Origin of the sequence: Methylobacterium sp. Leaf91 (assembly GCF_001422815.1) — a bacterium.
In the GTDB taxonomy this organism is placed as follows: domain Bacteria; phylum Pseudomonadota; class Alphaproteobacteria; order Rhizobiales; family Beijerinckiaceae; genus Methylobacterium.
This window is the reverse complement of the sequence record NZ_LMMP01000008.1, coordinates 1-55738: the sequence shown is the minus strand read 5'-3', so window position 1 is coordinate 55738 and position 55738 is coordinate 1. Positions and strand designations below refer to the sequence as shown.

At 66.1% G+C, this 55738-nt stretch carries 56 protein-coding genes and 3 pseudogenes (1 of these 59 cut by a window edge); 35 read left to right on the top strand and 24 right to left on the bottom strand.

Annotated elements, in window-relative coordinates:
• The 4 genes from ASF32_RS08570 to ASF32_RS08555 form a co-directional block, all read left to right on the top strand.
• Nucleotides 1-619 carry the 3' portion of a hypothetical protein gene (locus ASF32_RS08570; protein WP_200919074.1) on the top strand. Its footprint begins 116 nt before the window's first position, so the window shows 619 of its 735 coding nt (coding positions 117-735); the start codon falls outside the window, past its left edge; it ends in the stop codon at nt 617-619.
• Between the two features lie 85 nt (nt 620-704).
• Entirely contained in the window at nt 705-902 is a 198-nt protein-coding gene (locus tag ASF32_RS08565; protein ID WP_056426402.1) for a hypothetical protein, read from the top strand.
• Between the two features lie 143 nt (nt 903-1045).
• Nucleotides 1046-1465, top strand: a complete 420-nt coding sequence (locus ASF32_RS08560; protein ID WP_056426401.1) for a lysozyme inhibitor LprI family protein — start codon at nt 1046-1048, stop codon at nt 1463-1465.
• A 124-nt stretch (nt 1466-1589) separates the two neighbouring features.
• A complete protein-coding gene (locus ASF32_RS08555) occupies nt 1590-2426 on the top strand; it encodes an alpha/beta hydrolase (RefSeq protein ID WP_056426397.1) in 837 nt (278 codons plus the stop codon).
• Nucleotides 2427-2447: 21 nt separating this feature from the next.
• On the opposite strand, the gene ASF32_RS08550 is transcribed toward ASF32_RS08555, so the two are convergent.
• From ASF32_RS08550 to ASF32_RS08535, 4 genes are all read right to left on the bottom strand, one after another.
• Nucleotides 2448-2840, bottom strand: a complete 393-nt coding sequence (locus tag ASF32_RS08550; RefSeq protein ID WP_056426393.1) for a response regulator — start codon at nt 2838-2840, stop codon at nt 2448-2450.
• A gap of 141 nt (nt 2841-2981) precedes the next feature.
• A complete protein-coding gene (locus ASF32_RS08545) occupies nt 2982-3653 on the bottom strand; it encodes a response regulator transcription factor (protein WP_056426391.1) in 672 nt (223 codons plus the stop codon).
• Nucleotides 3650-5605, bottom strand: a complete 1956-nt coding sequence (locus ASF32_RS08540; RefSeq protein ID WP_056426388.1) for an ATP-binding protein — start codon at nt 5603-5605, stop codon at nt 3650-3652. The genes ASF32_RS08545 and ASF32_RS08540 overlap by 4 nt, the downstream gene beginning before the upstream one ends.
• The gene (locus ASF32_RS08535) at nt 5587-6387 is read right to left on the bottom strand and encodes a HAMP domain-containing sensor histidine kinase (RefSeq protein ID WP_082470221.1); all 801 of its coding nucleotides are present in this window, start codon (nt 6385-6387) and stop codon (nt 5587-5589) included. Before ASF32_RS08535 ends, ASF32_RS08540 begins: the two co-directional genes overlap by 19 nt.
• Nucleotides 6388-6938: 551 nt before the next feature.
• On the opposite strand from ASF32_RS08535, the gene ASF32_RS08530 reads away from it, so the two are divergent.
• The gene (locus tag ASF32_RS08530; RefSeq protein WP_056426385.1) at nt 6939-8597 is read left to right on the top strand and encodes an FAD-dependent oxidoreductase; all 1659 of its coding nucleotides are present in this window, start codon (nt 6939-6941) and stop codon (nt 8595-8597) included.
• A gap of 253 nt (nt 8598-8850) precedes the next feature.
• Here the strand turns inward: ASF32_RS08530 and ASF32_RS08525 are convergent, their stop codons facing one another.
• From ASF32_RS08525 to ASF32_RS08510, 4 genes are all read right to left on the bottom strand, one after another.
• Nucleotides 8851-9057, bottom strand: a complete 207-nt coding sequence (locus ASF32_RS08525; protein ID WP_056426382.1) for a hypothetical protein — start codon at nt 9055-9057, stop codon at nt 8851-8853.
• A 47-nt stretch (nt 9058-9104) separates the two neighbouring features.
• Nucleotides 9105-9356, bottom strand: a complete 252-nt coding sequence (locus tag ASF32_RS08520; RefSeq protein ID WP_056426378.1) for a hypothetical protein — start codon at nt 9354-9356, stop codon at nt 9105-9107.
• 229 nt (nt 9357-9585) lie between these two features.
• Nucleotides 9586-10209 (bottom strand): response regulator, encoded by a 624-nt coding sequence (locus ASF32_RS08515; protein ID WP_056426375.1) that lies wholly within the window; start codon nt 10207-10209, stop codon nt 9586-9588.
• A gap of 135 nt (nt 10210-10344) precedes the next feature.
• Nucleotides 10345-11742 (bottom strand): ATP-binding protein, encoded by a 1398-nt coding sequence (locus ASF32_RS08510; protein ID WP_056426371.1) that lies wholly within the window; start codon nt 11740-11742, stop codon nt 10345-10347.
• A gap of 190 nt (nt 11743-11932) precedes the next feature.
• Here ASF32_RS08510 and ASF32_RS25725 point away from each other — a divergent pair, with 190 nt between their 5' ends.
• Both ASF32_RS25725 and ASF32_RS08500 read left to right on the top strand, forming a co-directional pair.
• Complete coding sequence (locus ASF32_RS25725; protein WP_056426368.1) at nt 11933-12829, top strand: AraC family transcriptional regulator; 897 nt, start codon at nt 11933-11935, stop codon at nt 12827-12829.
• 279 nt (nt 12830-13108) lie between these two features.
• Nucleotides 13109-13942 carry a helix-turn-helix domain-containing protein gene (locus tag ASF32_RS08500; protein ID WP_056453239.1) on the top strand — a complete coding sequence of 278 codons (834 nt, stop codon included), beginning with the start codon at nt 13109-13111 and terminating at the stop codon, nt 13940-13942.
• A gap of 49 nt (nt 13943-13991) precedes the next feature.
• On the opposite strand, the gene ASF32_RS08495 is transcribed toward ASF32_RS08500, so the two are convergent.
• Nucleotides 13992-14252, bottom strand: coding sequence for a hypothetical protein (locus ASF32_RS08495; RefSeq protein ID WP_056426362.1), 261 nt, complete (start codon nt 14250-14252; stop codon nt 13992-13994).
• A 1-nt stretch (nt 14253) separates the two neighbouring features.
• The gene (locus ASF32_RS08490; RefSeq protein WP_056426359.1) at nt 14254-14967 is read right to left on the bottom strand and encodes a Crp/Fnr family transcriptional regulator; all 714 of its coding nucleotides are present in this window, start codon (nt 14965-14967) and stop codon (nt 14254-14256) included.
• A gap of 283 nt (nt 14968-15250) precedes the next feature.
• Between ASF32_RS08490 and ASF32_RS08485 the strand changes: the two genes are divergently transcribed.
• From ASF32_RS08485 to ASF32_RS25215, 3 genes are all read left to right on the top strand, one after another.
• On the top strand, nt 15251-16399 hold the full coding sequence (locus ASF32_RS08485) for a helix-turn-helix domain-containing protein (protein WP_056426356.1): 1149 nt from the start codon (nt 15251-15253) through the stop codon (nt 16397-16399).
• Nucleotides 16400-16872: 473 nt separating this feature from the next.
• Nucleotides 16873-20775, top strand: coding sequence for a chemotaxis protein CheB (locus ASF32_RS08480; protein ID WP_056426353.1), 3903 nt, complete (start codon nt 16873-16875; stop codon nt 20773-20775).
• A 2-nt stretch (nt 20776-20777) separates the two neighbouring features.
• Nucleotides 20778-20954, top strand: a complete 177-nt coding sequence (locus tag ASF32_RS25215; protein WP_156467732.1) for a hypothetical protein — start codon at nt 20778-20780, stop codon at nt 20952-20954.
• Nucleotides 20955-21019: 65 nt separating this feature from the next.
• Here the strand turns inward: ASF32_RS25215 and ASF32_RS08475 are convergent, their stop codons facing one another.
• Nucleotides 21020-21913: a LysR family transcriptional regulator gene (locus ASF32_RS08475; RefSeq protein WP_056426351.1), complete on the bottom strand. Its 894-nt coding sequence runs from the start codon at nt 21911-21913 to the stop codon at nt 21020-21022.
• Between the two features lie 104 nt (nt 21914-22017).
• Between ASF32_RS08475 and ASF32_RS08470 the strand changes: the two genes are divergently transcribed.
• From ASF32_RS08470 to ASF32_RS08445, 6 genes are all read left to right on the top strand, one after another.
• Entirely contained in the window at nt 22018-22890 is an 873-nt protein-coding gene (locus tag ASF32_RS08470; RefSeq protein WP_056426348.1) for an NmrA/HSCARG family protein, read from the top strand.
• Nucleotides 22891-23389: 499 nt separating this feature from the next.
• On the top strand, nt 23390-24181 hold the full coding sequence (locus tag ASF32_RS08465) for an ABC transporter ATP-binding protein (RefSeq protein WP_056453293.1): 792 nt from the start codon (nt 23390-23392) through the stop codon (nt 24179-24181).
• Nucleotides 24178-25071: a branched-chain amino acid ABC transporter permease gene (locus tag ASF32_RS08460; RefSeq protein ID WP_056426341.1), complete on the top strand. Its 894-nt coding sequence runs from the start codon at nt 24178-24180 to the stop codon at nt 25069-25071. The genes ASF32_RS08465 and ASF32_RS08460 overlap by 4 nt, the downstream gene beginning before the upstream one ends.
• Nucleotides 25072-25076: 5 nt before the next feature.
• The gene (locus ASF32_RS08455) at nt 25077-26114 is read left to right on the top strand and encodes a branched-chain amino acid ABC transporter permease (RefSeq protein WP_082490390.1); all 1038 of its coding nucleotides are present in this window, start codon (nt 25077-25079) and stop codon (nt 26112-26114) included.
• Between the two features lie 40 nt (nt 26115-26154).
• Nucleotides 26155-27507 (top strand): ABC transporter substrate-binding protein, encoded by a 1353-nt coding sequence (locus ASF32_RS08450; RefSeq protein ID WP_056426335.1) that lies wholly within the window; start codon nt 26155-26157, stop codon nt 27505-27507.
• The gene (locus tag ASF32_RS08445; RefSeq protein ID WP_056426332.1) at nt 27504-28274 is read left to right on the top strand and encodes an ABC transporter ATP-binding protein; all 771 of its coding nucleotides are present in this window, start codon (nt 27504-27506) and stop codon (nt 28272-28274) included. The genes ASF32_RS08450 and ASF32_RS08445 overlap by 4 nt, the downstream gene beginning before the upstream one ends.
• A 47-nt stretch (nt 28275-28321) precedes the next feature.
• Here ASF32_RS08445 and ASF32_RS08440 read toward each other — a convergent pair whose 3' ends face one another.
• The gene (locus ASF32_RS08440; RefSeq protein ID WP_056426329.1) at nt 28322-29365 is read right to left on the bottom strand and encodes an LLM class flavin-dependent oxidoreductase; all 1044 of its coding nucleotides are present in this window, start codon (nt 29363-29365) and stop codon (nt 28322-28324) included.
• A 136-nt stretch (nt 29366-29501) separates the two neighbouring features.
• On the bottom strand, nt 29502-29903 hold the full coding sequence (locus ASF32_RS08435) for a DoxX family protein (protein ID WP_056426681.1): 402 nt from the start codon (nt 29901-29903) through the stop codon (nt 29502-29504).
• 124 nt (nt 29904-30027) lie between these two features.
• Here ASF32_RS08435 and ASF32_RS08430 point away from each other — a divergent pair, with 124 nt between their 5' ends.
• The 7 genes from ASF32_RS08430 (at nt 30028) to ASF32_RS08400 (ending at nt 36764) form a co-directional block, all read left to right on the top strand.
• On the top strand, nt 30028-30927 hold the full coding sequence (locus ASF32_RS08430; RefSeq protein WP_056426326.1) for a LysR family transcriptional regulator: 900 nt from the start codon (nt 30028-30030) through the stop codon (nt 30925-30927).
• A 282-nt stretch (nt 30928-31209) separates the two neighbouring features.
• Nucleotides 31210-32847 (top strand): inorganic phosphate transporter, encoded by a 1638-nt coding sequence (locus tag ASF32_RS08425; RefSeq protein ID WP_056426323.1) that lies wholly within the window; start codon nt 31210-31212, stop codon nt 32845-32847.
• A gap of 108 nt (nt 32848-32955) precedes the next feature.
• Nucleotides 32956-33516 (top strand): HAD domain-containing protein, encoded by a 561-nt coding sequence (locus ASF32_RS08420; RefSeq protein ID WP_056426320.1) that lies wholly within the window; start codon nt 32956-32958, stop codon nt 33514-33516.
• 187 nt (nt 33517-33703) lie between these two features.
• On the top strand, nt 33704-34450 hold the full coding sequence (locus ASF32_RS08415; protein ID WP_056426317.1) for a hypothetical protein: 747 nt from the start codon (nt 33704-33706) through the stop codon (nt 34448-34450).
• Nucleotides 34451-34771: 321 nt separating this feature from the next.
• Nucleotides 34772-35422 carry a L,D-transpeptidase gene (locus ASF32_RS08410; RefSeq protein WP_244483615.1) on the top strand — a complete coding sequence of 217 codons (651 nt, stop codon included), beginning with the start codon at nt 34772-34774 and terminating at the stop codon, nt 35420-35422.
• A 79-nt stretch (nt 35423-35501) separates the two neighbouring features.
• On the top strand, nt 35502-36380 hold the full coding sequence (locus ASF32_RS08405; RefSeq protein ID WP_056426677.1) for a LysR substrate-binding domain-containing protein: 879 nt from the start codon (nt 35502-35504) through the stop codon (nt 36378-36380).
• Nucleotides 36381-36467: 87 nt separating this feature from the next.
• Nucleotides 36468-36764 carry a putative quinol monooxygenase gene (locus ASF32_RS08400; RefSeq protein ID WP_056426310.1) on the top strand — a complete coding sequence of 99 codons (297 nt, stop codon included), beginning with the start codon at nt 36468-36470 and terminating at the stop codon, nt 36762-36764.
• Between the two features lie 75 nt (nt 36765-36839).
• On the opposite strand, the pseudogene ASF32_RS08395 reads toward ASF32_RS08400, so the two are convergent.
• The 3 genes and pseudogenes from ASF32_RS08395 to ASF32_RS26405 all read right to left on the bottom strand — a co-directional run.
• Nucleotides 36840-37022, bottom strand: a pseudogene (locus ASF32_RS08395) (cupin domain-containing protein); the annotation flags it as partial.
• Between the two features lie 82 nt (nt 37023-37104).
• Complete coding sequence (locus ASF32_RS08390) at nt 37105-38121, bottom strand: zinc-binding alcohol dehydrogenase family protein (protein ID WP_056426308.1); 1017 nt, start codon at nt 38119-38121, stop codon at nt 37105-37107.
• Between the two features lie 27 nt (nt 38122-38148).
• Nucleotides 38149-38458: pseudogene (locus ASF32_RS26405) on the bottom strand (EamA family transporter); the annotation flags it as partial.
• 485 nt (nt 38459-38943) lie between these two features.
• Between ASF32_RS26405 and ASF32_RS26830 the strand changes: the two are divergent.
• The 4 genes and pseudogenes from ASF32_RS26830 to ASF32_RS08375 all read left to right on the top strand — a co-directional run.
• Nucleotides 38944-39069, top strand: a complete 126-nt coding sequence (locus tag ASF32_RS26830; RefSeq protein ID WP_280136549.1) for a hypothetical protein — start codon at nt 38944-38946, stop codon at nt 39067-39069.
• Nucleotides 39070-39297, top strand: coding sequence for a hypothetical protein (locus tag ASF32_RS26400; RefSeq protein ID WP_244478015.1), 228 nt, complete (start codon nt 39070-39072; stop codon nt 39295-39297). It abuts the gene before it with no gap.
• The gene (locus ASF32_RS08380) at nt 39294-39626 is read left to right on the top strand and encodes an IS3 family transposase (RefSeq protein ID WP_056426305.1); all 333 of its coding nucleotides are present in this window, start codon (nt 39294-39296) and stop codon (nt 39624-39626) included. The genes ASF32_RS26400 and ASF32_RS08380 overlap by 4 nt, the downstream gene beginning before the upstream one ends.
• 42 nt (nt 39627-39668) lie before the next feature.
• Nucleotides 39669-39983, top strand: a pseudogene (locus ASF32_RS08375) (transposase); the annotation flags it as partial.
• A gap of 433 nt (nt 39984-40416) precedes the next feature.
• Here ASF32_RS08375 and ASF32_RS25210 read toward each other — a convergent pair.
• The 8 genes from ASF32_RS25210 to ASF32_RS08340 form a co-directional block, all read right to left on the bottom strand.
• On the bottom strand, nt 40417-40908 hold the full coding sequence (locus tag ASF32_RS25210; RefSeq protein WP_156467731.1) for a DUF5681 domain-containing protein: 492 nt from the start codon (nt 40906-40908) through the stop codon (nt 40417-40419).
• A gap of 214 nt (nt 40909-41122) precedes the next feature.
• A partial coding sequence (locus ASF32_RS26395; RefSeq protein ID WP_244483614.1) for a site-specific DNA-methyltransferase occupies nt 41123-41560 on the bottom strand: 438 nt, incomplete at its 3' end.
• Between the two features lie 44 nt (nt 41561-41604).
• On the bottom strand, nt 41605-42530 hold a 926-nt coding region (locus tag ASF32_RS26390; RefSeq protein WP_244483609.1), incomplete at its 3' end, for a ParB N-terminal domain-containing protein.
• Between the two features lie 667 nt (nt 42531-43197).
• Nucleotides 43198-44397, bottom strand: a complete 1200-nt coding sequence (locus tag ASF32_RS08360) for a Zn-dependent hydrolase (RefSeq protein WP_056426296.1) — start codon at nt 44395-44397, stop codon at nt 43198-43200.
• Between the two features lie 49 nt (nt 44398-44446).
• The gene (locus tag ASF32_RS08355) at nt 44447-45241 is read right to left on the bottom strand and encodes a PDR/VanB family oxidoreductase (RefSeq protein WP_348271421.1); all 795 of its coding nucleotides are present in this window, start codon (nt 45239-45241) and stop codon (nt 44447-44449) included.
• A gap of 156 nt (nt 45242-45397) precedes the next feature.
• Nucleotides 45398-45967 carry an MOSC domain-containing protein gene (locus ASF32_RS08350; RefSeq protein WP_082490389.1) on the bottom strand — a complete coding sequence of 190 codons (570 nt, stop codon included), beginning with the start codon at nt 45965-45967 and terminating at the stop codon, nt 45398-45400.
• Complete coding sequence (locus tag ASF32_RS08345; protein ID WP_056426290.1) at nt 45964-46362, bottom strand: Rid family detoxifying hydrolase; 399 nt, start codon at nt 46360-46362, stop codon at nt 45964-45966. The genes ASF32_RS08350 and ASF32_RS08345 overlap by 4 nt, the downstream gene beginning before the upstream one ends.
• 123 nt (nt 46363-46485) lie before the next feature.
• Complete coding sequence (locus ASF32_RS08340) at nt 46486-47793, bottom strand: MFS transporter (RefSeq protein ID WP_200919076.1); 1308 nt, start codon at nt 47791-47793, stop codon at nt 46486-46488.
• A gap of 266 nt (nt 47794-48059) precedes the next feature.
• Between ASF32_RS08340 and ASF32_RS08335 the strand changes: the two genes are divergently transcribed.
• The 8 genes from ASF32_RS08335 to ASF32_RS08300 all read left to right on the top strand — a co-directional run bounded on the left by ASF32_RS08335 (nt 48060) and on the right by ASF32_RS08300 (nt 55670).
• Entirely contained in the window at nt 48060-48668 is a 609-nt protein-coding gene (locus ASF32_RS08335; protein WP_056426285.1) for an XRE family transcriptional regulator, read from the top strand.
• Between the two features lie 78 nt (nt 48669-48746).
• A complete protein-coding gene (solA, locus tag ASF32_RS08330) occupies nt 48747-49916 on the top strand; it encodes an N-methyl-L-tryptophan oxidase (RefSeq protein ID WP_056426282.1) in 1170 nt (389 codons plus the stop codon).
• A gap of 131 nt (nt 49917-50047) precedes the next feature.
• Nucleotides 50048-50878: a transporter substrate-binding domain-containing protein gene (locus tag ASF32_RS08325; RefSeq protein ID WP_056426279.1), complete on the top strand. Its 831-nt coding sequence runs from the start codon at nt 50048-50050 to the stop codon at nt 50876-50878.
• A 40-nt stretch (nt 50879-50918) separates the two neighbouring features.
• Nucleotides 50919-51665, top strand: a complete 747-nt coding sequence (locus ASF32_RS08320) for an amino acid ABC transporter permease (protein ID WP_056426276.1) — start codon at nt 50919-50921, stop codon at nt 51663-51665.
• Entirely contained in the window at nt 51662-52513 is an 852-nt protein-coding gene (locus ASF32_RS08315; protein ID WP_056426274.1) for an amino acid ABC transporter permease, read from the top strand. The genes ASF32_RS08320 and ASF32_RS08315 overlap by 4 nt, the downstream gene beginning before the upstream one ends.
• Nucleotides 52514-52555: 42 nt before the next feature.
• Complete coding sequence (locus tag ASF32_RS08310; RefSeq protein ID WP_056426272.1) at nt 52556-53308, top strand: amino acid ABC transporter ATP-binding protein; 753 nt, start codon at nt 52556-52558, stop codon at nt 53306-53308.
• A gap of 216 nt (nt 53309-53524) precedes the next feature.
• Nucleotides 53525-54655, top strand: coding sequence for a M20 family metallopeptidase (locus ASF32_RS08305; protein ID WP_056426270.1), 1131 nt, complete (start codon nt 53525-53527; stop codon nt 54653-54655).
• Nucleotides 54656-54900: 245 nt separating this feature from the next.
• Nucleotides 54901-55670, top strand: a protein-coding gene (locus ASF32_RS08300) for an IS5 family transposase (protein WP_156467730.1) whose coding sequence is annotated in 2 segments (ribosomal slippage) — nt 54901-55216 and nt 55216-55670 — 771 coding nt in all. Because the reading frame shifts where the segments join, the coding sequence is not laid out codon by codon here.
• Nucleotides 55671-55738: the final 68 nt, after the last annotated feature.

The following is a 55738-nucleotide window of genomic DNA, read 5'->3' as shown; positions in this document are numbered from 1 at the left end:
CTTCACCCATTATTTTCCCCAGCAAGGGTGCCGTTCCAAGGCGGCCTTGATCAGCCTCGTCTCACCGCCGCGCGGCGGGCGCGTCGAAACCCGGCGGGAGCTGAGAGTACTCGGCAGCAAGATCGACGAGCGAGGCGCCACAATTCCGCAGGTGGATGGCTGCGAGGACGTGAAGAAGGATTCGATGTCGATCTTCTACACCGCACGGCCCGATTTTTCCGGTCTCGATACCCTGTCCGTCGCCGTGACCTTCGGCGACGGGACGACGGTGCCCTACACCTTCCGGATCAGGGTGCCGGAGGGCGAACGCCGCCAGGCTCCCGCCGTCTCGCAGGCGCCGGCCCCGCGCGGCAACGGCGCGGGCCAGGCCGCCGGAACCACCGCGACGGCACCGGCGGCGCGGGCCGCCAGCACCGGCGACTTCCTGCGCGACACGGTCCGAGAGGCGACGCCCGCTACCCGGCAGGCCCCGGAATCTCCCCCTGCGAAGGCGGCCAATGCACCGGGCGCTACCGCCTCCGCGCCTCCCGCCCGCGTCGAAGCCCCGGCGTCTCCGCCCGCCCCGCGGGAAATGGCGCCCGCGCCCCGGCCCCGTCCGGCTCCCATGCCTCAGCTGTGAGGTGTCCCGTCTCGGAATCCGGTGGTCCGCGCGAGCGCTGCCGCAGCACCGCCGCCGATGACCTGCCGAGCGGTGCAGTGAGGCGATGACGCAGCTTCTCATCGGGGCGATCGTCGCCCTCGGCGCGATCCTCTATGTCGCACGCGTGCGGCAGATGCTGAATGCCGCCACGCGCGCGCATTTTCCGCGACGAATCCTGCTGGTCTACATCCTCGTCCAGACACTGATCTTCGGGGCCGTCCTTGCAGGCGGCATCTGGCTGGTGTCGTGGCTGATGCGCTGACGGGGGGATGACCGGCAGCGCCTTGCGGAGCGGGATGATTGCTTAGAACCGGGCACCATGCCGTCCGGCTCCCACGGCCCCTCAGAGCCGGCTTCACACCGGTCAAATCATGGCTGTTCTTGTCTGGAGAACTGAAGGTCCCGATGAATCGCACATTCGCCTTTCCCGTCGCCGTGATGGTCAGCCTGCTCGGCAGCATCGTCGTCGAGCCGTCCTACGCCGCCGGCATGAATACGCAGAAATATTCCCCGGACTACGATAAATGCATGGACAAATCCGGTGGCGTCACAGCCGAGATGCTGGATTGTGCGTCCGCTGAACTGTCGCTGCAGGACAAGAAGCTGAACGCCGCCTACCAGACGCTCATGCGCAAATCGACGGACGAGGAGAAGACCGCGCTCCGCGATTCTCAGCGGGGTTGGCTGGCCTACAGGACCGCCTCCTGCAAGCTGACGATGATCTTCGGAGGAGGTGGAACCATGGACCTGATCGCCGCCTCGAGCTGCAATCTCGATGAGACGGCGCGGCGGGTGTTCTTCCTGGAAAGCCTGCTCGCCGAGTAGGGCCGTCCGACCGAAGGCATCGGCAATGGCGCATTCGTCCAAGCGGTGACGCGAATCGTCAATCCGACTCGGCGCCTTGCTTCCATAGCTCGGACCATCTCCCTCCCGAACAGGATAGCCTTCCATGCCCTTCGTCACGACCAAGGACGGCGTCGAGATCTTCTACAAGGATTGGGGTTCCAAGAGCGCCCAGCCGATTATGTTTCACCATGGCTGGCCGCTCTCCTCGGACGATTGGGACGCGCAGATCCTGTTCTTCCTGCAGCACGGCTACCGGGTCGTGGCGCATGACCGACGCGGTCATGGCCGCTCGGCCCAGGTCGATAGCGGCCATGACATGGATCACTACGCCGCCGACGCCTTCGCGGTGACGGAAGCGCTGGACCTGCGGAACGCCGTGCATATCGGTCATTCCACCGGCGGCGGCGAGGTCGCCCGCTATGTAGCGAGGCACGGAGAGCCGGCCGGACGCGTGGCCAAGGCCGTGCTGGTCTCCGCGGTGCCGCCGCTGATGGTCAAGACGGAAGCCAATCCCGAAGGCCTGCCGATCGAGGTGTTCGACGGGTTCCGCGCGGCCACCGCCGCGAACCGCGCGCAGTTCTTCCTCGATGTGGCGAGCGGGCCCTTCTACGGGTTCAACCGCGACGGCGCGACGGTGCAACAGGGCGTGATCCAGAATTGGTGGCGCCAGGGCATGATGGGCAGCACGAAGGCCCATTACGACGGCATCGCGGCGTTCTCAGAGACCGACCAGACGGACGATCTGAAAGCCATCACCGTGCCGACGCTGGTCCTGCATGGGGACGACGACCAGATCGTTCCCATCGCCGATTCTGCGCTGAAATCGGTCGAACTCCTGACCAATGGCACGCTCAAGACCTATCCCGGCTTTCCGCACGGGATGCTCACCACCCACCACGACGTCATCAACCCCGACCTCCTCGCCTTCGTAAAAGGCTGATCCGGGTTTTCGCGACGGCGGTCACGCCGTCGCGTCCCTCGTCGACCGCCCCGTCAGCGCCTGCTCCAGCGAGCGGATGATCGTGGCGCCGTCGCAGGGCTTGCCCAGGAAGTCACTGGCGCCCGCCGCCAGAAGGGTTTCGCGCAGGGCCTCGGTCGGGAACGCCGTCACGAAGATCACCGGCACCCGCGATCCCAGGGCGCGCAGACCCTTCTGCATCTCAACGCCGGTCATGCCGGGCATCTGCACGTCAGTAATGACACAGTCGGGCGCGTCCGAGGAACAGGTAGCCAGGAAGTCGCGGGCCGAGGCATAGATGCGGGCGGTGTAGCCGAGGGAGCGGACGAGGCTTCCGGTCGCCACGCGCACGTCCTCGTCGTCGTCGACGATCGCGATCACAGGCGGAGCTGGCATTCCACTGACCTAAGGGTTCACCGCCCGGTCCCCGTGATCGGGGAGGGTTGGCCCAGGCCGAGATATGGCCCCTCGCGCCGTGGGTTGGAATCATACGGAGGTTTGCCGGGCCCCACCTTTCGGCAAAGGCCGGCAGATCGGTCACCGCGTCGGCGCACCGCCGGCATGGGAGATCCCGAGGGACTCGGCACTCCGAACCAGATCGGCCAGGGAGCGCGCCTTCATCTTGCGCATGACGTGGCGCCGGTGGATCTTCACCGTGATCTCGCTGAGGCCGAGATTGCCAGCGACCTGCTTGTTCATCAGGCCGGCGGTGACCTGCGCCATCACCTCCCGCTCCCGCGCAGTGAGGGTCTCGTAATCGGCCCTGAGATCGTCGAGGGCCGCATGCGCGCTGCGCTGGACCGCGTCGCGCGCCAACGCCGTGCCGATCGCGTCGAGAAGATCCTGTTCTCGGAACGGCTTGGCGAGGAAATCGACCGCTCCGGCCTTCATGGCTTTCACCGTCATCGGAATATCGCCGTGCCCGGTCATCAGGATCATAGGCAGATCGATCCCCAGGGCGCCGAGCTGAGTCTGGAACTCGAGGCCGCTCACGCCCGGCAGGCGGACATCGACCACGAGGCATCCGGCGCCCAGGGGACGCGGCGCGGCGAGGAACTCCGCCACCGACGCGAAGGCAGCGCAGGTAAGATCGATGGAGCGGAGAAGACCCGATAGGGCATCCCGGATATCCGGGTCGTCATCGACGACGAACACGGTCTGCCTCGCAATCGATGCGCGTGCCGGCCCTGCCGCATTACCTCGGATCATGATCCCCTCTCGGCCGTCATCGGTATGGTGAAGTGGAAGGCGGCGCCCGGACCATCGTCGCGATCGTGATGGCCACCGATCCAGAGGCGACCGCCATGCGCTTCGACGATCGAGCGGCAGATCGCCAGTCCCATGCCCATCCCGTCCGCCTTGGTGGTGAAGAACGGCTGGAAGATCCGTTCGACGGCCTCCGCCGCGATTCCCCGCCCGCTATCGGCGACAGTGACGCGGACATGCTCGGTCCCGTCCGGGGCGACGCGGATGATCAGGAGACGGGGCCGCCCGATGACCGTCGCCATGGCCTGGATGGCATTCACCATCAGGTTGATGAGCACCTGCTGCAGCTGAACCCGGTCGCCATGGACCGGCGTCACGTCGGCCGCCACGTCACGCACCAATCGCACGTCATGGCGTACCATCTCGCGTTCGACGAGAAGTACGGCTTCCCCGATCATCTCGCGCAGATCGAGCCAGTCGCGCGGGGGCGGCGCCTTGGCGAGGAAAGTGCGGATCCGCGAGACGATCTCGCCGGCGCGGGTGCCGCTCGCCACGACCCGCGTCACCGCGGCCGAGACTTCGCCGAGATCCGGCGGGCTCCGCTTCAGCCAGCGCAACGCCGCCTCGCCATTGGTCACGATGGCCGCGAGGGGCTGATTGACCTCATGGGCGATGGAGGCGGTGAGTTCGCCCAGCGTCGTCACGCGCGCCGTATGGGCGAGCTCGGACTGAAGCGCCAACAGCGCTTCCTGCGCCTGCTTACGCTCGGTGATGTCGAGGGCGAAGACCAGCACGCACTCGAACCCATCCGCATGGGACGGAAAGGTGATGCCGAAGAGGATCGGCACCCGCTCCCCCGAAAGCGAGCGGATCACGGTCTCCCCCTCGAAGAAGGTCTCGCCCCGCGCCAGCGCCAGCAACGACTCGACGAAGGTCGGCTCGTCTTCGAACAGGAAGGCGTCGAGGGATTGCGGCGCTGCGGCGCCCGTATCGGCTCCGATCAAGCGCCGCAATTCGGCATTGGCATCCACGATGGTGACGCTGCGGCGCAGGTCGCGGACGACCTCCGGATGATCGTCGAGATAGGTGCCGAGGGACATCCCCGAATCGCGCGGGACCGCGTCGATGACCGCCTTCACCTGGCGCCAATCCTGCTGCAGGATCGCCACGCGGGCCGTGTCGAAGATGGTACGGTAGCGCCGCTCGCTTTCCGCCAGGGCGGCGTGGGCGCGCTTGCGCTCCGTGATGTCGGTATTGGTCTCCAGGACAGCGAGCGGCTGACCATCCGCATTGCGCTGGAGCGACCAGCGGCTCTCGACGACGACCCTGGCGCCCGACCGCACCGTCTGGACGAGTTCACCCTCCCACCGCCCGTTCCGCATCAGCGCGTCCCGGATAGCCGCCTCCCCATCCGGAAAGGCCGTACGCAAGAGGACGTGCACGTTGCGCCCCCGAACCTCGTCCCGGCGCCAGCCATAGAGGTCTTCCGCGGCGCGATTCCAGAACGTCACCGTGTCGGTGGGCGTACGCACGAAGATCGGATCGTGGGTGAGTTCGAGCAGTTCGGCCTGCTCCGCGAGGATGCGGGCTGCGGATTGATTGCGAAGCACCAGGAGCGCGCTGATCGCGATGGCCGCGAGGCTGACCAGGGCGCGCAGCAGCGCCGAGTCACTGTCGAACAGGCGATGCGACAGGAAATAGGCGACGGCCGTTAGGATGAGACACCCGGACGCCGTCAGGATCACCCCGTTCCGCTGGAATGCTCGCGCGGCGATGAGCACGACGACCACGTAAAGCACGGCCACCGCGCCTTCGAGCGGCGTGAACGCGTCGACGAGGAAGATGACCAGGGCGAGGCCGAGGGCGACGATGCCCAGGATTCCGCCCGGTCGCCGGCCCTCCGGCGGGGCGGCGGGGCGGAAAGGCGAGGGGGCCGCTACGACAGGCGCGTCCATCGCCCCTCCGCGGCATCGACGGCGCCCCGACGCACCCTGTCGTCCGGTCGCCCGGCTAACGGCACCGTCACGGAGAATAGCGATCCCGTACCCTCCACGGACCGAACCGTGATCCTGTGATCCAAGGCCAGTGCCGTCTGGCGCACGATCGCCAGGCCGAGGCCGAGACCCGGCTGGGTATGCTCGCGCCCGCCACGGTCGAAGGCGTCGAAGATCGTTCCGCACCGGGACGACGGAATCCCCTCGCCCTGGTCGTACACCGCGATCGCCAGATGCTGCCCACGCCTGCGGCATCCGATCAGAACGGTCCCGTCGCAGCGGGAATATTTGATCGCATTGCCGATGAGGTTGCGCAGGATCGCCATGAGCATCGTCGGATCGGTGTCGACCATCCTCGCCGATGGCCGGAAGCGAAGCGTGATCCCGCAGGCACGAGCATGACCGCCCCACTCCGCCTGCAGTTCCTCGAACATGTGGCGCAGGCATACGGCTTCGCGTCGGATCACCGGCCCGTTGCGGAGTTGCGATGAGCGCGCGAGGTCGTCGAGCTCGTGTCCCAGCCGGTGAAGCGCGCCCGTTGCTATGCCGAGGCGAGCGGCGACCTCCGGGTCGGAGCTGCGCTGCAGCGCGCGCTCAATGGCCATGACGGCGACCTGGAGCGGCTGCTTCAGGTCGTGCCCAGCCACGGCAAGGAGACGGGACATGGCGGCACAGGCCGTCTCGGCGCTCATACCGGCCTCCACCCGTCCCGCCGGGCTCTGCGCATGAACGGCCTGAAGCATCGTCATCTCCCCATTCCCGGTGGCCTGGACGGCGGATGAAGCCTCGGCCGTTCGAGCGAACCATGAAGCGTGACCGGATGCCTGTGAACTATACTGTCGTTTACTACAGGGGTCACCGCGCGGCGCTCATACGGGCCATGATGGAGCGTGGCCCGGCGCATGCCCGTCCCTGATGCCGCGCGCCGCCGGACGGCTGCGCATCCGTCCGGCATCCAAGTCGCCATAAGTCGCCCCGCTCGTCTTGCACGTATGGTCCGTGTTTTGAACGATCCGCGTTCACCTCGAGAACACCTCTCCAACCGCGCGCACCATGGATCGCCGGACGCGAATCAATGAGACCTCCTGCTGATTCCGGTCGTTCGGTCAGACACCATTCCCGATCGTCGGCGAGTGGGTGGTCGCCGGGAATTGGCACCGGCCCATCCAAAACATCGCGCGATCGGACAAGCCAAGTGGCATGCCGTCCTGCAGCTACGGCAGTGACGACGGGACGAGACACTATCCGGGGCAGGAATGGCCCCTCCGGATTCGACGGCACGGAGTGATCCGAGATGACCGACACCAACCTCGCGGCGGGCACCGACGGCGACGAGCGCACGGCGCAGACCTTTCCCCGCCTCAGCGATGAAATGGAGCGCCGGGTGGCCGGCTACGGCACAGAGGAGATCCTGCCGGAGGGTAGCCTCATCTTCACCAGAGGGCAGCGGCGGGTGGATTTCTTCCTCGTCCTCGCCGGCCGGATCGAGATGTTCGAGACCGACCATGACGGGGTCGACCGGGTCTTCGTGGTGCACACCGAGGGGCAGTTCACGGGCGAACTCGACCTGTTCAACGACCGGGAGATCCTGGTCTCGGGGCGCACCGTGGTGGAGACGCGTGTGGTGCGGATCGATCGCGCCGCCTTTCGCCGCTTGGTCACCGCCGAGCCGGATATCGGCGAGATCATCATGCGGGCCTTCATCCTGCGCCGGGTCGGCCTGATCCGCCATGGGCGGGGAGGCGTCGTGCTGATCGGTCCCGGTCACCAGCGTGAGACCCTTCGCCTGGAGCGCTTCCTCGTCCGGAACGCCTACCCGCACCGCATCCTCGACACAGCGGGCGACCCGGCCTCCCGCCACGCCCTGGACGGATTCGGCCTGATCGAGGCGGACCTGCCGGTGGTGATCGCTCCGGGCGCTGCGGTGATGCGCAATCCTACGAACGCGGCACTGGCGGACGCGCTGGGGCTGACGGAAGCGATCGACCCCGGCCGCATCTACGATGTCGCGGTGATCGGCGCCGGACCGGCGGGCCTCGCCGCTGCGGTCTATGCCGCCTCGGAAGGGCTCGACACCATCGTCATCGAAGGGCTGGCACCCGGCGGTCAGGCCGGCACCTCCTCGAAGATCGAGAACTATCTCGGCTTTCCAACCGGGATCTCCGGTCAGGCGCTCGCCGGCCGCGCACAGGTCCAGGCGCAGAAGTTCGGGGCGCGTCTCGCGATCTCCCGCATGGCGACGGGGCTCGATTGCGGCGGGTCACCCTTCCGGGTGATCCTCGAAGATGGCACCGCCGTCCCGGCGCGCGCCGTCATCGCCGCCACCGGCGCCCGCTATCGCCGCCTGGATCTGCCGCGCTACGCGCATTTCGAAGGGCAGGGCATCCATTACGCCGCCACAGCCATGGAAGCGCAACTCTGCACCGGCGAAGCGGTGATCGTCGTGGGTGGCGGTAATTCGGCCGGTCAGGCCGCAATGTTCCTGTCCCGCACGGTGGCGCATGTCCACCTTCTCGTGCGGGCCACCGGTCTCGCCGCGACGATGTCCGATTATCTCGTGCAGCGGATCGCGTCGTCGCCGCGCATTACCCTGCATACGCAGACCGAGATCACCGCGCTTCTCGGTGAAGACACCCTGACATCGGTGACATGGACCGACCGGTCGAGCGGGATCAGTGAAACGAAGGCCATCGGCAACGTCTTCGTCATGATCGGTGCCTTGCCGAATACCGGATGGCTCTCGGACTGCCTCGGTCTCGATCCAAAGGGATTCGTTCCGACCGGCCTGCGGAGCGACGGGATGCCGGCCGCGTCTCCCTATGCCACAACGGTCCCGGGTCTTTACGCCGTCGGCGACGTTCGCGCGGGCTCGGTGAAGCGCGTCGCATCCGGGGTGGGCGAGGGATCGGTGGTGGTCCAGGCGGTCCACGGTTTCCTGCACCCGGAGCCCTGAAGGCACAGAGGCGAAACGCCAAGCCCGAGACCGGCGGGGGAGGGCTATGGCCGACAGGCTTTGGCTGGATTTGGGCCGGCTTCAGCGCGTTCGGACAGAACGTTTCCCACTCTGGACGCCGGATGCATGGCCGCCGTCAGGGAAAACGGAGCGGAGGACCGAATGGACCACTTGCTGGCCATTCGGTCCTCCGCCCTGAATCTCACCTAACCTCGGATCTCACTTGGCCTCAGATCTCACGTAACCTCGGATCTCACTTGGCCTGCAGATCCATCTTACGGCCGACCTGCTGGCGATCGGCCTCGACGGCCACCGGCGCCACCGCCTTCCCCGGGGCGTCGATGCGGTCCCGCGCTCCGGCGGCGTCGAGCCCCGCCGGAGGCGTGTGGGATTGCGCGAAGGGCACGGTCGATGCCAGCGCGAGGATGGCTGCGAGACAGGGTCTGATCAGAAGGTTCATGGCCGCTCTCCCCGGAAATGACCGCGTTGCCGCGAGGCGATGAAAGCTCAGTCGGCGGGACCGCCCGACGTCGTGCCGAAATTCGGCACCGCGTGGTTCGTCTCGTCGGCGTTGCCGCCCTTGGCCGAGCTGTCGATGGTCCGGGACGCCTGCGGCTCATGACGGGATTGCAGGGAACCGGTCCCGTCCAGGTCCACCTGCTCGACGGTGCTGCGGGCCGGATGACGATCCGGCATGGCGAGGGCAGGGGCCATCAGGCCAAGCTGCAGGAGGGCGACGGAAGCAAGATGCTTGATCATGGTACGTCTCCGGATGTCAGACTGGTTTCGGGTCAGAACGGAGCCGCTCGATGTCTTCGCCGCGGCCCTGAGTTCATGCCCAGATCTTAATCCTTCCAAGCAACCTGAATACTATACGGCAGATCATCCGATCGATGCGTTGGTTAAACCGTCTCATACGAAGGTTTCGGCTTGCGCTTGCTCCGGCAGAACGGTGTTCACCGTAATGACGGCTCGACCCTTCGGCCGCTCAACGCTGGCGCGTGGCCACGATGCCGAGTTGATCCGCCATGCGGACGAGGTCGGCGAGGGACCGGGCCTGCATCTTCTCCATGACCCGCCTCTTGTGAACCTTGGCGGTGATCTCCGTGATGCCGAGATCGGCGGCGATCTGCTTGTTCATCAGCCCCCCGATGGCGCATCGCATCACGTCGTTTTCCCGTGGGGTCAGCATGGAGAACCTGGCTGCGAGTTCGCCCTGTGCGCGCCGATCGGCGAGGGCGGCGGCATCGGCTTCGAGCGCCTTGCGGATCGCGGCGAGCAGCACGTCCGCGATGAAGGGCTTGGTCAGGAACTCGACGGCGCCGCCCCGCATGGCACGGACCGACATGGGGATCGTGCCATAGCCGGTCAGGAAGATGATCGGCACCGTATTGCCGTCCGCGCGCAACATTTCCTGGACGGCCAGTCCGCTCTGTTCGGCGAGCCGCACGTCGAGCAGGATACATTCGGGTGATTGACGCAGGAGCGAGCCCGACAATCCGCTCGGATCCGCGTGACCGACTGCTGCCAGCCCATCGGACATACAGAGGCGGACCAGCGCTTCACGCAGCACAGGGTCATCGTCGACGATATGAATGGTCGCTTCGGGCATTGGTCTCGCGGGCGCGAATACGCTCGTCTCATACACGAATTGCGTAGCGCCTCGACTGCAAGCTTCGCACAGACCTATTATTATCGTGCGCCATACCGCAATCCCAGGGCGACCACCTCACCGTCAGGGAAAGGATCACGCATCGGAGATGGGGAGCGTGATGTGGAACGCGGCGCCTCCACCCGGCGCGGCATCGACACGGATGTCGCCCCCATGGGCATCGATGAGGTTGCGGCAGATCGCGAGGCCCATGCCCATGCCATTCGCTTTGGTCGAATGAAACGGCTCGAAGATCCGCGCGCGCCGCTCCTGCGCGATGCCGGGGCCCGTATCGCTGACGGTGACGGCGACGAAGGCGGCCTCGCGGCGGATGGCGACCAGGATATCCCGGCGTCCGGCGCTGTCCGTCATCGCCTGCGCCGCATTGAGGAGCAGGTTCACGAAGACCTGCTGGATCTGGATCGGATCGGCCGCGATGAGCGGGATCTCACCGTCGGCGGCAATGTGGACCGTCGCGCCGTGGACACGGATCTCGCGCTCGATCAGCAGATTGGCGTCCCGCGCCGCCTGTAGCGGATCGACGGGGGTGAACAGGCGGGGCGCGTTGCCGAGATAGGATCGTGTGCGGGAGATCACGTCTCGGGCGCGGATCGCGGCGCCGACCACGTCGTCGAGGGCTGCGGACGCCGCCTCGACATCCGGCTGGGGCCGTTTCAACCAGCGCAGGGCGGCTTCGGCATTGGCGACGATCACCGCGAGCGGGGAATTGACCTCGTGGGCGATCGACGCGCTCAAAGCTCCCACCGTGGTGATCCGCGATGATCGTGCGAGCTCGCTATCGGCCACGGCGACGTTCGCCTGCGCCTGCTTGAACCCCGTGACATCGAGGGAGGTGACGATGATCTCGGCGAACCCGTCGAGATCCTGCGGCAGCATCGCGGTGAAGAGCGTATCCCCCTCGCTTCCATCGGCCCGGACCACATGCGCTTCCGAGCGGAAGAACCGATCGCCGCGGCCGAACGCGACGAGCCACTGGACGAAGGTCTGGTCTGTCGAGGGCAGCAGCCGATCGAGCGGGCCGAGATAGGCGCTCTTGTCAGTGGCCCCCGTCTCCTCGAGGGTGAAGGCGTTCACGTCCGTGACGATCACCTTGGCACACAAAGCGCGGAGTTCGTCCGGACGGCTGGCGTAATAGCACTCGATATCGGTCACGCCCGCATGGCGCAGTTCCATGACCGCCCGGGCCGCCTCCGTCCAATCCTCGCGCCACATCGAGATCCCGGCCCGCTCGAAGATGGCAGCGAAGCGCGCCTCACTGCGTTCGGACGCGGCTCGCATTCGCGCGATGCTCAACATTGCGACCGCAAGCGCCAGAACGCCGCCCGCTCCGATGACGAGGGCCGCCATCGTGGATGACGCCGCGGCCGCCCAACCGGCGAGCCCCGCCAGGATGACGGGCGGGAGCGTCACTCCGGCGGCAAAGCCGAGCCCGGTGGGGTGCAGCTTCCGGCGACGGGCCGGACCGGCTCGCATCCAGGCGGGTGGGTCTCCCGAGGTCGGTCGATCCGCTCCGGGCGAGGCGGACGCCCGGCTCGGCCACCGCGAGAAGACCTGCCGCATTCGCTCGTCCGCCTGGCTTCGCCGCGATGTCGGGCACTGCTCGTCTGGTATCCGATACACCTGTATAATAGCCGAGTTCGCGCGCGGCTTGCACGTTGCCGGCATGGATTTTCACCGTCACGGCGCACACAAGTTCCCGAAAGCGGGTCTCTTCGCCTCCTCGGCGGGCCGGCAATGGAACGGCGTCGCCGCGGAGTTGCGGTCTCATCCGGCCGGCGACCTGCCCGCCATCGTCCCGACCCAGATGGAGATCACGCTCGCGGTCCGGCGCAGCCCCGATGCTCATGTCAGCCGCAAGGGCGCCGGGATCCGGCAGCGGACGCCGGTGGAGAGCGGAACGATCTGGCTCTGTCCCATCGGGGTCGGGGAGGACGACATCAACATCTCGGCGCCCCTGGACGAGATCCTCCACATCTATCTGCCGGCGGAGCGTTTCGACCATCTCGCCGCCCTGTATGGCGACGCGCGCATCCGTGCCGATGCCGTGCGCTATCTCGCCGGCGTCGAGGATCCGCTGCTCGTTCAGATCGGCCTCTCGATCCATCAGGAACTGATCCGGGAAAGCTCGGCGGGCCGCATGATGGTCGAGGCTGCCGCCCTCGCCCTGACGGCCCGGATCGCGCAGGCCTACGGTCACGACCGACCGGAAACGCGAGCGCGCCCCGCCACGGACGCCGCATCCCCGGACCGGATCAACCGCGCCGTCGCCTTCATCCGCGACAATCTCGAACGGGACCTGTCCGTGGCCGAGATCGCCGCCGTGGCTTGCCTCAGCCCGTTCCACTTTACCCGCATGTTCAAGCGCGTCACCGGGAAAACGCCCTATGCCTTCGTCAGCGAAGAAAGACTGAAGCGCGCACGCCGATTACTGATCGAGCGCAAAATATCCCTGACCGACGTCGCCCTGTCCTCCGGGTTTTCCAGTCAGGGCTCGTTCAACACGGCATTCAAGCGCGCTGTCGGTCGGACACCCGGCGAGTATAGGCAGCATTATTCATAACCCCTCGCAATCCGGACAGCAGGATATGCGAAGTCCACGGCAATTCGGCGAAATACGAGAGCGGCCTCAGCGATTTAAATGATCTCCATGGTGAATGGGGAAACAGACATGCACGTGACGCCTGTCCACGAACCGGCAAAGCAAGCTCTCGCGCGCCCGGCCCCGGCATCCGCCCGCCCTCGCGCAAGGCAGCATTTTCGTTTCGAGCGAACTCCATGCGATCCAGTTGGCCCATCGAGAATCCGGCTCGGCGACTGGTCCGAGGGGGCCATCGTGCTGATGTCCAGGGACGGCGTCGGAAGCGCGGTCCGGATCGACCGGGTCGATGCGCTCGTTCTCCAGATCCGGCTCGACGAGCCACCGACGCCTTGGAACCACGTCGCGCTCCTGGACCGTGCGGATGGTCAGCCACAGATGCAGCTGCGCGCAGGCGAGGCGATCCTTCATGACCTGCGTCAGCCCCGCCTGTTGCGGGCTCCGGCGCGAACCCTCCAGATCGGGCTCGATCGCCAGATCCTGACGCAGGTGGCCGAGGATCTGAACATCCACGATGCCGATCCCGTCGAGGAATTCCTACCGGTCTACGGAATGGTGCTGGCGGACCCCGCCTTGTATCATCTCGCCGTCAGTGTCGGAGAAACCCTGGATCGGGGCGATCGCTGGGCCGGGGCCATCCGCCGCCAGTTGACCCATGCGGTGGCGGCCCATCTCCTGGGAACCTATACGCGGCTCAAACCCGCGCCCGAGACCGTTCGCGGCGGCCTGGCTCCCTGGCAGCTTCGTCGCGCTCAGGACCGGATCCGTGCCGATCTCGCCCAGGCCATCGACCTCCGGGCGGTCTCGGAATCCTGCGGCCTGTCCGTCAGCCACTTCGCGCGCGCCTTTCGCCAATCCACCGGCATCGCGCCCCATTCCTGGTTGACGGGGGAGCGCATCGCCCGCGCCAAGGTCATGATGCGGAGGAAGGATCGGACGCTCGCCGACATCGCCCTGGCCTGCGGCTTCGCCGATCAGAGCCACTTCACCCGCGCCTTCGCAAAAAACCAGGGCACGACTCCGGGACGCTGGCGTCGCCTGATGGAACCGGAGGCGCGGCACGCCACGATGCCGTGACCGCCGGAGCCCAAGGGGTTCCCTCAGGGCATCCTGGGGACGGCGCCGTTCAATCTTCGTCATCGTCCTCCGGAACGATGTCGCTGAACGGCACGGTCAGCACGCGGCGCGCATTCGCGTCCTCGACCTCGAAGGAGCAGGCGAACCAATCCCGCACGGCAAACGAGCGAGATCCAGCGACCAGCTCGCGGGCACATTGCAACGCATGCTGGCGCGCGGCGTCCAGATCGGCCAGTTCATCTCCCTCCGGATCGACTGCCAGCTTGCCGAGGCCCGCACCATAGCGAAGGTTGAAGAAGTACCGGGGCATGTCAGGCGCCTTCGATCAGGCGGGCATACTCGGCCTCGGGCGTGCCGTAGCTGCCATTGGCCATCTCCTCCAAGAGCTCCCGATCCAGCACGGTGATGCGCCCGCGCCGAGCCCGGATACGACCGGCCCCTTCGAGCTGCTGCATGGCCAGGGTGACGCCTGAGCGCCGCACGCCCAGCATCATCGACAGGAACTCGTGCTTGAGCAGCAGTTCATCGCCTTCTGCACGATCGTGGCACATGAGCAGCCAGCGTGCGAGGCGCACCTCGATCTCAAAGGTGGCGTTGACGATCGCCGTCTGCCGCACCTGGATCATCTCGGTCAGAACGTAGCGGAGGAGCAGCTTGCGGAGGGTCGGGCTCTCGTCCACCGCCGCGCTGACGATCCCGGCGCGGATCGACAAGGCGTGACCCGCCATCTGCACGAAGTGCCGGTAGGGGACACGGTCCGAGCCGAGCAGCACATGCGACGCACCGACCACGCCCTCTCGGCCGATGATCCCGATCTCGACCCGGCCGTTGGTACCGTCGGCCGTAATCGAACCGAGACCGCTCTCCAGGAAGTACAGGTACTCGGTGCGGATATTGGCTTCGATCAGCGTCTGATCGACCAGCAAGTCAACGGGTTCCAGATGAGACTGGAGCCGGGCGAAATCCTCACCGATCATGACCTTCAGCAGGCGATTGCGCACGGCAGATTGCTGGATGTGAGCCATGGGCCCTTGCCTCCTCGTCGGAGCAAGAGCTCGGCGTCTCTTAGCCGCCTACGCTCGGACATCGTTGCAGGCGATCCCTAAGTCATGGCACGGACAACAGATGATCTCAATAACATTTGGCAAACTGTCATAGATTAACCGAAGCTGACCAGCGTATCCGACGTAAGTTCGATGCCGCACCGGACGCTTTGTTTTGTTTACTGTCAATTCAGATCATGTTTAAACCTGGGTATACGATTTTGCCCGTCAGATGACAGGTGGCCTTCATTTTTGGAGCCCGGACATGGACCTTGCAGCCCGACAACCGACGGTGCTCCTAGCCGAACCGGATTTTCTCATAGCGGAGGACCTCAGCGACGCTCTGATGGGGGCGGGCTACCGCGTGCTGGGGCCATTCGCGACGACGCCCGAGGCACTGGCCGCCATCGACCTGGCCAGTCCCGCCCTCGCGGTGGTGGACGTCAAGCTCAGGGACGGCTTCTGCACCGTATTGGGCCGCGAATTGCGCCAACGCAGAATTCCCATCCTCGTCCATTCGGGTTTCCAGCAGGACGAGCCTCGTGCCTCGGACTTCCAGAACCTGCCCTGGCTGACCAAACCGGCTCTGCCCAACGATATCATCGCGCTGCTGGACAGCCTCACCAAAGCGCCCCCACCGATGAGCGCCGAGGTCGTGACGCCTATTCGGAGGCTTCAACCGGTCGAGGGCCGGAGCAACCCCTTCATCCGCAAGCTGGAGGGGTTCGTGACGCTCTCCCAGGCCGACCGGGAGATCCTGGAACGGATCAGCGCCAATCCTCGCCCCATCGCGCCGCATACCGATTTCGTCCGGGCGGGCGACCCACCGGATGGCGTCCATCTCGTGATGAGTGGGATCGCCTGCCGCTACAAGCAGCGCTCCAGCGGCGCCCGCCAGATCACCGCCTATCTCGTGCCCGGCGACACCTGCGATCTCGATGTGGCGCTGATGAACCGCATGGACCACACCCTCGCCACGCTCTCCGCCTGCGAGGTGGTGCGGATCCCGGTCAATGTCGTGAAGGATCTCATGGAGCATCATCCGGCCATCGCGCGGGCCTTGCGCATGGCGAGCCTCGTGGATGAGGCGACCCTGCACGAGTGGCTGGTCAATGTCGGTCAGCGAACGGCGCTGGAGCGGATCGCCCATCTGTTCTGCGAACTGATCACCCGCTTTCAGGCCGCGGGTGTCGGAACCAACCAAAGCTGCGACCTGCCCGTCACACAGAACCAGCTCGCTGATACGACGGGAATGACCACCGTCCACGTCAACCGTTCGCTACAGGAGCTTCGACGGCGCGGGCTGATCGAGCTCAAGGGCCGGACCCTGAGGATCCTCGACTGGCCGCGCCTGAAGCGTCTCGCCGAATTCGATGCGGACTATCTGCATCTCGGCGAGCGGTCCGCCGCATAGGATTTCGGCGTCGGCGAAGCGCCGACGCAACGCGCCTCGACGGTCCGGTATCGGTCGACCCGCCTTCCGTCCGCAGACGCGGACGCCTTCCTCGCTGAGAGCAGGGTTCTCGCCGCGAAGCCCCCGGTCCGTAGACCGGGGGCGATATGGTGCACTCACGATCCTTCGCCGCCGGGCCTGCTTTGGCCCCGCTCGTGCCTGCCTGCGAGCCACGTCCGCCCTGATCATCGAAGATCATCCGGCCCATGTGCTCATGGGTTCCGGCCGGATAGCGGGTCCTCGGTTCCGTCGAGGCTCCCTCCTCGCAAGGGTTCGAGCCCGTGGACGCCCCAACGTGGACGACCCGACGCGGTGCAGGACGAGCCGGCGAGCCGGTTTTTCACCAGCGTGGGGAAAACAGAAGCGGGCTCGACCGTTGGGTATCTGCCCGAGTTCTCGCTAAGAGATCGGTCAGCCGCCACGGATAGGGCCACATGTACGACCCCGAATCTCACGCATTTCCCTCTCCGAAATTCGTACCCGTTTGCGCCATCGGCGCCTCGGCGGGCGGCATCGCGGCGCTGCAGGGCCTGTTCCGGCAACTCCCGCCGGATCTCGGCCTCGCCTACGTCGTCATTCTTCACCTCGCACCCGACCACCCGAGCATGCTCGCCGACATCCTGTCGGGCTGCACCCGGATGCCCGTCAACCAGATCCAGGACAGGCCGACCCTCAAGCCCAATTGCGTCTACGTGATCCCGCCCGACCGCGAACTCGTCATCGATGGCGACAGCGTCACGGCACGGGAGTTCAGCGAGCCGCGCGGCCGGCGATCGCCCATCGACATGTTCTTCCGCTCCGTCGCCGCCGCCCGTGGCGATGGCATCGCCATCATCCTGTCGGGCGCCGGCGCCGATGGATCGGTGGGTATCCAGGCCATCAGGGAGGGCGGGGGCGTCGTCATGGTGCAGGAGCCGGCGGAAGCCAGCTTCGCCTCCATGCCGCAGAACGCCATCTCCACGGGGACGGCCGATTTCGTCGCGCCGCTGGCCCGCCTGGCCGAGCGCGTGGTGGAGTTGGCCCATAGCAAGGAGGCCGTCCGCTCTCTCGACATGGACGCCAGCGCCAACGAGCTTCGGCGCATCGTGGCGTTCCTTCGCGCCCGCCTGGGCCACGATTTCTCAGGCTACAAGCGGGCCACCGTGATGCGGCGCGTGATCCGCCGCATGCAAGTCTGCCGCACGGATACGCTCGCGGACTATGCCAATCACCTTCTGGCCACTCCCGAGGAAGCTAAAGAACTCTTCACCGATCTTCTGATCTCGGTGACGCAGTTCTTCCGCGACCCGCAGGCTTTCGAGGCCTTGAGGCACCAGACGATCCGACCGCTCTTCGACGATCTCGGGCCCGAAAAGGGGGAGAACCTCCGCGCCTGGGTCGTGGGTTGTGCCACCGGAGAGGAGGCGTACAGCCTCGCGATCCTGCTGCATGAGGAGGCTGCGCGGCGGAAGCTCCATCCGCAGATCCAGATCTTCGCCACGGATCTGGATGATACCGCGCTCGGGATCGCGCGGGAGGGGCACTACCCGCGCTCGATCGAGGCCGACGTCTCCAATGAGCGCCTCACTCAGTTCTTCGTCGACGAAGGCTCGCATTACCGTGTGCGCAAGGAGCTGCGCGACAGCGTCATGTTCGCCACGCACAGCGTCATCAAGGAGCCGCCCTTCATGCGGCTCGATCTCATCACTTGCCGCAACCTCCTGATCTACCTCGAGCGCAGCCTGCAGCAGCAGCTCTGCGCGATCTTCCATTACGGCCTCAAGCCGGGACGCTACCTGTTCTTGGGGTCGGCCGAGACCGTGGACGCGGCAACGGACCAGTTCGCCCCCCTGGACCGGGAAGCGCGCATCTACAGCTCCCGGCCGAATGCGGCCCGCACGCTGCCGATCCTGCCGCAATTCGCCGTGCCCGAACGGCTCATGCCGATGAATCACGCTGCTCCCGCGCGCAACGAGAGTGGGGACAGGTCGGCCACGCTGCACCTGTCCGCTCTGGAACAGAGCGCGCCCGCGAGCGTGCTCGTCGACGACGTTCAGCACATCCTGCACCTCTCGGCGAATGCGGGGCGCTTCCTCCTCCACTCGGCCGGGCCGGTCTCCAACCAACTCCCCACGGTGGTGCGGCCTGAGCTGCGGCTCGATCTCAGGCTGGCGCTGACCCGCGCCCTCGACCAGAAAGAACCGACGCTCACCCATCCGACCGTGGTCGCGTTCGACAGCGAGCGGCGCAGGATCGCCATGCACGTCGTTCCCGTTCCCAGCGAGGCGCATATGGGGACGCGCGCGCTCGTGTTCTTCCTGGATGGTGGCCGCGTGCGCGGCGACGACACGTCAGAGGCCGCAACCGACACCCAGCCCGACGAGGTTCGCCGCCTTCATGCCGAGTTGAGGGCTGCCCAGGAAGCCCTGATCGCCAGCCGCAGCGGGCACGAAGCGTCGATCCAGGATCTTCGTGCCACCAACGAGGAGCTGCAATCGATCAACGAGGAGTATCGCTCGACGGCAGAGGAGCTCGAGACCTCGAAAGAGGAGCTCCAATCGATCAACGAGGAGCTTCACACCGTCAATGCCGAGATGAAGAGCAAGCTGGCCAGCATCTCGGTGGCGCATAGCGACTTGCAAAATCTCACCTACGCGACGGAAATCGGCACTTTGTTCCTCGATGCCAACCTGCGCATCAAGATGTTCACGCCACCGATCGCGGAACTCTTCAACATCACGAAAGCCGATATCGGCCGTACGATCACCGATTTCACGCACCGTCTGGAGTATGACGGGATCGAGGCGGACACCAGTCGGGTGCTGCAGGACCTCGTGCCGGTGGAGAACGAGGTCCGCAGCCGGGCCGGGCAATGGTTCATGATGCGGCTCAGACCCTACCGCACCGTGGAAGATCGCATCGACGGCACCGTCATGACCTTCGTCGACATTACCGCGCGTCGCAAAGCCGAGGCGGCACAGAGCCGCTCGGAGCAGCAGTTGCGGGCGCTCGTACAAGCCAGTTCGCAGGTGCTCTACCGGATGAGTCCGGCCTGGGACATGATGCACGAACTCTCCGGAGGAGGATTCCTGTCCGATACGGACGATCCCGACCAGAGTTGGGTCACCCGGTACATCCCGGAAGAAGATCAGGCGCAGGTCCGTGCCGAGATCGAGGCGGCCAACGCCGCGAAGCGTTCCTTCGACCTGGAGCACCGGGTCCGACGTCTCGACGGCACGGTGGGATGGACGCATTCGCGGGCCATCCCGGTCTTCGACGGCGATGGCAACATCATCGAATGGTTCGGCTCGGCGACGGATGTCACCACGCGCAAACGCGCCGAGGATGCCCTGCGTGAGAGCGAGGCCCGCCAGCGCGCGTTGATCGAGGGCGTCCCACAGCTGGTCTGGCGGGCGGTCGATGGCGGCCAATGGACCTGCGCCAGCCCGCAATGGGGCGCCTATACGGGGCAGTCCGAAGCGGACAGCCTCGGTCACGGCTGGATCGCCGCTCTCCACCCTGACGACCGTGATGAGACCCTCGCGCGCTGGGAGGAGGCGGAGCGTTTGGGCACGCTCGTGGTCAATTACCGGATCCGCAATGCGGCGGAGGACCGTTATTCCTGGTTCCAGACGCGCGCGACACCGGTCCATGACGAAAGGGGGAGGATCGTCGAGTGGCTCGGCACCTCCACCGATGTGGACGACCTGCGCACCTACCAGGAACGCCAGAAGGTCATGGTCGCCGAATTGCAGCACCGCACCCGGAACCTGCTCGGCGTGGTCCGGTCCATCGCTGGACAGACGCTGCGCTCCAGCGAGACGCTCGAGGATTTCGAGGTGGCCTTCACGAACCGGCTGTCCGCGCTCTCACGTGTACAAGGCGTTCTATCCCGCGCGGATAACGAGCCGATCACCATGGACGCGGTGCTCCGTGCGGAGCTCGACGCCCTCGGCGCCGCCAACATGCCCGAGCGCGTCCTATTGTCGGGTCCGAAGGTACGCCTGCGCAAGCGCACGGTGGAGATCTTCGCACTGGCCTTGCACGAACTCGCCACGAATGCCCGCAAATACGGGGCGCTCACCACCGAGGCGGGCCGCCTGGAGGTGACGTGGCGGACCTATGCGGGCGAGGAAGGCGAGCGCCTCGTGTTGGAGTGGCGGGAGACCGGGCTCGAACATGTGCTGGAGGAAGAGGGTCCGATCGCGAAGGCCGGCGGCTACGGCCGCGAATTGATCGAGCGGGCATTGCCCTACGTCATGCAGGCACGCACCACCTACGACCTCTCCTCGACGGACCTGCACTGCACCATCGATTTGCCACTCATCGATCCTGCCCAGGCACAAGATCTGGGGTGACGATGGAATCGAGCCCCTGGGCAAGCCGCGTGATCCTCGTGGTCGAGGACGAGTATGCCCGGGTCGATGCGTTGCGCCGTGACTGCGAGGGAGCCGGCTTACCGGCACGCTTCGCGGATGTGGTCAGGGTCGAAGTGCCGGTCGAGCTTGAGAAGATCGCCGAAGCGCTCATCCGCTGAAACATTCGGCATGGGCGCCGGATGAAAGACCGTCGGGCTCCGTCGCCGGGGCAGGGGCCTCGCTGCTATCCATCGATATGCGCCGCGAGCTCATCGGCGGTCCCCATCGGGAAGGCCTCCTTCAGGTGGCTGAGGAAGGCGGAGACACGTGCGCTCAGCAACCGCCGCGATGGGTAGAGCGTCCAGAGGGCGATCTCCGGCCGGTCGAGATCGCCCCAGAGAACCATCCTGCCGGCCGCCAGATCGCGGCTGACGAGCGAGATCGGCAGGCGTCCGGCGCCGAGCCCGGCGCGGACCGCATCGCGGACCATCATGAGCGATGACAGGCCGAGCACCGGATCGACGGTGACGCTGGACTTACCGCCGGGCGATCGCATGTCCCAGGTCAGCGGACCTCCGATCGGTCCGCGGATGACACCGGGCACGGTTGCCCCTTCTCCCGGCCGGTCCAGGCCCGGGCTCGCCACGACCACCAGCCGGTCCCGCAAAAAGATACGGCCGACCAGAGTCTCGTCAGGCTCCGGGTTGACCCGAATTGCCAGGTCGTAGCCCTCCTCCACCATATCGACGGCCCGGTCCTCCGTGGTGATCTCCAGACGGATGTCGGGATATTTCAACGCGAAATCGACCGCGAGCCTGCCCATCGCGGTCTGTGAGAACAGCACGGGCGCGCTGATGCGCAAGCGTCCGCGTGGCCTGTCTCCGCCCGTGGCGATGGCCGACGCCGCTTCGTCGAGTTCGGTGAGCAGCACCCGCGTCCGCTCGTGAAGGGCGCGGCCTTCCTCCGTCAGCTTCAGGCTGCGCGCGCCCCGTTCGAACAGGCGCAGGGCGAGGCTGGCCTCCAGCTCCCCGACCCGGCGGGACAGGGTCGCCTTCGGGCGTCCAGAGGCGCGGGCAGCCCGGCCGAACCCCCCGTGCCGGGCGACGAGGTTGAAATCGGCGAGGGCGAGGAGGTCCATACGTTCCACCTGTGAGACGGACCGTCCTAACAGACAGTCTATCGAACCACGAGTGGGCCCCTCATTCTCCGGGTGTCGTTTGAAACAACCTTGGAGTGACCCCCATGACCATCCTCGTCACCGGCGCGACCGGCACCGTCGGCCGCCACGTCATCAACCACCTCGTCCAGCGTGGCGCCGATGTCCGCGCACTCGTCCGCGACCCCGTAAAAGCGGAGCTTCCTGCGGGCGTGACCGTGGTCCAGGGCGACCTGCTCGATGTCGACACCTTGCGGAACGCCCTGTCGGGAATCTCCACCCTGTTCCTGCTGAACGCTGTGGTGCCGGACGAATTCACCCAGGCCCTGATCGCCCTCAACCTCGCCCGCGAGGCCGGGATCGAGCGGATCGTCTACCTGTCGGTGATCCATAGCGACCTCTACGTGAACGTGCCGCATTTCGCGGGCAAGTTCGGCGTCGAGCGGATGATCGAGGGAATGGGCTTCAACGCCACGATCCTGCGCCCGGCCTACTTCATGAACAACGATGCCCTGATCAAGGACGTCGTGCTCGGCTACGGCGTCTACCCGATGCCGATCGGGGCCAAGGGCCTCGCGATGATCGATGCGGCCGATATCGGCGAGATCGCCGCCCTCGAACTCATCCGCCGCGAGCGGTCCAGCACACCGCTCCCCTTCGACCGGATCAATCTCGTCGGTCCCGAGACGCTCACCGGCGCGGACGTCGCCGCCATCTGGTCCGAAATCCTGGGCCGCCCGGTCGCGTATGGCGGTGACGACACCGGCGCCTTCGAGCAGAACCTGCGGCAGCAGCACGCGCCGAGCTGGATGGCCTTCGACATGCGCCTGATGTGCGAACGCTTTCTCGACATCGGGATGCGGCCGGAGACCGGCGACATCGATCGCCTCACCAAACGTCTGGGTCGTCCGTTGCGGTCCTATCGCGATTTTGCCGCCAGGATCGCGGCGTCCGCCTGACACCATTTGGGACACCGGCCGTCAGGCTCCAGGAGTTCGGTGGGGAATAACGAACTCCTGAGGCCGGATGGCCACGCGCAACATCAAGAATCCGCTTTGTGCTCGGATCGTCTATCGATCGCGCCCCCTGATCAACCGGCGCGGTGCCGACAGGCGCGCTCCAAAAATAAGAGAGCGCACGGATAGCCTGAGCAGAATCAATCTCCCGATCACGGCTCGCATGGAATGAATGCGGTAAAAGCGCCATAAATATAGCTCCTTATCCTTTTGACAGATTTAGATTTATAGATGAATCTGGGCCTATCGATGATCCGTCAGGTGTATCATCTATCCCATGAGGCTGGCTTTATCGCGTCATGATCTCGATTCATTGACGCGAATGCGTCACCTCGCCCGCGGAAACGCTTCTCTCATCATGAATGTTGCTGTCCGGCCGCATCTCGTCGATCGGCCACGATCCGTGAGCCTTCCCGCTTCCCGCCAAGGGCTCCACCCCAGGATCGTCGAGGAGGATCCTCCCTTCCTTGTAGTCGAAGGCGTGTCGCTCGGGTTCGGTGGGACCGTGGCGCTCGATGCCGTGGATCTGTCGGTCGGGGAGGGGGAGATCCATGCGGTCATCGGCCCGAACGGAGCCGGTAAATCCTCCCTGATCAACGCGATCAGCGGGCTTTACGCGCCGGATTCCGGAGCGATCCGGATCGGCGACGACCGCTTTTCCCGCGTGCCGACGCGGCACCTCGCCCGCCTCGGTGTGGCCCGCACCTTCCAGAACCTGGCGCTGTTCCGGGGTCTCACCGTCCTCGATACGGTGACGATCGGGCTGGTCGACAGCCAGTCCGCCGGGCTTGGTGCGCAGGTCCTCGGACTTCCCCATGCGCGTCGCGAAGCGCGCGAGCACCGGGAGCGGGCCGATGCCGTCATCGCCGCGCTCGACCTCGCCGACATACGCGACCGGCTCGTTGGCACGCTCCCCTATGGTGTGCAGAAGCGGGTCGAGCTCGCCCGCGCCCTGGTAGCCAAGCCGCGCCTCCTGCTGCTCGACGAGCCCATGGCCGGCATGACGGCCACCGAGAAACAGCGGATGAGCGGTGATATTCGCGCCGCGCGGGACTCCACCGGCACCACCATCGTACTGATCGAGCACGATGTCGGCGTGGTGATGAGCCTGTCGGATCGCGTCACCGTCCTCGATCACGGGCGGCGCATCGCCTCCGGGACGCCGGCCGAGGTCCAGGCCGATCCCGCCGTCATCGCCGCCTATCTCGGCCTCGCCTTCGAGGCCGGCGCATGAATCCCGATCTCGCCTTCTTCGTCGAGGTGCTGGTCGGCGGTCTGCTGTCCGGGGTCATGTATGCGCTGGTCGCGATCGGCTTCGTGTTGATCTACAAGACCTCCGGCGTGCTCAACTTCGCGCAAGGCGCGATGCTGCTGTTCGCGGCACTGACCTTCGTCAGCCTTACGGAACGGGGCGTGCCCTTCATCGGCGCCTTTGCCGCGACCCTGGCGGTCATGGCCCTCCTCGGGCTCGCCATCGAACGCGCCGTCCTGCGGCCCCTGGTCAACCAGCCGCCGATCACTCTCTTCATGGCGACGCTCGGCGTCGCCTACGTCATCGAGGGAGCCGCCCAGCTCGCCTGGGGCACGCAGGTACACGGGCTAGATCTCGGCATCGACGATACGCCGATCGACCTCGCCGGCATCCTCGTCAGCCGCTTCGACCTGTTCGCCGCAGCCGTCGCCGGGCTGATGGTAGCCGTGCTGAGCCTGTTCTTTCGCTACACCCGCACCGGCCTCGCCTTCCGTGCGGTGGCGGACGATCCGCTGGCGGCTCTGAACACCGGCCTGCGCCTGCCCCGGATCTGGGCCGCGGTCTGGATCGCGTCGGGCATCGTCGCCCTGGTGGCTGGACTACTCTGGGGAGCGCGCCTCGGCGTGCAATTCTCGCTCTCCCTGGTGGTGCTGAAGGCCCTGCCGGTCCTCGTGCTCGGCGGTTTCGATTCGATCCTCGGCGCCATCGTCGCCGGCCTCATCGTCGGCGCGGTGGAGAAGCTGTCGGAAGTCTATCTCGGGCCGGTCATCGGCAGCGGCATTGAGGGCTGGATCGCTTATGTCGCGGCTTTGGGCTTCCTGCTGCTGAAGCCCTCGGGGCTGTTCGGCATGCGCAGCGTCGAGCGGGTCTGAGCGCCATGGCCGCCACCTCTACTCCGCTGGACAAGTCCCTGCCGTGCCTATCCGCCAAGGGCATCGGCGTCGTTCTTCTTCTGACGATCGCCTATGGGATCGTTCCGCTCGTCGGCAGCAGCTACCTCTACGAGGCGATCCTGACGCCGTTCCTGGCCCTGTCGCTGGCGGCCCTCGGACTCAACCTGCTCACCGGCTATGCCGGCCAGCTCTCGCTCGGGTCCTCTGCCTTCATGGCGGTGGGGGCCTATGCCGCCTTCAACCTGTCGCTGCGATTGCCCTTCCTGCCGCTGCCGGCGACCATCGTGCTGGCCGGGCTCGTCGCCGCACTGGCGGGGCTGGTGGCCGGTTTGCCCGCCCTGCGGCTGCGCGGCTTCTACCTCGCCGTCTCGACGCTGGCGGTGCAGTTCTTCGTGGCCTGGGTGCTGAACCGCTTCAGCTGGCTCTCCAACGACAGCCCATCCGGAATCATCAGCGCGCCACCGCTCGTCGTCGCCGGCCTGTCCTTCGAGGATGCCCGTGGCCGCTACCTGTTCTCGCTCACCGTGGTGACGCTGCTGACGGTCCTGGCCTGGCGCCTGGTTACCTCGCCCACCGGACGCAACTTCGTCGCCGTGCGTGACAACGAGACCGCCGCCCGCGTCATCGGCGTGAAGGTGGCGCGCACCAAGCTCCTCGCTTTCGGGCTGTCCTCCTTCATCATCGGCGTAGCGGGTGTGCTCTGGGCCTTCGCCTACCTGCGCACGGTGGAGCCGGCAGGGTTCAACCTCGACCGCTCCTTCCAGATCCTGTTCATCGTCATCATCGGCGGCCTCGGCACCCTGCGCGGCGCCTTCCTGGGCGCGGGGCTCATCGTCGTCCTGCCGTTGCTGTTGTCACGGTTCGGCGCAGCCTTACTCGGCGACGGGTTCGATTCCGGCACGCTGGAGATGTGTCAGCGCATCGTCCTCGGAATCCTGATCGTCGCCTTCCTGATCCGCGAACCCGCCGGGCTCAGTGCGCTCCTCGACCGCGCCGTGCGCCGCCTACGCCCCTCGGCCTGACCGTTCAAACTCCTGAGACCAGCGAACTAAGGGACTTCCCATGCCCGCATTCAGAACCGCCCTGCGTTCCGTGCTCGTCGCCGGGACCGCCCTCGTCGCGCTCACCGGTTCGGCCGGCGCCGACGAACAGCACTTCCCCCTGCAGAGTTACCGGGTGGGGCCCTATGCGGCCGGCGGCACCGGGTTCTTCGGTGGCTTCATCGATTACCTGAACCTGATCAACACCCGCGACGGCGGCGTGAACGGGGTCAAGCTGACCTGGAGCGAGGGCGAGACCCAGTACGAGGTCGAGCGCGGCGTCGAGGTCTATGAGCGGCTCAAATCCCGTCCCGGCATCGCAGCCTGGAACCCGCTCTCTGTGGGAATCGCCTATGCGATGGTCGACCGGATCACCAAGGACAAGGTGCCGCTGATCACGATCAATCACGGCCGCACCGATTCCACCGATGGCCGGGTCTTCCCCTACGTCTTCCCGCTCCTCCTCAACCCCTACAGCGAGACATCCGGCATCGTCGAATATCTCGGGAGCCGCGAGGGTGAACTCGACAGGCTCAAGGGCAAGACCATCGCGGTGCTCTATCATGGCTCGCCGTACGGCAAGGAGACGATCCCGATCTATGAGCTCCTCGCCAAGAAGCACGGCTTCAAGGTCGAGCAGATCGAGGTGCCGCATCCCGGCAACGAGCAGCAATCGCAATGGCTGACCATCCGCCGCCTCAAGCCGGATTACGTGGTCCTGCGCGGTTGGGGCGTGATGAACCCGGTGGCGTTGAAGACCGCCCAGAAGACGGGCTTTCCCGCCAACCGCATCGTCGGCAACGTCTGGTCCAACTCGGAGGAGGACGTGATCCCGGCAGGAGAGGCCGCCAAGGGCTACGTCGCCATCACCACGCAGGCGTCGGGCGCCGAATATCCAGTGCTGAAGGACATCATCAAGACCGTCTACGACGGCAATACCGGCAATCTCGCCGACAAGAAGCGCATCGGTAGCGTCTACCACAACCTCGGCATCGTGAACGGCATCCTCAACGTCGAGGCGGTGCGGGCGGCGCAAGCGAAGTTCGGCAAGCGGACGCTCACCGGAGACGAGGTCCGCTGGGGCTTCGAGCACCTGCGTCTCGACGAAGCCCGGGTCGCGGCTTTGGGCGCCAAGGGCCTGTTCCATTCCATCAACGTCACCTGCGCCAATCACGAAGGCGATGGCCGCGTCACCTTCCAGCAATGGGACGGGGCGAAATGGAAGGTGGTCTCCGACTGGATCGCCCCCGACTGGGCGACCCTGCGCCCGATCATCGAGGCCTCGTCGGCGACCTACGCCAAGGAGCACGGCATCACGCCGCGCAACTGTGCCGCCGAGGAGAATGCGACCCACGCCGCGGCGGCCACTCCGTGACCGGCACGCCGCTGCTACGCGTCGAGGCGCTGGAGGCCCGCTATGGCGGCGCCGTCCGCGCCCTCTCGGGAGTCGACCTCGCCGTCGCGGCGGGCGAGATCGTCGCCCTCGTGGGCTCCAACGGCGCCGGCAAGACCACCGTCCTCAAGGCGGTCTCGAACCTCCTGCCGGCCGAGCGCGGGCAGGTGACGGCGGGCCGCATCGTCTATGACGGACAGGACGTGTCCCGGACACCCACCGACGCCCTGGTGCGGGCGGGCCTCGTCGGGGTGCTCGAAGGCCGCCACTGCTTCCGTGGGCTCAGCGTAGAGGAGAACCTCGTCACCGGTGGGCTCGGGCGCGGCTCGAACCGATCCGCCATTCGGTCCGACCTCGCGCGGATCTACGCAATCTTCCCGCGCCTGCTGCAGAAGCGCCGGATTCTGGCCGGGCTGATCTCCGGCGGCGAACAACAGATGGTGGCGATCGGGCGTGCCCTGATGGGTCGTCCGCGCCTGCTCGTCCTCGACGAACCCTCCATGGGCCTCGCTCCGCAGGTGGTGGCCGAGATCTTTCGCACCCTCGAGCGCCTCAACCGCGACGAGGGACTGACGATCCTGGTCGCCGAGCAGAACGTCACCGTCGCGCTGCGCCATGCGGACCGGGCGGTCGTGCTGGAGAATGGACACAGCGTCCTCACCGGCACCGCCGCCGAACTTCGTGGGCGCGACGACATCAAGACGTTCTATCTCGGCCTCGGGACGGCGCCCACCCACGTGCCGGCCTGAACGGTGTCGTTCCAAGAACGGGACCCTGCGCCTGGGGCAGGGCGCCGTCACGAGGCCGACGACAACGCTTTCACCCGCGGTATCACCTCGGTGCCGAGCAATGAGATGGATCGCTGCATGGCATCCGGCTCCTGCATCGCCGAACTCATCTGGAAGGTCAGACGGGATATGCCACCGAGCGCGGCGCTGGCCGTCACCACCTTCGCCGCAACCGTGTCCGGCGCTCCGATCAGGTAGGCGCCGTAGGGGCCGCACATGGCTTCGAATTGCTCACGCTGGTTCGTGTTCGGCCATCCCCGCTCCGCCCCGATCTTCCCGAACAGCTGAGCCCAGCCGGGATAGAACGCCTCCTGAGCGGCCCCGTCGGTATCGGCGACGAAACCGACGGCATGCACCCCGACCTTGAGGCTCTCCGGTGCATGGCCCGCCTGGCGGCCGGCTTCGCGGTAAAGGTCGACCAGGGGGCGAAAGCGTTGGAAGCTACCGCCGATGATGGCGACCATCAGCGGCAGGCCGAGGGTGCCGGCGCGCGCGAAGGAGGCCGGTGTTCCACCCACACCGATCCAGATCGGAAGCGTCTCCTGGTGCGGACGCGGATAGACGCCTTGGCCGGTGAGCGGCGGGCGGAACCGGCCGCGCCAGGTGACATGGGTCCGCTCGCGCAGCGTCAGAAGCAGGTCGAGCTTCTCCGCGAAGAGGGCGTCGTAATCCTCGGCGGCGAACCCGAAGAGCGGGTAGGCCTCGCCGAAGGAGCCGCGCCCGACCACAATCTCCGCCCGGCCCTTGGCGATCAGGTCGAGGGTAGCGAACTCCTGAAAGACGCGGACCGGGTCGGCCGCGCTCAACACCGTGACGGCGCTTGTCAATCGGATCCGGCTCGTGCGTGCCGCCGCGGCCGCGAGGATGACGGCCGGAGCCGCATCGAGGAATTCGGCGCGGTGGTGCTCACCGATACCGAAGACGTCGAGCCCGGCCCGGTCGGCCACCTCCACTTCCGCGAGCAGACGCGCCATGCGCTCGGCCGCCGGAAGGGACCGGCCCGTTTCCGGATCGGGAAGGGTGACGGCGAAGCTGTCGATGCCGAGTTCCATGGCGGACGGTCTCTCTGGTGCGATCAGATGGAAGAAGCGTGCAGATCGATGAGGCGAGAATGGGAGCGCGGCCCCTTTGCGATGGCGCCGCATCCGTTCGCGTCGGCCGCGGCCATCCCGGGCAACGGCCCCTTACTCAGCGACGGCGCCCCAGGACCGAGAGGATCTGGTCTCGGCGCAGCCAGGCCAGGGTTCCGGTGAGGGCAAGCAGCACGGCAGCCGGGGCCACTGGCGTGGGTAGAACGACCAGATGGGCGATGATGGCGCCGACCATGGTGCAGGCCAGCCAGAGGGCGGCAAAGGCCGCGTAGCCGGGGATCAGGAGGGCGACGGCGCCTGCGACTTCCACGAGGCCGGTAACGACGCGGAACCATTGGCCGACGCCGATGAGGTCATAGACCTGCACCATCATCGGCACCCCGGCGAGTTTGGCGCCGCCCGCCGCCAGGAACACGAGAGCGAGCAGGATCTGCAACGACCATGTCGCGATGTTGAGCTTGCGCGACGGAGCGGACGGGGCCGTGAGGGTCTGTGACATGAGGAACATCCAGTTCGATGCCGCCGAACTCTGGACTGGCTCGGCTGTGCGCTAAGCCGTAGGCCCCTTCCATCCCCCATCGAAGCCTATATCTTTCGATGCATACCATCACCTGGACAGATGGATGCTCGACCAACTCACCCTCGATCAACTCCGGACTTTCGTCGCCGCGGTAGATACCGGCAGCTTCTCCGCAGCCGCACGCAAGCTCGGGCGGGCGCAGTCGCTGGTCAGCCAGTCTCTGGCAAACCTGGAGACGCAATCCGGCATCAAGCTCTTCGACCGCTCGAACCGTTATCCGGTCCTGACTGAGGCGGGCCGCGTGCTGCTCGCCCATGCACGCGCGACGGTAGCGGCCGCCGAGACGTTCAAGGCCCAGGCCCGGGACCTTGCCGGCGGCCTGGAGGCGGAAGTCAGCATCGTGCTGGACGTCCTGTTCCCGTTCCAAGTGCTCACGCAAGCGGTGGCCGCGTTCCAGCCGACCTTTCCCTCCACGCCCCTGCGCATCCAGGTCGAGACCCTGGGGGCGGTGATCGCGCCGGTCCTCGACGGGCGCTGCGCTTTCGCGGTCGCGGGCGCCACGCCCCTGCTGCCGCCCGAGCTTGCGCGCGAGCCGTTGCGCCAGATCGAACTGGTCATGGTCGCCTCGCCCGCCCATCCCCTCGCGCGCAGGACGGGGACCATCCCGACCGCCGACTTGGCCGAGCATGTCCAACTCGTCCTGACCGACCGCAGCGAGCTGACGAAGGGGCGCGAGTTCGGCGTGTTCTCGCCAAGGACCTGGCGGCTGGCCGATCTCGGAGCCAAGCATGCTTTCCTGCGCTCGGGGCTCGGATGGGGCGGGATGCCCCTGGAGGTCGTGGCGGATGACCTCGCCGTCGGACACCTCGTGCGCCTCGACATCGCTGCGTTGCCGAAGGGTGGCCTCTTCCTGCCGATGTGGGCCGTATACCCGATGGAACGGCCTCCGGGACCGGCCGGGCGCTGGCTCATTGCCCAATTGCGTTGCGCCGACACGGGCTAGTGACGCCAACCATGATGAGCGACGAACGCCTCTGCGCCGACAGAGTGGTCGAGGTCAGAATCAAAGAAAAAAAGTGGTCGTTCCATCCGACAGGGCCGGACGGATTTGGACAACGCTTGGCAGCGCCTGCACTTGGCACCCTTCACGGAGCGAGTTCGCGTCGTACGTTCGTGTCGATCACTTTAATCCAGCACCATCGGTGCTTTTTGAATGCATGTCACAGGACTGTTATGAGCGCGACCTACTGGCAGGATCGTTGATCCCCCGGGTCCTGAGGCCATCATGTCCGACGCCGTTGCTGCTCCGACCGGACTGCCGCAGGGCGCCAAGGCGCCCGCCACGGGGCCAAAGCTCGACCACGGCATTCATCCGGGCGGCGTCATCGCCTTCCTGCTCGTCCTGGTCGCCGGACTGGGCTACGCGCTCTACAGCCTCGTGACCGACATGAACGCGGTGGGGCAGTCGCCTCTCGCCATCGGCGCCTTCGTGCTGCTCGGACTGGCTCTGCTCATCGCTCTGGCCTTCGAGTTCGTGAACGGGTTCCACGACACCGCCAATGCCGTGGCCACCGTGATCTATACTCACTCGATGCCGCCGCTCGTCGCGGTCATCTGGTCGGGCGCCTTCAACTTCCTCGGTGTGATGCTGTCTTCCGGCGCCGTGGCCTATGCCATCGTCACCCTGCTGCCGGTGGAACTGATCCTGCAGGTCGGGTCGTCGGCCGGTTACGCCATGATCTTCGCGCTGCTCATCGCCGCGATCCTCTGGAACCTGGGCACCTGGGCTTTCGGCCTGCCGAACTCGTCGTCCCATGCCCTGATCGGATCGGTCATCGGCGTCGGCCTCGCCAACCAGTTGATGGCCCCCGAGGGACAGGCAACCTCGGGCGTCGACTGGGCGCAGGCCCTGGGCGTGTTCAAGGCGCTGCTGTTCAGCCCCGTCATCGGGTTCGTCGCCGCCGCCCTGCTGCTGCTGGCCCTCAAATTCACCGTGCGGCGCAAGGATCTCTACGAGGCCCCCAAGGGCGAAACCCCACCGCCTTTGTGGATTCGCAGCCTTCTGATCCTGACCTGCACGCTCGTGTCGTTCTTCCATGGCGGCAATGACGGCCAGAAGGGCATGGGCCTGATCATGCTCATCCTCATCGGCGCCGCCCCCACCGCCTACGCCCTCAACCGCACGATGGCGGACGACACCACCCCGGCCTTCATCCAGACCTCCCAGAACGCCAGCACGGTATTCGCCAGCCATGCCGGGAACGCGCCGAAGCCTGACGCCGCCGAGGCCCGCAAGCAGGTCTCGGAAGCTCTCAAGTCCAAGGACCTGAACCAGCCTGCCGTGTACGGGGCCCTCGCCGCGCTCTCCACCGACATCGCCGATAACGTGAAGGCCTACGGCGCCATCAAGCAGGTGCCGGCTGCGGCGACCTCGAACCTGCGCAACGACATGTATCTCGCCGCCGACGCGATCCGGCTCCTGCCGAAGAACGGCGCGACATTCTCGGAAGCCGAGGCCGGTACCCTGAAGGCCTATACCGGCCTCCTCAACGATGGGACACGCTACATCCCGACTTGGGTCAAGGTCTGCGTCGCACTGGCTCTCGGCCTCGGCACGATGGTCGGCTGGAAGCGCATCGTCGTCACCGTGGGCGAGAGAATCGGGAAGACCCATCTCACCTACGCGCAGGGCGCTTCCGCCGAGATGGTCGCCGCCGGCACCATCGGTCTCGCCGAACTCTACGGTCTGCCAGTCTCGACCACGCACATCCTGTCGAGCGGCGTCGCCGGCACCATGGCCGCCAACGGTTCGGGCCTGCAGATGTCGACCGTACGCAACATGGCGCTGGCCTGGGTCCTGACCCTGCCGGCCGCCATCACCCTGGCGGGCGTCCTCTTCTTCATCCTACGGCACGTGTTCTAGCGGCACCTCGACGTCGCCGGCCGGGGACCCGATGCTGGACGATCGCAGCGTCCCGCGGTAGGCGTCCACGGCCGAAGCAGGGTTGCTTCACGAAACGGGACTGGCCCCTTGAGCGAACGAACAGGGGCGGGAGCGCTGACGATCTACCTCGACGTGGACGGCGTCGTCACGACGGTGGACTTTCAACGGCAAGCCGGGAAGGACAGGCTCAACCCGACCCAGGTCGCCCTCGTTGCCGCCCTGGTACGGGAGTTCGACGCGAAGGTGGTCGTGTCGTCCACATGGCGCGTCGACGATTGCCGCCCGACACTGGTGGAAGCCGGCCTATCCGAGGACTGCTTTCACCCGGACTGGCGGACGGCCATCCTGCCGACGAGCAGGAATGCCGAAACGGGCGCGATGCTTCCCGCCGAGCAAGCCGGGCGCGGCGATGAGATCACCGAACACGCGAGCCGGAACCACATCACGCACTACCTCGTCCTCGACGACGTAGAGGTCGGCCCGGCCCATGCGGGTCGGCACGTTCGTCCCGTTGCAGAGCTTGGACTAAGCGAGGCGGAGGGGATCCTGGCCCGCGACCTGCTGGCGGGTATGGTGGCTCCTCGAGGAATGATGGGTCAGATTGGCTCATTCCCACGCACCGCCGATTTACTTCCCCACAGGGATTGAACTTTTCGAAAGCACCGGTCATTCCATGACAGTGGAGTGACACCCGCGTCACGCTGCCCCCGACATCGACAGGGTCTCCTGGATCTTTGCCGGACCTGCCCGTCCGGCCCCGCCTCGACGCCGCCCCCGTGCGGCTGCTGAGAGCGCGTCGCGTCGGATTGTCGTTCGGCAGGAAGGAGTGGCTGCGATGTTCGGGTTCAGAACTCACGGAAGGACGTCCAGTCCTTCGCTCGCGGTCCTGGGCATTGCCGAACGGTCGGCCGCGGAAGCCTATGCCGCGCTCATCGCCACAGGCTGGTCGGAGATCGGATTCGGGTACCATGGTACCGTCCATGCGCATCCGGACCATCCGGACGTCGTCGTGCGCTTCGCACGCAAGGCCGATGGGTTCGGCGATTATGCGGCCCTGCTTCGCAAGGGGTTCGCAGGCTCCGATGGCCCGCACGCGCCGCGTATCCACGACCTGCAGGTCAGCCGCTGCGGCGCGCTGATGACCGTGGGCTCACGGCTCACGAATCCGGCGCGGGATGCCTGGTGGCTGGCCTATGCCCATGCCGTCATCGCGGACCATCCGGGCGTCGCGATGGACGAGGGCGTCCGAGACCGGTTCAAGGTGGAATGGCCGGCCCACGAGCCACGGATCGATCACGCGAGCTTCGACGGGATCCGCGAAGACTTCAGGGCCGCGTGGCCCGGATACGAAGCCTATGTCGCGTCCTTGCGTGCGGTATCGCCGCAAGGCCTCGATCCGAACATCGGCAACGTCCTGGTGGGCGCCGATGGCAGTCCCGTGGTGAACGATCCGCTCTGTGATGACGGACACGGCCTGTGGCGCTCGCCTCTCGCGCGCTTGCTCACGCGCTACGCGGATGTCCTGCACCGCCTGGCCAACGAAGCACGGGCCAGGTTGAGCAAAACTCTCGTGCCTGCCTGATCGTCGGGCGTCGCTATCTTGCGGCAGAGGTTCAGAAAGCCGGCATCGAGGGCGATGACGCGTTACCGGTGCGCGCCGTCTATTCGATCGTCATCTGAAACCCATCAGAACTATGCGTTTCCCTCAGGCCTAGACGAAAGGCATCTTTCCTGAGCGTCTGACGGCCATCCGATGCCTTCGGCGCCGAACGTCTCTGGAAAGGTAGCACGCCTCATGACTAAGTCGGGATCGGCTGCCTCCCTCCGGCGTAGAGGCGGCCCTATGCTTCCGATCCTCGTCCGGCTGGCCTGGGTGAGCCTTGCCGGCGGTGGCTGCGTGACCATGGAGGCCCGGCGCGAGGCCGTGGTACCGTCACCGAACGCGGCGTTCACCGCCATGTATGGTGCGCGTCCCGACGAACGCTTCCCCCTTCCGGCGACCGAAATCGGCAGCATCGATCCCCGCTACTTTCGCCAGGAGGTCGCGTATCCGCGCGCCGAAACGCCGGGTACGCTGGTCGTCGATCCGGGTAACAAGTTTCTCTATCTCGTACGCGAGAACGGCCGAGCCCTGCGTTATGGTGTCGGCGTCGGCAGGGCCGGTCTGGCCTGGAGCGGGTCGGCGCGGGTGGGACGCAAGGCCGAGTGGCCACGCTGGACCCCGACGGCGGACATGATCGCACGGGAACCCGACCGCAACGGGCCGTGGCGCAACGGCATGGCCGGGGGTCCCGGCAACCCGCTAGGACCGCGCGCGCTCTACCTGTTCGAAGGTCCGCGCGATACGCTCTACCGCATCCACGGCACCACAGAACCGCAATCCATCGGCACCGATGTCTCCTCCGGCTGTATCCGGATGTTCAACCAAGACATCATCGATCTCTACGGCCGCGTTCCGGTCGAGACGCGGGTTGTCGTGCTTCCGGCGGACGAGCATGTCGAGACATTTGAAGGCCCCGTCGCCCGGTCTGCATCTTCCTCGGTGGGTGGCTGAGGGCATCGCACCGGCGGGCGGTCTGCGCGAGGCAGGTCTCGAAGCTGGCGCGCCTGCGAACATGGGAGACGGCGGAGCGATGCGACACCCGGATCTGGAACTCGACCTGCTGCGGGCCTTCGTGGCGGTGGCCGAGACGGGGAGTTTCACGGCCGCCGCCGACGTCGTGCATCGCTCGCAATCGGCGGTGAGCCAGAAAGTCCTGCGCCTTGAGGAGATCCTGGGCCGGCGGGTCTTCGACCGGACCAGCCGCATGCTTGGACTGACGCCGGACGGCGAGCGCCTGCTCGTGGCGGCCCGCCAGATGCTGGAGTTCAACGACCGGTTCCTGCGCGGATGGCGGGAGCCGCCGGCGAGCGGCACCCTGCGGCTCGGTGTGTCGGAGGACTTCATCCCCGGTCAGTTGCCGAAGCTCCTCGCCCGGTTCGGCCGCCTCTATCCCGACGTCCATATCGCGCTGATGACGGGGTTGAGCTGCAACCTCCTCGAAGCCTACGACGCGGACCGGGTCGATGCGGTCATCGTCAAGCGCAGTGGTGCGAACGGGCGGGGGCGCGTGATCTGGCGCGAGCCCCTCGTCTGGCTCGCCTCCGCCGATTATCAGCTCGATTTTACGAAGCCCGCGCGCCTGGTGATGCTGGCGGCCCCCTGCAGCTATCGCGAGCAGATGATCGCGGCCCTCGATTCCGTGCGGCGCGACTGGGTCGCCGCGTGCACGGCGAGCAGCCTGATGGGCGTCCAGGCAGCGGTGGCGGGCGGGCTCGGGGTGACGTTGCTCGGGCGCTCCTTCGTGCAGGAGGGCATACAGATCCTGCGGGCGCCCGAGCTCTGGCCGGCCCTGCCCATGACCGAGGTCAGCGTACTCGGCGAAGACCGGGCACCCGACCTCGTGGAGCCACTGATCACCTTCCTCAGCCAGAGCCTCGCCGGCCATGACGGGCTCACCATCGCGGCCTGAGCGTCGGCGGACGATCAGCACGTCTGGGGCGTTGCGCACCATGATGGGGTCCGGCGGGGCCGGTACAGAAGCAGGGATAAGCAGATCATGTCCGAGCACGTCCATCTGATCGCCCGCCTTGTGGCCCGCGAAGGACAGGAGGCAGCGCTAGTTCAGGCCATGGCGGCGCTGGTGCCCGCCGTGCTCGCGGAACCCGGCTGTCTCGCCTATGTGGCTCACGAAAGTCGTGAGCGGCCCGGCACGATCGTGATGTACGAGGTCTGGGAAAGTCAGGCCGCCCTCGACATCCATGCCGATGGCGCGAATTTCCGAACGCTCGCCGCCCGCTTCGACGAACTCCTGAGCGAGCCGCTCGCGATCGAAATCCTGAACAGGATCGCCTGATCGTCGAACTTCACAGCGCTCGCCGGACGTTCGGACCCCTTTCGGCCTCGACATTCCACCAACCGCGAGCGGTGCTCAAGCCTCCGGGGCGTTGCAGGCCATGAAGGTCTCGGGCGCCCCGTCGGCGGGATCGACGAAGATGATATCGGTGGGCGCGCGGCGCGGCGTGTCGATCGAGAGGAAGATCATCGGCCCCTGCGTGATCGTCGGCAGGGCGTGAACGGTGCCGCGCTCGAAGGACAGGAGTTCGCCAGGGCCGAGTGGGCTGGCCCAGACGCGAACAACATCGCCGCACCGGCGCCCGCCAACACGCTACGCCTGTCCGGGGCCGATGCCCCGCTCATGCCCAGCCCTCCAGGACGATCTTGCCCTTGGCCCGCCCGCTCTCGATCAGCGCATGCGCACGCCGAAGGTTGACGGCCGAGATCGGGCCGAAGCTCTCGGCGAAGGTGGTTTTCAGCGTGCCCGCATCCACGAGGCGCGCAACCTCGTCGAGGAGCCGCCCCTGTGCTTCCATGTCGGCGGTCTCGAACATCGAGCGCGTGAACATGAACTCCCAGTGGGTCGACACGCTCTTGCGCTTGAAGGGTACCACGTTGAGGCTCTCCGGATCGTCGATCAGCGCGAAGCGACCCTGCGGCGCGATCAGTTCGGCGATCTCGGCCACGTGCTGATCGGTGTTGGTGGTCGAGAACACGAAGCCCGGTGCGCCCAATCCCAGCGCCGCGATCTCGGCAGCGATCGATTGGGTGTGATCGATGATGTGATGGGCACCGAGCTCGCGGCTCCAGGCGGCGGTCTCGGGCCGCGAGGCGGTGGTGATGACGGTCAGATCCGTGAGCTGGCGGGCGAGCTGCGTCGCGATGGATCCGACGCCGCCCGCCCCGCCGATGATGAGGATCGACCGGGCGGCACCCGGCACCGGCTTGCCGACGTCGAGCCGGTCGAACAAAGCTTCCCAGGCGGTGATCGCGGTCAGCGGCATCGCTGCGGCCTCGGCCGCCGAGAGCGAAGCGGGCTTGTGGCCGACGATGCGTTCATCGACGCAGTGGAGCTCGGCATTCGTCCCGGGCCGCCCCAGCGCTCCGGCGTAGAACACGGTATCCCCGGTTCGAAACAGTCGGGCCTCTTCGCCGACCGCCTCGACGATTCCGACCGCGTCGTAGCCGAGGATGTGCGGCTGGCCCTCGGCCGGGGTGACGCGGGCGCGGACCTTTGCGTCGACGGGGTTCACCGAGACGGCCTGCACCCGGACGAGCAGATCGCGCAGACCGGGCGTCGGGGCTGGCAGGTCGAGATCGACCAGAGACACTTCGTTCTCGATCGGCAGGGATGTGTGAAAACCGACGGCCTTCATTAGAGTGCTCCTCGTTTGGTGGGGAAGTCAGGGACGGGATCGGTACGTGCTCGCGGCGATGCCCAGCACGATGGCAAAGGATCGACGATCAGGTCGAGGCTCGGGGCCTCGTGCAGGGCTGTGATGGAGAGGGCGAGACCGGTGACTGGCACCGCGACCATGAGGTTCGAGATCGCCCTCGCCGAAGATCGCGCGCTCGCGGCGTTGACGGCGCAGAAGCAGAAGGCCGTGGGACGGGACCGACGAAGGCGAGGCAGGTCCAGAAGGTGGCATTGCCGTCACCGGTGAAAGGCCATTCGGCGGCATAGGCCAGCGGTGTCAGGATCGCTGCAGCGAGCGGCCGCACGACATCCCCCATCGGGCGAGCGCGTGCGGGCCCGGCCGAAACCGGCGCGTCGCGACGGGCAGGGCGGGCAGCGGCACGTGGGGCAGGAGTCGTCGCTGAGGCGGCCATGGTTGGCGTCTTCCGGGACAAGTATCTCGGTTCGGTCGCGTCCGGTTGCGGGGTTCGCGGCGCGAATCCTCATCGACAGCGCCCCCTCAGAATGCCGTCCGATCTACAATTCGGTAAGCGCGTAATTCTGATCGATGCGATGAAGAAAACGACTGAACGGTTCGACGGGAGCGACAGGGCACACGCTCCGTCATCGTCCTTTTCACCGAGTAGGTGCTGGACGAACGCTTCCTACGTTACGCACCGGACAACGACGTCCTATCGCGACATGCTGAATTGCGCCGAGATACTTGGAGGGGGGCCCTGGGGGTGGACGGATTGGGCAAGGCTGATTGACCGGATTGTTGGATCTTCGAAGGATGAAGACCATGGCACGACACCGTTCCCATAGCGTCGCGTTCGAGCGTCAGGTTGCGCAGGAGTACCTGTCCGGCGAGACGCTGCACGGCTTGGCCAAGCGCCACGATCTCTTGCGCAACCTCGTGCGCGTCTGAGTGCAGAAGTACGAGGCCGGCGCGTTCGATGATGACGCGGCCGCCGACGACACGATCCAAGCCTACGAGGCGCGCATCGCCGCGCTCGAACGGCTCGTCGGCCGGCAGGCGCTTGAGCTTGAGTTTTTAAAGGGAGCTCTGCGCAACGGACCGTTGCCGAGAAGCGAGCCTACGTCCGTAATCACCGGCCCGGCAGCCTCTCCGTCGCGGAGGGATGCCGACGGATGAGTCTGGCGCACTCCACCTACTACGACGCTCCGATGCGTGCTGCCGACGGCACCGCCCGAGTCGAGGCTATGGCCGCGGTCGGCGACGCGTTCGAAGCCTACGGCTGGCGCCGCGTCCAGGCAGCTCTGCGCCAGCAGGGATGGCGGGTGAATCACAAAAAGGTCCGCCGCCTCATGCGCGCCCATGACCTGCAGCCACGCGTTCGGCGCCGCTATGTCACGACCACCGATAGCGATTACGAGAGCCCGATCTTCCCGAACATGGCCCGACATGGCTGTGTCCCAGGCAGTGGTGTAGCTGACGGGTGGTCATCGGCGGTTGCCGGGTAGGGTCGGGTTGCGACTTCCAGCCCCGAACCGGAGAGCTCCCCGATGACCGAGGAGATCATGGCCCTGCATGGGCTGATGGAGGAGAGCGCCGACACCGATCTGCTGCGCGAAATGATCGGCTTTGCCGCCGAGCGACTTATGGAGTTGGAAGTGGGCGGCCTGACCGGCGCGGCCCACAACGAGAAGAGCGCCGAGCGGCTGGAGAACGACCGGATCGTCTCGGCCGCCGTCATCGTGACGGTCGGCGTCAACAGTGACGGCCGGCGCGAGGTCCTCGGCATGGACGTCGGCTCGTCGGAGGCCGCGACGTTCTGGACGGCGTTTCTCCGGAAGCTGGCGCGCCGGGGCCGGCGCGGTTCAAACAGTGGGTTGGTTTCGTTTCCGACCGCCCCTTGCCGCGACCCACCCAAGCGGGGTCAAAATACGTTTCCGGTTCCGGTAGCCCTCGAATGGTCCTCGCGTCGAGTCAATTTCGAGGCATCATAAAGGGAAAAAGGTGGTGGAGCACGCATCCCGTCGGAACCGGTCTCTGGCGCCGTTTCCCTGCTAACAGGGAAAACAACAGGGAAAACGGCGTGGTGCAGCTCCCAGGCACGTCTTAGCCCAGCAAAAGTGCAGCAGATTTAATAACTTAATGATCAATTCCCTACGCGGCGGAACAGGGAATTGAGTTTGGTCATCAGGGAGCGCGTATGGGCGAAACAGGCAAGCCGATCAGCGGGAACAGGGATCGCTTTCGGGCAAATGCAAAAAGGGCCGGAGAGCCATGAGGCTCCCCGGTTGATTGGGATTATGAAGCATCGGTGGAGGGGGCTAAGGTCTCTCCGAGCCTTGAGCGCATATCGCCAGCGTCGATGAACCTGACCTCGATGCTGGGAGCATACTTCGGTCGATCGTCGAGGGTCTTCAGCCGTTCCTCATGGGACATGCCATCGGGCTCATCCGCCGGCGCCAGAGCCTTGATGGTATCGAAGAGGAGCTTGGCGGCTTTCATGTCGCCCTGCAGTGCCTTCCGGGTGAGTTGCTGGGCGAGTGCCTCGATCTGGGTCGTCCGAATCGTGCGGCCATCCTTGGTGATGGCAATCGGCTCACGCGCGGCCTGGGTAAACGCGTCCAGAAGATCGCGTCGGCCGAGCGGTGCCGAGTGGCCTCGGGGCCGGCCGCGTGGGTTGCCGGACTGGCCCTTCCGGAAGCGACGGTCGGCTGGCGGTTTGCCGTACCCGACCTCGTACGCGGTGCGTCGCTTCGGTTTGGTCACAGTGGTGTTCGCAGCGTCCGCCATCACGCAGCCTCCTCGAGCAGGGCAGGGGCCGTACGGGCCGACCGGACCTCGTCCCAGGTCTCGTCCGTGCCGTCGAGAATGGCGTCGCGGCCCGTGAAGGCCTGCCAGCGCCGGATAGCGACATCGACATAGACCGGGTCGAGTTCGAGCACCCGCGCCTCGCGTCCCTCTTCTCCGCAGCCAGCAGGGTCGTACCGCTGCCGGAGAACGGATNTCGGACCTCGTCCCAGGTCTCGTCCGTGCCGTCGAGAATGGCGTCGCGGCCCGTGAAGGCCTGCCAGCGCCGGATAGCGACATCGACATAGACCGGGTCGAGTTCGAGCACCCGCGCCTCGCGTCCCGTCTTCTCCGCAGCCAGCAGGGTCGTACCGCTGCCGGAGAACGGATCGAGGACGATCGCGCCGCGGCGCGTCACGTCCTTGATCGCATCGACGACCAGGGCCACCGGCTTGACGGTGGGATGCAGCGCCAGATCGCCCGCGCCCTTGAAGGTGTTGACCCCGGAATAGGTCCACACGTTCGAACGGTTGCGCCCGTGCCGGCCAAGCTCGACATTGTTGGTGTGGCTCGCCGTGCCGACCTTGTAGAGCGCAATGAGCTCGTGCTGCGAGCGGTAGAGCGAGCCCTGCCCCGGATTGGTCTTGCTCCACACGATGAGGTTCTTCTGCTCGCCGTAGAGCGGTCGGGTCGCGGCANAGCTCGTGCTGCGAGCGGTAGAGCGAGCCCTGCCCCGGATTGGTCTTGCTCCACACGATGAGGTTCTTCTGCTCGCCGTAGAGCGGTCGGGTCGCGGCATGCAGCTCCGGTAGGTGACACCAATCCATGCAGACGTAGTGCAGGGCCCCATCACACGAGACCGAGACGGCATGGCCGAGGCTCTCGCTCAGGAAGGCCGTGAATGCCTCCTCGGTCATCTCGCCCGAACCCATGACGAACTCGCGGTGCTGGACCCGGCCGCGGCCCATGACGTGGCCGTTGACGGGGACGTTGTAGGGCGGATCGGTGAAGACCATGTCGGCCTCTCGTCCACCCATCAGACGCTCGACGTCATCGCGGCTGCACGCGCTGCCGCACAGGATCCGGTGCGGGCCGAGCTGCCAGAGGTCGCCGAGTTGCGAGACCGGTGCTTCCGGCTCACCGAGCTCGTCCTCGCGCGAGGCGAGGCGCTCCTCGTCGAGATCCCCAGTCAGCAGATCGAGCTCGGCGATCTCGAAACCGGTGACGGAGAGATCCAGCCCGATCTCGGGCAGGTGGATGGCGAGTTCGCCGAGTTCGAGGGCAAGGGTCGCCCGATCCCAGCCGGCCAGGGTCGCGATCTTGTTGTCGGCGATCGCATAGACGCGCTTCTGCGTGTCGCTCAGGTGATCGAGCCGGACGGTCGGGACGGTGGGCAGGCCGAGTTGCTTTGCTGCCAACAACCGTCCGTGCCCGGCGAGCACGAGCCCGGTTTCGTCGACGACGAGCGGCACGGTGAAGCCGAACGCCCTGATGCTGTCGGCGATCTTGGCGATCTGCTTTTTCGAATGGGTGCGAGTGTTGCGCGGGTTGGGTTTGAGGAAGGTCGGAGCTTGGTCGACGATGGTCAACCCGGCCGTGGGAAAGGCCAGTGCGTTCGTCGTCATGATTGGAATGTCCTTGGAAAGCGCGCACGACGACAGGCCCGCGTGCCGGAAGGCAGCAGGGGAAAAGTCGGCGCAGTGGTCTGAGAAAAGGGCCGCTCAGGCCCGGAGACAGAAACGCCCCGGGGCAGGTGCTGCGGGGCGAGGGGACGTGCAATCGCGCATCGAGCTGCTCAGGCGCGCCGTTCGGAAAGGATCACGATTGCGGGTGGGTCCAAGCTGGTCCGCTGCGGACACAGAAAATTCAACTTAAGGAAAATGCGCAGTTTACCCGTCGGGTGTCAAGACGCTCCTTCGCAAGATCTTGACATCAATGGAAACTACCCATCGGCGACCTGAGCCACTTTATCTTATTATGGCACGCCGATAGGACTTATCAGCTGTGAAGTTCCCGTCCTTCGGCCGTCATGGGTTGAAATCCGCCGGCCTGCTGTACGACCGGGTTGGGTGGGGAGCGGACCCTGACCCTTCATCCTGAAGCGGACGTTCCGCCTCCGACCCAAACATGACGTAGCGAGGGATTCGGCCGACGCTCGAAAGCGGAATCTTACGGCGGCATTCCGTTGGTGTGGGTCGGTCCCATCGCCGACATCCTAGGTCGTGTTCATTGCAAATCGCGACGGATTCGCGGCTGAAGCGTTAATCGGGGCCCCGGAAACATGTGCCCGAACTATCTGGACAACACCCGCGCCGCCACTCCGAGCGCGCGCACGCCAAAGGCGAGATCTGCATCGCTGGTATCCTCTGTCCAGTGATGGCTGATGCCGCCGACCGACGGGACGAACAGCATGGCGGCCGGCAGGATACGGGCGATGTTCTGGGCGTCGTGGCCGGCGCCCGAGGGCATCACCTGCCAACGGCCGGGGCAGACCTGCTCGGCAGCCTCCGAGAGGGCCCGCATCAGGTTCGGATCACACCGGGCGGGGATCGCCTTCGACAAGGGTATGAGCGTGGCAGTGCAGCGCTCACGCCGGTTCGACTCTTGCACCAGTGCTTCGAGGCAAGCTTCCATTCGCTCCAGCACCGGGACCGACACGTCGCGGAACTGGAAGGCCACCTCTGCGCGGCCCGGAATGATGCTGTAGCCGCCGGGATCGAGCGTGATCCGCCCTGTCGTCCAGGTGCTACGCGGGCCGCAGACCTTCGGAAATTCCCGATCGATGGCCGCGAGCAGGCGTACCGCGGAGAGTCCCGCATCCCTGCGCTCGGCCATGGTGGTGCCTCCGGCATGGTCCTGCTTGCCTTCGAAGACGATCTGAAACTGCCAGATCGCCACGATGCCGCTGACGACACCGAGATGCAGACCTGCGGATTCGAGTTGCGTGCCCTGCTCGATATGCAGTTCCAGAAAGCCCCGGTAGCGCGCGGGATCCAACTGCATCCGAGGTTTTCCGGCCAGTCCGGCCGATTCGAGCGCCACGCGCAGGGGGGTGCCGTCGGTGCGGTTGCGGGCGGCGTCGATCTCGGCCTCGGTCAGGTCACCGATCGCCGAGCGGCTACCCAGGAAGCCGCCGGAAAAATGTCCCTCCTCATCTGCGAAGGCGACGACGTCGACGGGAAGCCCGGCCCGGGCCAGCGCCAGTCCGGCGACGACGCCGAGCGCCCCGTCGAGCCAGCCGGCCTCGTTCTGGGTCTCAATGTGGCTGCCGACCAGGAGGTGGGGCCCCGGGCCACGATGCCGCCCAAGCACGTTGCCGATGCCGTCGATCGACGTCTCGAGACCGCAAGCCTCGATCCGGCCCATCAGCCAGCGACGCGCCTGCATATCTTCAGGCGAAAAGGTCGGCCGGTGGACGCCGGTGCGGAACCGCCCGATCTCGCGCAAGGCGTACAGGTCGTGGAGGAAGGTGTCGGTCTCGATTTCGGTCATGCTGGGTCCAGGCGGTTGATCGCGTTCGGTAGTCACCCCCCACCCTCTTTCAGAGTTCGAGGGTCACGCTGCCCTGAGCGCGCGAGACGCATGGCGTCATCCGGTCCCGGCGTTTCCCGACCGAGAGCACGGCATCACGATGGATCACTGTGCCATCGTGATAGCCGCACTCGCAGGCGCCGCAGACTCCGAGTTCGCATGAGGAGGGTTGGGAGAAGCCGTGCTCCCGCAGGACGTCGAGGAGCGAACGGTTCGCAGCTACGTGGAGCTGGGCGCCTGTGGATGCGATGCGAACTTCGAACGGCTCGGGTTTGAAGGTTTCGTCCGACAGTGGGGCGAAATGCTCGACATGGACCTGCTCCGGTGGCCAGCCCTGCGAGTCGAGGGCAGCTTGGACGGCGTCGGTGAGACGCTGCGGGCCACAGGCATAGACATGCGTGTCCACCTCGACGTCGCCGAGACGCATCGGATCGAAGCGTCGGCCTTCATCGGCGAACCAACCCTGAAGTCGGTCACCGCAGATCGCGCGGACGTCCGCGAGGAGAGGCGCATGGGTGGCCGACGACGCACAGAAATGGAGCACGAAGTCCGCTCCTTCCGCCGAAAGCGTGCGTGCCATAGCGAGGAGCGGCGTCACGCCGATGCCGCCCGCCACAAGGATGTGCCGACGTGCGGCGGGTGCGAGGGGGAAGTTGTTGCGGGGCGCTGAGACATCGACGACCGCGCCGACGGTGAGGTTGCCGTGCACCCAAGTCGAACCCCCGCGTCCCGCCTCCTCGCGCTTGATCGCGATCTCGTATCGCGTGCGATCTGCAGGGTCGCCGCAAAGGGAGTACTGGCGCACGCGTCCATCCGGCAGCCGAAGATCCACGTGGGCGCCGGCTGTCCAAGATGGGAGCTCCGGCCGCCGCGGATGGACCAGGGTTAGATGCAGTACTTCGGACGTTGTCGCCATAGCCGCCGAGACCTGCAGCCTCATGACCAGACGTGCGCTCACGACCTAGTCCACCATCTCGATCGTATCGCCGACCCGGATGATTCCGCCGCGCTCGATCCCGCAATTGAGGCCCGAGCGGTTGTAGAGAGGCAGGTAGACCGGCTGGCCCAGGAGTTCCTCTAGGTACTTGCAAGGAAAGTTGAGCCGTCCGCCGCGCAGGATCACCTCGCCGACGCGAAATCGACGCCCCACGAGGTGGTTCAGTGGGACGCCCCGAACCGTGAGATTGCGGCGGTGGTCGATCGGCGCGATGTGCAGAGGACCGCTTTGGAGCGGCGGGTCGTTGCGGTTGATCGCATCCAGCGCCTCCTGCTCGATCAGGGTCACCTCGCGGGTGTCGGGCTTGGGCGAATAAGTGCCCAAACCGAGAAAGTAGCGGTCCCCCTCGATGCCGCGCCCGGCAACGCACCGGGCCTCGGTGCGTTCTTCCATCTCGTAGCTCGCCGCCGAGGCCGTATGGATGTTGAGCAGGCTGCCCCGCCAGCCCACTGCGCCTCCCGGAACGCCGACCGCTATCGAACCGGCCGGATGTGCGAACGCCTCGACCATGCGGGGTGCTGTTACGTCCGTCATCGCGTGGCCTCCGATTGTGTCGCGAGAGCGATGGCTTCGATCTCGACCATGGCGTCGCGGGGCAGCCGGGCGACCTCGATCGTCGATCGCGCCGGGGCATCACCGGGGAAATGCTCCGCATAGACGGCATTCATGGCGGCGAAGTCGTTCATGTCCTTGAGGAACACGGTCGTCTTGGCGACCGTCGCCAGGCTCGCGCCGCCCGCATCGAGAACCGCCGCGAGATTGGCGAGCGAGGCCTTGGTCTGCGCCGCAATCCCGTCGGGAAATGCGCCGGTCTCCGGGTCGATCGGGAGTTGCCCCGAGGCGAAGACGAGATCGCCGACACGGGTTGCCTGCGCATAGGGTCCGGCGGCCGGTGCGGCCTTGTCCGTCTTGATGATGGTTCGGTTCATTCGTGTTCCTCGGTGTGAACGGGGCTGTCGGGATCAATCTACGATACTAGAAAAATATCCACTGTGAAGGATCGGCGGCATCGAAGTTCCCAATCATGCGCCGAGCTCGGGCGGTCCAGCGGCTCAGTCGATCTGTCGTCGAGCGGTTTCGGGCGACAGGAACGCAGCGACCAGCGTCACGCAGGCCAGCACGATTAGGTAGACCGAGATCGGCCATGTCGCGCCGCTGCTCCAGGTCAACAGTGCGGCGGCGATGAGCGGCGTGAAGCCTCCGCTCAGGGCTGCTCCGACCTGGAATCCGAGCGAGGCGCCGCTGTAGCGCAGGCGCGCATCGAACAGCTCCGACATCCAGGCCGCGCCCGTCCCGAACATGATGCCCTGGCCGAAGCTCAGGGCCACCGCGACGGTCAGCGTGATGACGGTCGGATCGCGGGTGTCGAGAAGCTGGAACAGCGGGAAGGCAAAAACGATGGAGAACAGGCAGGCGACGACGAACAGGGTGCGTCGGCCATAGCGGTCCGACAGCCATCCGAAGACGGGAATCGTGAAGAGCTCGATGATCGCCGCGATCAGGATGCCGTTGAGGATGACGCTTCGCGGCAAACCGAGCTGCCCCGTCACGTAGGAGATCGAGAACACCGTGACGATACTGACATAGGCGATCTCCGACACCTTCAGGCCGACAGCCTTCAGGAAAGTGCGGGGATGCTCCGTGAGGATCTCGACGACCGGGATCTTGGCAACGGCAGCGCGCTGCTTCACCCGCTGAAAGGAGGGTGTTTCGTGCAGGCGAAGCCGGATGAAGAGGCCGACACCGACGAGGAAGGCGCTCGCCAGGAACGGCAGCCGCCAGCCCCAGGCCAGGAACTCGGCCTCGGGCATCAGCCCCGCCAGAGCGAAGGCTCCGATGGAGAGGATGACGCCCAAGGGATAGCCGAGTTGGACGATGCTCCCGAAGAAGCCCCGTCGATGGGCCGGTACGCTTTCGACCACCATCAGGACCGCGCCGCCCCACTCCCCACCGATACCGATGCCCTGGACCAGTCGCAGGGTGACGAGCAGGATCGGTGCCCAGACGCCGATCTGGGAATAAGTCGGCAGGCAGCCGATCAGGAATGTGCCGAGGCCCATGATCATGATCGTCAGGGAGAGCATGGCCTTTCGACCGATCTTGTCGCCGAAATGGCCGAAGACGATGCCGCCCAGGGGGCGGGCCAGGAATCCGACAGCGTAGGAACCGAAGGCGGCTATCGTCCCGACGACGGGGTCGATACTCGGAAAGAAGAGCTTGTTGAACACCAGGGCACTGGCGGTGCCGTAAATCAGAAAGTCGTACCATTCGACTGTCGTGCCGATCACGCTCGACCAGACAATCTGTCGTCGGTCCGCGAGCGAGACCTCATGCCGGTCGAGACCGCCTTCGGTTTCCATCACAATCGCCGTACTCGCCATGGCCTTCGACCATCCACCGAACTGGAGAAAATTCCACTAATGTGGAGGCAATCGCCGTGCCAGATGCGGCAGCGATCGTTTGGCGCGCCCCGGGCGCGCACGACGGCGCCCGGCCGTGCGGCGAAAGCCGGGACGTCGCGGGATGGGGCGCGTGCAAACGTCAGGACGATCCCCTATTCAGGGGCGAAGCTGACCCGCACGGCCCTACTTGCCGGTCTATTGGGAGGATGGGAGTGGATGACGGCATGGCGGTGAGGGAGATGGTTGCCCCGGCGCAGACAGCGGCCGAAACGAGTTCCCAGGCCTACGTGTCCGAGGAGATCCGTCGCCGCCGCAGGGAACTCCACCTGTCCCTGGAGGCGCTGGCGACGCGCTCCGGCGTGAGCCGCTCGATGATCTCGAAGATCGAGCGCGCCGAGGCGGTGCCCTCGACCGCTGTACTCTCCCGCCTGGCGGAGGCGCTCGGCGTGACCTTCTCGCGCTTGATGGCCCCGGCGACCGAACTCGAAGTCCTGCTGATCCCGGCACGTCGCCAACCCATCCTTCGGGACGAAGAATCGGGCTTCCTGCGTCGCTGCCTGTCGCCGGTCCTACCGGGCCGAGGCATCGATCTGGTGCTGAACACCTTGCCGCCCGGTGGCAGCACGGGCGAATTCACGGCCCATCGCCCTGGCGTCTCGGAATACATCTACATCCTGCGCGGCCGCCTGCGCGCCGTGATCGGCGACCGGACCGTCGTCGCGGAGACGGGGGACAGCCTGTACTTCGAAGCCGATGCCGGGCACGCGTTCACGAATCTCGGCACGGACCCGTGCGAGTATATCCTGGTGATCGATCCGTCCCGCGCTCGGTAGCGATCTTCCGTCGGAATCTCGGGGGTTCGCATGCGTTGCAGAGAATGGGCTTGAGAACGAACCGGAGCGCATCCTGCGATGGAAGACCGTTTTGACATCGCCGTCGTCGGCCTTGGCGCCATGGGAAGCGCGGCCCTCTATCAACTGGGGCTGCGGGGCGCGAAAGCGGTTGGCCTCGATCGCTTTGCCCCGCCGCACATTCTGGGGTCGAGCCACGGAGAGAGCCGCATCACCCGGCAGGCTGTCGGGGAGGGCCGCGACTACGTCCCCTTCGTCCTGGCTTCGCACCGGATCTGGCGAACCCTGGAGGCGGAGACCGGCGAGACGCTACTGACGGCATGCGGCGCCTTGGTGATGGGGCCGGGCAGCGGTGACACCTCCCATCACGGCAAGCCGGATTTCGTCGGGCGTTCGATCGATGCCGCGCAGGCCTTCGCGATCCCGCACGAGGTCCTCGACGGAGGCGAGATCGCGCGCCGCTTCCCGCAATTTCTGAATCTCGGCGGCGACGAGAGGGCCTATTACGAGCCTGGCGGCGGCTACGTGCGCCCCGAGCGCTGCATCGCTGCGCAGCTGCAACGGGCCGGCGAGCTCGGCGCCGACATCCGCACCGGGACGACGGTGCTGTCGATTATCCAAGAGCCGGGCGGGGTCCGCATCGAGACCGAAAACGGCGTCGTCCTGGCCGATCAGGTGGTGGTCTCGGCCGGGGCCTGGACCGCGCCTCTTCTCGGCGCGCCGTTCACGGAGCTGCTCACGGTCAGCCGCCAACTCCTGCACTGGTACGCCCTCGACGACGCCTCGGCCTACGGCTCGGAGTCGCCGGTCTTCATCTGGATGCACGGTTCCGGCGACACGGACTACCTCTATGGCTTCCCGCCCCTGCCGGGGGAGGTCCAGGTCAAGGTCGCCACCGAACAATACGAGACCGCCACGCGGGCCGAGGCCTTTGACCGCGCCGTGAGCCCCGAGGAATCCACCGCCATGTACCGGCACCACGTGGCGGGCCGGCTCGCCGGCGCGACGGGGCGAGTGACCAAGTCCGCCGCCTGCCTCTACACCGTGACCCCCGACCGCGGCTTCATCATCGACCGCCATCCGCAGATGAACCGGGTTCTCGTCGTCTCGGCCTGTTCGGGGCACGGCTTCAAGCACTCTGCCGGGATCGGCGAGGCCGTGGCGAACGAGATGGTGCAGGCCAGCGGGCGGATCGATCTCGCACCGTATTCGCTCGGACGGTTCGGCTGATCCCCCCAGTGATGGCCTGCCGATTGCTTGACCCGTTCGGACCGGACAAGGCAATCTGCTCGAAGAGGGATCGTCGGGTCTCGGTCTTGATTTCCGGTCGATCGGCATGAACCAAGCAGGGATGTGGTGCGATGCGTAAGCTGACTCAGGCGTTCCTCGGCTGCAGCCTGCTCGCCGCCACCGCATTGCTCCCTGCCTCCTTGGCCTCGGCTGCGGATGGGATCGAGGCCATCAAACAGCGCGGGACGCTCATCGTCGGCGTGAAGGCGGATTACCGTCCCTTCGGCTTTCGCGATCCGAGCGGAGCGATCATCGGGATGGAACCGGACCTTGCCGCCGACGTCGCCAAGCGCCTCGGCGTGAAGCTCGAACTCGTGCCGGTGGTCTCCTCCAACCGGATCGAGTTCCTGCAGCAGGGCAAGGTCGACCTCCTCATCGCCACGATCTCGGACAAGCCGGAGCGCCGCCGCGTGGTGCAGGCTATCGACCCGCAATATTATTCCGACTTCGTCAACGTGATGCTGCCCAAGAAGGCCAATATCACCGACTGGGCGCAGCTGAAGGGCAAGCCCCTCTGCGCCACCTCCGGCGCTTGGTACAACAAGGACGTGGCCCGCACCTACGGTGTCGAAATCGTCGCCTTCGATGGCTCGGAGAAGCCGCTCTTCGCCCTCAAGCAGGGCAACTGCCTCGGCTACGTCTACGATCAGAGCATGCTGCAGGGGAAGCTCCTCGACGCCGACTGGAAGGCGGATTACGCCCTGCCGCTGAAGGGTATCCTCGACGCCCCCTGGATGATGGCGGTGGCGCCCGGCAATGGCTCCCTCCAAACCATGATGGAAGCTACGACCAAGGACTGGATGAAGTCCGGCTTCATCGTCGAATCAGAGAAGAAGTGGGGCATCGAGCCGACGGAATACTCGAAGGCGATGCACGAGAAGTACAAGAACGCGACCAACTGAGCCGCGCCGGGCCGAATGACCCGCCGTCTTGAGGAACACGATGGACGCCGTCCCAAACTGGTTCCGGACCCTTTACGACACGACGGGTTTCAACTTCACGGTCTTCTACGACCCCTATGATTGGGACCGCTACGTCAACGGCCTGAAGACGACGCTGCTGCTGGCGGTGACGACGATCCTGGCGAGCCTCGTCATCGGCGCAGTCGGGGCACTTCTCCAAGGAGGCCCGTCGCGGCTCATGCGCGGATTCGTCAACGGCTTCGTCGTGGTGTTCCGCAACACGCCGCCCCTGGTGCAGATCTTCTTCTTCTACTTTGGGCTGGGCACCCTGCTGCCGGCCACCCAGACCGCAGACGGGTTGCGCGTGCCGATCCTCGACAACGTGCAATGGGCCATCGTCTCGCTGTCCCTGTTCGCCGGCGCCTTCAACGTCGAAATCTTCCGCTCCGGAATCGAAGCGGTGCCGCGCACCACCATCGAGGCGGCCGAGGCCCTTGGCTATACCCGCCTGAAGGCCTACCTCTACATCGTGCTGCCGCTCGCGCTCCGCGTCTGCCTGCCGGCCCTCAACAACAACCTCATCAACCTGCTCAAGACCACCACCCTGGCCTACGCCATCGCGGTGCCCGAGACGCTCTATGCGGTGAAGCAGATCTGGTCGGAATCGCAGAACGTGCTCGAGATGATGATCGTGCTGCTCGTCACTTACGCGGTCCTGGTCGGCGTCCTCGTCTGGATCATGCATCGCTGGGAGCAGGCCTTGCGGATCCCGGGCTACAGCCGGTGAGGGCGCCTGAGCCGCCTGCAAGCGACCTGCCGGTCCTGCTGCCGTTCCGGGTGTCGCGTACGCGGACCCTGTTCACCTTCCGCCCGGCTCAAGGGTGGCTTCTCGGGGCGTGGCTCACCGGCCTCGTCCTCGTGGTACCAGCCTTCGCGCAAGGGCCGGACGCCGTGCTGTCGCCGCTCCAGGTCGTCCTGCGCTGGGCGCCGCTCCTGCTGACGGGCTTTGCCTTCAACGTCGCGATCTCGCTTGTGGCGATGCTCCTCGGCACGGGGGCGGGTCTTGGGCTGGGGCTCGCCCTAGTGAGCGAGGGGCCGGTCCTGCGCCGCATCGCCTGGGGCGTGACACAGTTCTTCCGCAACGTGCCCTGGCTGGTGCTGCTGTTCTTTGTGATGTTTCTCGTGCCGTTTCAGGTCACGGTGTTCGGCCTGCGCGTGCCGCTGCCCGACTGGGTCAAGGCGACGGTGGGGTTCGCGCTGCCGGTTATGGCCAACGTCGCCGAGATCGTACGCGGCGCCGTGAGCTCGGTGCCGGCCACACAGTGGGAGGCGGCCGAATCCCTGGCTTTCACCCGGCGCCAGACCCTGTTCCGCATCATCCTGCCCCAATGCCTCAAGCGGATGCTGCCACCGTGGATGAACGTCTACGCTCTGATCGCCATGGCAACGGTGCAGGCCTCCATCGTCGGTGTCACCGAGATGCTGACATTGACGGCGCAGGTTCACGCCGCCGAAGGCGGGCGGCCCGAGCTGTTCGCCCCCCTCTACGGCTTCGCCCTGCTGTGCTTCTTCCTATACTGCTACCCGATCGACCGGCTGACCGCGCGCCTGGAGCGGCGCTTCGAAACAGCGTGAGGCCCGGGTGTCCGATGGTACGTTTCTGATGGTGCTTTTCTGATGGTGGGTGTCTCGTCCTCCGGCCCACCGATCGTGCAGCTGCTCGACGTGCACAAGTCCTTCGGTGAGGTGGAAGTCCTCAAGGGGATCAGCTTCGACGTGCGCCGGGGCGAGGTCGTCTGCATCATCGGCCCGTCGGGATCGGGCAAGTCGACGCTGATCCGCTGCATCAACGCCCTCGTTCCGGTCACGTCCGGCACCATCCGGGTCGACGGGATCGAAGTGGTCGACCCGAAGCTCGACAAGCTGGCCTTGCGACGCAAAGTCGGCATGGTGTTCCAGCAGTACAACCTGTTCCCGCACAAGACGGCGTTGGAGAACGTCATGATGGCGCCGATCCACGTGCTGGGCCAGGACAGACGCGAGGTCGAGGTCCGGGCACGCGCTCTCCTTGCCAAGGTGCGTCTCGCCGGCAAGGAAGCGGCTTATCCCGGCGAGATGTCCGGCGGGCAGCAGCAACGCGTGGCCATCGCCCGCTCGCTCGCGATGCGGCCGGACGTGATGCTGTTCGACGAGGTCACAGCTGCCCTCGATCCCGAGACGGTCAAGGAGGTTCTCGTCACCATTCGCGAATTGGCAGAGGAGGGCATGACCTGCCTTCTCGTCACCCACGAGATGAACTTCGCGCGCGAGGTCGCCGGCCACGTCTACTTCACCGATCGCGGTGTCATCGTCGAGCACGGGCCGCCCGAGACTTTGTTCTCGTCCGCCGTCGATCCGCGCACGCGACAGTTTCTGTCCCAGGTTCTGTAGGAACCGATTCAAGTCAATTCAGGCGAGCTGCGAGTATCGCCCAATTACCTACTCGGAAACGGGCCAGCTACTTGCGACTCTTGCTGGTCGCCCGACCGGCCTTGGGTCCTACCCGATAGCGGTCATTCTTGATGAAGACGCAGGATCTTCATCGTCTAACCTGGGTACATCGAACTTGCGGCCGGCAACGACGCGAAACTTCATGTGGAAGCACCAATGCCCCTGAACGGTCTCGAACTCTCGAAGCAGCTCATCCGGTTCCGATCGATCAATCCTCCAGGCGATGAGAAGGAATGTTCCGAGTTCATTGCCCGGCTGCTGACCGAACACGGGTTCGACGTTGCCAGCTACGAATTTGCCAAGGACCGACCAACACTGGTCGCGCGCATCCCTGGGACGGCCGGTGGCAAGCCGCTCTGCTTCACTGGGCACATCGACGTCGTGCCACTTGGGTCGAACGAGTGGCAATTCCCACCCTTCGAAGGGGTCGTGCAAGATGGCCGGTTGTACGGCCGCGGTTCCAGCGACATGAAGGCCGGCGTAGCGGCGTTCATCGCGGCTGCATGCAACCTGATCGGGGACGGGCTTAGCTTCCACCGCGGTGTCACGCTCGTGATCACCGCCGGAGAAGAGACGGGATGTGAAGGCGCATTCCATGTCGGCCGTGAGAAAGTCCTCGGGCCAGCCGAACTCCTGATCGTGGCCGAGCCGACGTCTAATGCCCCCATATTCGCCCATAAGGGCTCTCTCCGCGTCATCGTAACCGCGCGCGGGAGGACAGCGCATTCCTCAATGCCGCATGAGGGCGAAAACGCCATCAGCAAGGCGGCGGAGTGGATCCGGAGACTTGAGGGCCACGAGTTCGGCGCCCGCCACCCACTGCTCGGCAGCGCCACAGCCTGCGTCACCACCATCCGCGGCGGAGAAAATATCAACTCCGTCCCTGACTTCGTCGAGTTCACCGTGGATATCCGGACCCTGCCGGAGCAGAAGCACGAAACGCTGATCGCCGAACTCAGCCGCCTGTTCGGACCGGAGGCTGAGATCCGGGTTGTCACGAGCTTCCCTGGGTTCGCTACCGAGCCGGACGATCCGTCCGCCGCCCTGCTCCTGACGCTGCTGCGCGAGCGGACTGGGGCGTCGGCGGAACCAGCTGGGGCACCCTACTTCACCGATGCGTCGGCTCTTGTGCCGGCCTTCGACGGAGTCGCCACGGTGATCGTAGGACCCGGCGAGCCGGTGCAGTGCCATAAGACGGACGAGTACTGCCTCGTCGACCGGATCGAGGAGGCGCAGGCCATCTACAGGGACTTGATGCTCCGCATGTGCTGCGACCGCGCGGGATGAGGCGCATTGGCCGACGCCGCTGCCGCCGTCCGGCAGGCCTGACGTGAGCGCTTGCGCGGTTGCTTCACACTGCGCCTAGGGCCTGTCGTCGCTTGAACGGATTGGCGCGTTTTGCGTTTTCGTCTCTCTGATTGCGGGAGGGACGATGCTGAGCGATGCGCAATGGTCTGAACTGNTAGGGCCTGTCGTCGCTTGAACGGATTGGCGCGTTTTGCGTTTTCGTCTCTCTGATTGCGGGAGGGACGATGCTGAGCGATGCGCAATGGTCTGAACTGGAGCCGCTGGTCGAGGCCTGCCGGCCCAAGGCCAAGACGCCACCGCAGCACCTGCAACGCACGCTCTCGGCGATCCTCTGGCGGCATCAGAACGGGGCCAAATGGCGGGCGATCCCGGAGGAACTGGGTCCGTGGTGGCGGGCTGCCCAGATCTTCATTCGCTGGTCCCGGGCCGGTGTCTGGGAGCGGCTGCTCAGCCTGGTGCAGGAGCGCGGTGTCCAACTCGGAATGGTGTTCCTCGACGGCACGAACGTGCGGGCTCACCAAAAGGCGGCCGGGGCCGCCAAAAGGGGGGATCTGCGGCCGAGCGAGATCATCGTGAAGCACTTGGCCGCTCGCGTGGCGGCTATGGCACCAAGGCTTGCGTGATCGCCGACGGGCGGGGCCGCGCCATCGCCTTCCGGCTGGCGCCCGGTCAGGCCCATGAGCTGCCCCATGCGGTGCCGCTGCTCGACGGGCTGCCCAGCGTGCCGAAGTGGGTCGTGGGCGACCGTGGCTACACCAGCCACGCCTTCCGCGAGCACATCTGGACCATGGGCGCACGGCCCGTGATCCCGCCGCAGCGCCATGAGGCGCCCGTCGCCTGCCCTGACTGGATCTACAACAACCGCAACCAAGTCGAGCGCCTCTGGGCCAGGCTCAAGGAATGGCGGGCCATCGCCACACGCTACGAAAAGACAGCCGCCAGCTTCATGGGCATCCTCTACCTCGCCGCCGCACTCGATTGGCTCAAGCGATGACACGCCCTAGCCCGCCTGGGCTTTCAGCGTTTCCATCGAACAGCTTGGCCTAGGTGAAAGTCCGGTCT

What these genes read in the sequence shown, in the direction of transcription:
- ASF32_RS08515 (WP_056426375.1), bottom strand. Translation starts at nt 10,209, where the DNA reads ATGCCCGAAGCGACCATTCATATCGTCGACGATGACCCTGTGCTGCGT.
- ASF32_RS08520 (WP_056426378.1), bottom strand. Translation starts at nt 9,356, where the DNA reads ATGATCAAGCATCTTGCTTCCGTCGCCCTCCTGCAGCTTGGCCTGATG.
- ASF32_RS08555 (WP_056426397.1), top strand. Translation starts at nt 1,590, where the DNA reads ATGCCCTTCGTCACGACCAAGGACGGCGTCGAGATCTTCTACAAGGAT.
- ASF32_RS08475 (WP_056426351.1), bottom strand. Translation starts at nt 21,913, where the DNA reads ATGGACCTCCTCGCCCTCGCCGATTTCAACCTCGTCGCCCGGCACGGG.
- ASF32_RS08335 (WP_056426285.1), top strand. Translation starts at nt 48,060, where the DNA reads ATGGCGGTGAGGGAGATGGTTGCCCCGGCGCAGACAGCGGCCGAAACG.
- ASF32_RS08535 (WP_082470221.1), bottom strand. Translation starts at nt 6,387, where the DNA reads ATGCTTCAGGCCGTTCATGCGCAGAGCCCGGCGGGACGGGTGGAGGCC.
- ASF32_RS08415 (WP_056426317.1), top strand. Translation starts at nt 33,704, where the DNA reads ATGTTCGGGTTCAGAACTCACGGAAGGACGTCCAGTCCTTCGCTCGCG.
- ASF32_RS08510 (WP_056426371.1), bottom strand. Translation starts at nt 11,742, where the DNA reads ATGCGAGCCGGTCCGGCCCGTCGCCGGAAGCTGCACCCCACCGGGCTC.
- ASF32_RS08545 (WP_056426391.1), bottom strand. Translation starts at nt 3,653, where the DNA reads ATGATCCGAGGTAATGCGGCAGGGCCGGCACGCGCATCGATTGCGAGG.
- ASF32_RS08345 (WP_056426290.1), bottom strand. Translation starts at nt 46,362, where the DNA reads ATGAACCGAACCATCATCAAGACGGACAAGGCCGCACCGGCCGCCGGA.
- ASF32_RS08410 (WP_244483615.1), top strand. Translation starts at nt 34,772, where the DNA reads ATGGAGGCCCGGCGCGAGGCCGTGGTACCGTCACCGAACGCGGCGTTC.
- ASF32_RS08560 (WP_056426401.1), top strand. Translation starts at nt 1,046, where the DNA reads ATGAATCGCACATTCGCCTTTCCCGTCGCCGTGATGGTCAGCCTGCTC.
- ASF32_RS08320 (WP_056426276.1), top strand. Translation starts at nt 50,919, where the DNA reads ATGGACGCCGTCCCAAACTGGTTCCGGACCCTTTACGACACGACGGGT.
- ASF32_RS25725 (WP_056426368.1), top strand. Translation starts at nt 11,933, where the DNA reads ATGGATTTTCACCGTCACGGCGCACACAAGTTCCCGAAAGCGGGTCTC.
- ASF32_RS08480 (WP_056426353.1), top strand. Translation starts at nt 16,873, where the DNA reads ATGTACGACCCCGAATCTCACGCATTTCCCTCTCCGAAATTCGTACCC.
- ASF32_RS08405 (WP_056426677.1), top strand. Translation starts at nt 35,502, where the DNA reads ATGCGACACCCGGATCTGGAACTCGACCTGCTGCGGGCCTTCGTGGCG.
- ASF32_RS08425 (WP_056426323.1), top strand. Translation starts at nt 31,210, where the DNA reads ATGTCCGACGCCGTTGCTGCTCCGACCGGACTGCCGCAGGGCGCCAAG.
- ASF32_RS08460 (WP_056426341.1), top strand. Translation starts at nt 24,178, where the DNA reads ATGAATCCCGATCTCGCCTTCTTCGTCGAGGTGCTGGTCGGCGGTCTG.
- ASF32_RS08350 (WP_082490389.1), bottom strand. Translation starts at nt 45,967, where the DNA reads ATGACGGACGTAACAGCACCCCGCATGGTCGAGGCGTTCGCACATCCG.
- ASF32_RS08360 (WP_056426296.1), bottom strand. Translation starts at nt 44,397, where the DNA reads ATGACCGAAATCGAGACCGACACCTTCCTCCACGACCTGTACGCCTTG.
- ASF32_RS08455 (WP_082490390.1), top strand. Translation starts at nt 25,077, where the DNA reads ATGGCCGCCACCTCTACTCCGCTGGACAAGTCCCTGCCGTGCCTATCC.
- ASF32_RS08310 (WP_056426272.1), top strand. Translation starts at nt 52,556, where the DNA reads ATGGTGGGTGTCTCGTCCTCCGGCCCACCGATCGTGCAGCTGCTCGAC.
- ASF32_RS08450 (WP_056426335.1), top strand. Translation starts at nt 26,155, where the DNA reads ATGCCCGCATTCAGAACCGCCCTGCGTTCCGTGCTCGTCGCCGGGACC.
- ASF32_RS08540 (WP_056426388.1), bottom strand. Translation starts at nt 5,605, where the DNA reads ATGGACGCGCCTGTCGTAGCGGCCCCCTCGCCTTTCCGCCCCGCCGCC.
- ASF32_RS08400 (WP_056426310.1), top strand. Translation starts at nt 36,468, where the DNA reads ATGTCCGAGCACGTCCATCTGATCGCCCGCCTTGTGGCCCGCGAAGGA.
- ASF32_RS08550 (WP_056426393.1), bottom strand. Translation starts at nt 2,840, where the DNA reads ATGCCAGCTCCGCCTGTGATCGCGATCGTCGACGACGACGAGGACGTG.
- ASF32_RS08435 (WP_056426681.1), bottom strand. Translation starts at nt 29,903, where the DNA reads ATGTCACAGACCCTCACGGCCCCGTCCGCTCCGTCGCGCAAGCTCAAC.
- ASF32_RS08500 (WP_056453239.1), top strand. Translation starts at nt 13,109, where the DNA reads ATGTCCAGGGACGGCGTCGGAAGCGCGGTCCGGATCGACCGGGTCGAT.
- ASF32_RS08565 (WP_056426402.1), top strand. Translation starts at nt 705, where the DNA reads ATGACGCAGCTTCTCATCGGGGCGATCGTCGCCCTCGGCGCGATCCTC.
- solA (WP_056426282.1), top strand. Translation starts at nt 48,747, where the DNA reads ATGGAAGACCGTTTTGACATCGCCGTCGTCGGCCTTGGCGCCATGGGA.
- ASF32_RS08430 (WP_056426326.1), top strand. Translation starts at nt 30,028, where the DNA reads ATGCTCGACCAACTCACCCTCGATCAACTCCGGACTTTCGTCGCCGCG.
- ASF32_RS25215 (WP_156467732.1), top strand. Translation starts at nt 20,778, where the DNA reads ATGGAATCGAGCCCCTGGGCAAGCCGCGTGATCCTCGTGGTCGAGGAC.
- ASF32_RS08530 (WP_056426385.1), top strand. Translation starts at nt 6,939, where the DNA reads ATGACCGACACCAACCTCGCGGCGGGCACCGACGGCGACGAGCGCACG.
- ASF32_RS08485 (WP_056426356.1), top strand. Translation starts at nt 15,251, where the DNA reads ATGGACCTTGCAGCCCGACAACCGACGGTGCTCCTAGCCGAACCGGAT.
- ASF32_RS08490 (WP_056426359.1), bottom strand. Translation starts at nt 14,967, where the DNA reads ATGGCTCACATCCAGCAATCTGCCGTGCGCAATCGCCTGCTGAAGGTC.
- ASF32_RS08325 (WP_056426279.1), top strand. Translation starts at nt 50,048, where the DNA reads ATGCGTAAGCTGACTCAGGCGTTCCTCGGCTGCAGCCTGCTCGCCGCC.
- ASF32_RS25210 (WP_156467731.1), bottom strand. Translation starts at nt 40,908, where the DNA reads ATGGCGGACGCTGCGAACACCACTGTGACCAAACCGAAGCGACGCACC.
- ASF32_RS08525 (WP_056426382.1), bottom strand. Translation starts at nt 9,057, where the DNA reads ATGAACCTTCTGATCAGACCCTGTCTCGCAGCCATCCTCGCGCTGGCA.
- ASF32_RS08495 (WP_056426362.1), bottom strand. Translation starts at nt 14,252, where the DNA reads ATGCCCCGGTACTTCTTCAACCTTCGCTATGGTGCGGGCCTCGGCAAG.
- ASF32_RS08340 (WP_200919076.1), bottom strand. Translation starts at nt 47,793, where the DNA reads ATGGAAACCGAAGGCGGTCTCGACCGGCATGAGGTCTCGCTCGCGGAC.
- ASF32_RS08380 (WP_056426305.1), top strand. Translation starts at nt 39,294, where the DNA reads ATGAGTCTGGCGCACTCCACCTACTACGACGCTCCGATGCGTGCTGCC.
- ASF32_RS08470 (WP_056426348.1), top strand. Translation starts at nt 22,018, where the DNA reads ATGACCATCCTCGTCACCGGCGCGACCGGCACCGTCGGCCGCCACGTC.
- ASF32_RS08305 (WP_056426270.1), top strand. Translation starts at nt 53,525, where the DNA reads ATGCCCCTGAACGGTCTCGAACTCTCGAAGCAGCTCATCCGGTTCCGA.
- ASF32_RS08440 (WP_056426329.1), bottom strand. Translation starts at nt 29,365, where the DNA reads ATGGAACTCGGCATCGACAGCTTCGCCGTCACCCTTCCCGATCCGGAA.
- ASF32_RS08390 (WP_056426308.1), bottom strand. Translation starts at nt 38,121, where the DNA reads ATGAAGGCCGTCGGTTTTCACACATCCCTGCCGATCGAGAACGAAGTG.
- ASF32_RS26830 (WP_280136549.1), top strand. Translation starts at nt 38,944, where the DNA reads ATGGCACGACACCGTTCCCATAGCGTCGCGTTCGAGCGTCAGGTTGCG.